The organism is Conexibacter stalactiti (assembly GCF_033542075.1).
Taxonomy (GTDB): Bacteria; Actinomycetota; Thermoleophilia; order Solirubrobacterales; family Solirubrobacteraceae; genus Conexibacter; species Conexibacter stalactiti.
In genome coordinates this window covers 1-55,963 of record NZ_JAWSTH010000016.1, presented here as the reverse complement: position 1 = coordinate 55,963, position 55,963 = coordinate 1, and the positions used below count along the sequence as shown (strand labels likewise).

Annotated in this window: 53 protein-coding genes (1 of these 53 cut by a window edge); 30 read left to right on the top strand and 23 right to left on the bottom strand. The window is 71.2% G+C overall.

The window, feature by feature from the left end:
* Both R7226_RS08690 and R7226_RS08685 read right to left on the bottom strand, forming a co-directional pair.
* A protein-coding gene (locus R7226_RS08690; RefSeq protein ID WP_318596680.1) for an alpha/beta hydrolase crosses the window boundary here: on the bottom strand, window positions 1-451 show its 5' portion. It extends 404 nt beyond the left edge of the window; only the first 451 of its 855 coding nucleotides appear in the window; its start codon is at window positions 449-451; its stop codon lies beyond the left edge, outside the window.
* Window positions 448-1,269 (bottom strand): TetR/AcrR family transcriptional regulator, encoded by an 822-nt coding sequence (locus R7226_RS08685; RefSeq protein WP_318596679.1) that lies wholly within the window; start codon window positions 1,267-1,269, stop codon window positions 448-450. Before R7226_RS08685 ends, R7226_RS08690 begins: the two co-directional genes overlap by 4 nt.
* Before the next feature lie 109 nt (window positions 1,270-1,378).
* Here R7226_RS08685 and R7226_RS08680 point away from each other — a divergent pair, with 109 nt between their 5' ends.
* Both R7226_RS08680 and R7226_RS08675 read left to right on the top strand, forming a co-directional pair.
* Window positions 1,379-2,839 (top strand): MFS transporter, encoded by a 1,461-nt coding sequence (locus R7226_RS08680; RefSeq protein WP_318596678.1) that lies wholly within the window; start codon window positions 1,379-1,381, stop codon window positions 2,837-2,839.
* Between the two features lie 64 nt (window positions 2,840-2,903).
* Window positions 2,904-3,689: a lysophospholipid acyltransferase family protein gene (locus R7226_RS08675; RefSeq protein ID WP_318596677.1), complete on the top strand. Its 786-nt coding sequence runs from the start codon at window positions 2,904-2,906 to the stop codon at window positions 3,687-3,689.
* Between the two features lie 165 nt (window positions 3,690-3,854).
* On the opposite strand, the gene R7226_RS08670 is transcribed toward R7226_RS08675, so the two are convergent.
* Both R7226_RS08670 and R7226_RS08665 read right to left on the bottom strand, forming a co-directional pair.
* Complete coding sequence (locus R7226_RS08670) at window positions 3,855-4,373, bottom strand: calcium-binding protein (protein WP_318596676.1); 519 nt, start codon at window positions 4,371-4,373, stop codon at window positions 3,855-3,857.
* A 100-nt stretch (window positions 4,374-4,473) separates the two neighbouring features.
* The gene (locus R7226_RS08665) at window positions 4,474-5,382 is read right to left on the bottom strand and encodes an N-acyl homoserine lactonase family protein (RefSeq protein ID WP_318596675.1); all 909 of its coding nucleotides are present in this window, start codon (window positions 5,380-5,382) and stop codon (window positions 4,474-4,476) included.
* A 91-nt stretch (window positions 5,383-5,473) separates the two neighbouring features.
* Between R7226_RS08665 and R7226_RS08660 the strand changes: the two genes are divergently transcribed.
* Entirely contained in the window at window positions 5,474-6,061 is a 588-nt protein-coding gene (locus R7226_RS08660; RefSeq protein ID WP_318596674.1) for a hypothetical protein, read from the top strand.
* Here the strand turns inward: R7226_RS08660 and R7226_RS08655 are convergent.
* The gene (locus R7226_RS08655) at window positions 6,001-6,990 is read right to left on the bottom strand and encodes a cation diffusion facilitator family transporter (protein WP_318596673.1); all 990 of its coding nucleotides are present in this window, start codon (window positions 6,988-6,990) and stop codon (window positions 6,001-6,003) included. The genes R7226_RS08660 and R7226_RS08655 overlap by 61 nt on opposite strands.
* Window positions 6,991-7,065: 75 nt before the next feature.
* Between R7226_RS08655 and R7226_RS08650 the strand changes: the two genes are divergently transcribed.
* Together R7226_RS08650 and R7226_RS08645 are read left to right on the top strand one after the other, a co-directional pair.
* A complete protein-coding gene (locus R7226_RS08650) occupies window positions 7,066-7,587 on the top strand; it encodes an inorganic diphosphatase (protein ID WP_318596672.1) in 522 nt (173 codons plus the stop codon).
* 5 nt (window positions 7,588-7,592) lie between these two features.
* Window positions 7,593-8,687: an aminotransferase class V-fold PLP-dependent enzyme gene (locus tag R7226_RS08645; protein ID WP_318596671.1), complete on the top strand. Its 1,095-nt coding sequence runs from the start codon at window positions 7,593-7,595 to the stop codon at window positions 8,685-8,687.
* A gap of 13 nt (window positions 8,688-8,700) precedes the next feature.
* Here the strand turns inward: R7226_RS08645 and R7226_RS08640 are convergent, their stop codons facing one another.
* The 5 genes from R7226_RS08640 to R7226_RS08620 all read right to left on the bottom strand — a co-directional run bounded on the left by R7226_RS08640 (window position 8,701) and on the right by R7226_RS08620 (window position 13,031).
* Window positions 8,701-9,528: an SDR family NAD(P)-dependent oxidoreductase gene (locus tag R7226_RS08640; RefSeq protein WP_318596670.1), complete on the bottom strand. Its 828-nt coding sequence runs from the start codon at window positions 9,526-9,528 to the stop codon at window positions 8,701-8,703.
* A 92-nt stretch (window positions 9,529-9,620) separates the two neighbouring features.
* Entirely contained in the window at window positions 9,621-10,802 is a 1,182-nt protein-coding gene (locus tag R7226_RS08635; protein ID WP_318596669.1) for an acyl-CoA dehydrogenase family protein, read from the bottom strand.
* On the bottom strand, window positions 10,799-11,203 hold the full coding sequence (locus R7226_RS08630) for a cupin domain-containing protein (protein ID WP_318596668.1): 405 nt from the start codon (window positions 11,201-11,203) through the stop codon (window positions 10,799-10,801). Before R7226_RS08630 ends, R7226_RS08635 begins: the two co-directional genes overlap by 4 nt.
* Before the next feature lie 15 nt (window positions 11,204-11,218).
* On the bottom strand, window positions 11,219-12,409 hold the full coding sequence (locus R7226_RS08625) for an acyl-CoA dehydrogenase family protein (protein ID WP_318596667.1): 1,191 nt from the start codon (window positions 12,407-12,409) through the stop codon (window positions 11,219-11,221).
* A gap of 160 nt (window positions 12,410-12,569) precedes the next feature.
* Window positions 12,570-13,031, bottom strand: coding sequence for a hypothetical protein (locus tag R7226_RS08620; RefSeq protein ID WP_318596666.1), 462 nt, complete (start codon window positions 13,029-13,031; stop codon window positions 12,570-12,572).
* A 238-nt stretch (window positions 13,032-13,269) separates the two neighbouring features.
* Here R7226_RS08620 and R7226_RS08615 point away from each other — a divergent pair, with 238 nt between their 5' ends.
* Genes R7226_RS08615 through R7226_RS08595 form a run of 5 tightly spaced genes read left to right on the top strand, consistent with a single transcriptional unit; the run spans window position 13,270 to window position 18,457 of the window.
* On the top strand, window positions 13,270-14,055 hold the full coding sequence (locus R7226_RS08615) for an enoyl-CoA hydratase/isomerase family protein (RefSeq protein WP_318596665.1): 786 nt from the start codon (window positions 13,270-13,272) through the stop codon (window positions 14,053-14,055).
* Window positions 14,052-15,617 (top strand): acyl-CoA carboxylase subunit beta, encoded by a 1,566-nt coding sequence (locus R7226_RS08610; protein WP_318596664.1) that lies wholly within the window; start codon window positions 14,052-14,054, stop codon window positions 15,615-15,617. Before R7226_RS08615 ends, R7226_RS08610 begins: the two co-directional genes overlap by 4 nt.
* Window positions 15,614-16,504, top strand: a complete 891-nt coding sequence (locus R7226_RS08605; protein WP_318596663.1) for a BKACE family enzyme — start codon at window positions 15,614-15,616, stop codon at window positions 16,502-16,504. Before R7226_RS08610 ends, R7226_RS08605 begins: the two co-directional genes overlap by 4 nt.
* On the top strand, window positions 16,501-17,736 hold the full coding sequence (locus tag R7226_RS08600; protein WP_318596662.1) for a CaiB/BaiF CoA transferase family protein: 1,236 nt from the start codon (window positions 16,501-16,503) through the stop codon (window positions 17,734-17,736). The genes R7226_RS08605 and R7226_RS08600 overlap by 4 nt, the downstream gene beginning before the upstream one ends.
* Window positions 17,729-18,457, top strand: coding sequence for a MerR family transcriptional regulator (locus tag R7226_RS08595; RefSeq protein ID WP_318596661.1), 729 nt, complete (start codon window positions 17,729-17,731; stop codon window positions 18,455-18,457). The genes R7226_RS08600 and R7226_RS08595 overlap by 8 nt, the downstream gene beginning before the upstream one ends.
* 43 nt (window positions 18,458-18,500) lie before the next feature.
* Here the strand turns inward: R7226_RS08595 and R7226_RS08590 are convergent, their stop codons facing one another.
* Window positions 18,501-19,478, bottom strand: a complete 978-nt coding sequence (locus tag R7226_RS08590) for a DUF2804 family protein (protein ID WP_318596660.1) — start codon at window positions 19,476-19,478, stop codon at window positions 18,501-18,503.
* Between the two features lie 74 nt (window positions 19,479-19,552).
* Between R7226_RS08590 and R7226_RS08585 the strand changes: the two genes are divergently transcribed.
* Genes R7226_RS08585 through R7226_RS08560 form a run of 6 tightly spaced genes read left to right on the top strand, consistent with a single transcriptional unit; the run spans window position 19,553 to window position 22,091 of the window.
* Window positions 19,553-20,395 (top strand): carbon-nitrogen hydrolase family protein, encoded by an 843-nt coding sequence (locus tag R7226_RS08585; protein ID WP_318596659.1) that lies wholly within the window; start codon window positions 19,553-19,555, stop codon window positions 20,393-20,395.
* The gene (locus R7226_RS08580) at window positions 20,395-21,003 is read left to right on the top strand and encodes a TetR/AcrR family transcriptional regulator (protein WP_318596658.1); all 609 of its coding nucleotides are present in this window, start codon (window positions 20,395-20,397) and stop codon (window positions 21,001-21,003) included. Before R7226_RS08585 ends, R7226_RS08580 begins: the two co-directional genes overlap by 1 nt.
* A 39-nt stretch (window positions 21,004-21,042) precedes the next feature.
* Complete coding sequence (locus tag R7226_RS08575; protein ID WP_318596657.1) at window positions 21,043-21,180, top strand: hypothetical protein; 138 nt, start codon at window positions 21,043-21,045, stop codon at window positions 21,178-21,180.
* Window positions 21,177-21,413: a hypothetical protein gene (locus tag R7226_RS08570; protein WP_318596656.1), complete on the top strand. Its 237-nt coding sequence runs from the start codon at window positions 21,177-21,179 to the stop codon at window positions 21,411-21,413. The genes R7226_RS08575 and R7226_RS08570 overlap by 4 nt, the downstream gene beginning before the upstream one ends.
* On the top strand, window positions 21,403-21,840 hold the full coding sequence (locus tag R7226_RS08565; RefSeq protein ID WP_318596655.1) for a phage holin family protein: 438 nt from the start codon (window positions 21,403-21,405) through the stop codon (window positions 21,838-21,840). Before R7226_RS08570 ends, R7226_RS08565 begins: the two co-directional genes overlap by 11 nt.
* Window positions 21,840-22,091 (top strand): DUF3618 domain-containing protein, encoded by a 252-nt coding sequence (locus tag R7226_RS08560; RefSeq protein ID WP_318596654.1) that lies wholly within the window; start codon window positions 21,840-21,842, stop codon window positions 22,089-22,091. Before R7226_RS08565 ends, R7226_RS08560 begins: the two co-directional genes overlap by 1 nt.
* A 194-nt stretch (window positions 22,092-22,285) precedes the next feature.
* On the opposite strand, the gene R7226_RS08555 is transcribed toward R7226_RS08560, so the two are convergent.
* Both R7226_RS08555 and R7226_RS08550 read right to left on the bottom strand, forming a co-directional pair.
* A complete protein-coding gene (locus R7226_RS08555) occupies window positions 22,286-22,528 on the bottom strand; it encodes a hypothetical protein (RefSeq protein WP_318596653.1) in 243 nt (80 codons plus the stop codon).
* 208 nt (window positions 22,529-22,736) lie between these two features.
* Window positions 22,737-23,594 carry a DegV family protein gene (locus R7226_RS08550; RefSeq protein ID WP_318596652.1) on the bottom strand — a complete coding sequence of 286 codons (858 nt, stop codon included), beginning with the start codon at window positions 23,592-23,594 and terminating at the stop codon, window positions 22,737-22,739.
* Between the two features lie 68 nt (window positions 23,595-23,662).
* On the opposite strand from R7226_RS08550, the gene R7226_RS08545 reads away from it, so the two are divergent.
* Window positions 23,663-23,926 carry a glutathione S-transferase N-terminal domain-containing protein gene (locus tag R7226_RS08545; RefSeq protein WP_318596651.1) on the top strand — a complete coding sequence of 88 codons (264 nt, stop codon included), beginning with the start codon at window positions 23,663-23,665 and terminating at the stop codon, window positions 23,924-23,926.
* A gap of 17 nt (window positions 23,927-23,943) precedes the next feature.
* Entirely contained in the window at window positions 23,944-25,653 is a 1,710-nt protein-coding gene (locus R7226_RS08540; protein WP_318596650.1) for a hypothetical protein, read from the top strand.
* Between the two features lie 90 nt (window positions 25,654-25,743).
* Here the strand turns inward: R7226_RS08540 and grxD are convergent, their stop codons facing one another.
* Together grxD and R7226_RS08530 are read right to left on the bottom strand one after the other, a co-directional pair.
* Window positions 25,744-26,142, bottom strand: a complete 399-nt coding sequence (gene grxD / locus R7226_RS08535) for a Grx4 family monothiol glutaredoxin (RefSeq protein ID WP_318596649.1) — start codon at window positions 26,140-26,142, stop codon at window positions 25,744-25,746.
* Entirely contained in the window at window positions 26,139-26,375 is a 237-nt protein-coding gene (locus R7226_RS08530) for a BolA family transcriptional regulator (protein WP_318596648.1), read from the bottom strand. The genes grxD and R7226_RS08530 overlap by 4 nt, the downstream gene beginning before the upstream one ends.
* A gap of 120 nt (window positions 26,376-26,495) precedes the next feature.
* Here R7226_RS08530 and R7226_RS08525 point away from each other — a divergent pair, with 120 nt between their 5' ends.
* Both R7226_RS08525 and R7226_RS08520 read left to right on the top strand, forming a co-directional pair.
* Entirely contained in the window at window positions 26,496-26,849 is a 354-nt protein-coding gene (locus tag R7226_RS08525) for a HesB/IscA family protein (RefSeq protein ID WP_318596647.1), read from the top strand.
* Between the two features lie 98 nt (window positions 26,850-26,947).
* Window positions 26,948-29,287, top strand: coding sequence for a flippase-like domain-containing protein (locus R7226_RS08520; RefSeq protein WP_318596646.1), 2,340 nt, complete (start codon window positions 26,948-26,950; stop codon window positions 29,285-29,287).
* 97 nt (window positions 29,288-29,384) lie between these two features.
* Here R7226_RS08520 and metH read toward each other — a convergent pair whose 3' ends face one another.
* From metH to R7226_RS08490, 6 genes are all read right to left on the bottom strand, one after another.
* Window positions 29,385-32,960 (bottom strand): methionine synthase, encoded by a 3,576-nt coding sequence (gene metH, locus R7226_RS08515; RefSeq protein WP_318596645.1) that lies wholly within the window; start codon window positions 32,958-32,960, stop codon window positions 29,385-29,387.
* Window positions 32,961-33,035: 75 nt separating this feature from the next.
* Window positions 33,036-34,100 (bottom strand): substrate-binding domain-containing protein, encoded by a 1,065-nt coding sequence (locus R7226_RS08510; protein WP_318596644.1) that lies wholly within the window; start codon window positions 34,098-34,100, stop codon window positions 33,036-33,038.
* A 30-nt stretch (window positions 34,101-34,130) separates the two neighbouring features.
* Window positions 34,131-35,159, bottom strand: coding sequence for an ABC transporter permease (locus tag R7226_RS08505; protein ID WP_318596643.1), 1,029 nt, complete (start codon window positions 35,157-35,159; stop codon window positions 34,131-34,133).
* Window positions 35,156-36,673 carry a sugar ABC transporter ATP-binding protein gene (locus R7226_RS08500; RefSeq protein WP_318596642.1) on the bottom strand — a complete coding sequence of 506 codons (1,518 nt, stop codon included), beginning with the start codon at window positions 36,671-36,673 and terminating at the stop codon, window positions 35,156-35,158. Before R7226_RS08500 ends, R7226_RS08505 begins: the two co-directional genes overlap by 4 nt.
* A gap of 1 nt (window position 36,674) precedes the next feature.
* Entirely contained in the window at window positions 36,675-37,598 is a 924-nt protein-coding gene (locus R7226_RS08495) for a sugar phosphate isomerase/epimerase family protein (RefSeq protein ID WP_318596641.1), read from the bottom strand.
* Window positions 37,595-38,779 carry a Gfo/Idh/MocA family protein gene (locus tag R7226_RS08490; protein WP_318596640.1) on the bottom strand — a complete coding sequence of 395 codons (1,185 nt, stop codon included), beginning with the start codon at window positions 38,777-38,779 and terminating at the stop codon, window positions 37,595-37,597. Before R7226_RS08490 ends, R7226_RS08495 begins: the two co-directional genes overlap by 4 nt.
* A 130-nt stretch (window positions 38,780-38,909) precedes the next feature.
* Here R7226_RS08490 and R7226_RS08485 point away from each other — a divergent pair, with 130 nt between their 5' ends.
* Window positions 38,910-40,121, top strand: coding sequence for an ROK family transcriptional regulator (locus tag R7226_RS08485; RefSeq protein WP_318596639.1), 1,212 nt, complete (start codon window positions 38,910-38,912; stop codon window positions 40,119-40,121).
* A gap of 91 nt (window positions 40,122-40,212) precedes the next feature.
* Here the strand turns inward: R7226_RS08485 and R7226_RS08480 are convergent, their stop codons facing one another.
* Together R7226_RS08480 and R7226_RS08475 are read right to left on the bottom strand one after the other, a co-directional pair.
* Entirely contained in the window at window positions 40,213-42,366 is a 2,154-nt protein-coding gene (locus tag R7226_RS08480) for a glutamine synthetase III family protein (RefSeq protein ID WP_318596638.1), read from the bottom strand.
* Window positions 42,367-42,895: 529 nt separating this feature from the next.
* Entirely contained in the window at window positions 42,896-43,483 is a 588-nt protein-coding gene (locus R7226_RS08475; protein ID WP_318596637.1) for a hypothetical protein, read from the bottom strand.
* 317 nt (window positions 43,484-43,800) lie between these two features.
* Between R7226_RS08475 and R7226_RS08470 the strand changes: the two genes are divergently transcribed.
* The 9 genes from R7226_RS08470 to R7226_RS08430 all read left to right on the top strand — a co-directional run.
* Window positions 43,801-44,541: an MlaE family ABC transporter permease gene (locus R7226_RS08470; RefSeq protein WP_318596636.1), complete on the top strand. Its 741-nt coding sequence runs from the start codon at window positions 43,801-43,803 to the stop codon at window positions 44,539-44,541.
* 31 nt (window positions 44,542-44,572) lie between these two features.
* A complete protein-coding gene (locus R7226_RS08465) occupies window positions 44,573-45,592 on the top strand; it encodes an ABC transporter ATP-binding protein (RefSeq protein ID WP_318596635.1) in 1,020 nt (339 codons plus the stop codon).
* 66 nt (window positions 45,593-45,658) lie between these two features.
* The gene (locus tag R7226_RS08460) at window positions 45,659-46,999 is read left to right on the top strand and encodes an MlaD family protein (RefSeq protein ID WP_318596634.1); all 1,341 of its coding nucleotides are present in this window, start codon (window positions 45,659-45,661) and stop codon (window positions 46,997-46,999) included.
* Window positions 46,996-48,504, top strand: coding sequence for an MlaD family protein (locus tag R7226_RS08455; protein WP_318596633.1), 1,509 nt, complete (start codon window positions 46,996-46,998; stop codon window positions 48,502-48,504). Before R7226_RS08460 ends, R7226_RS08455 begins: the two co-directional genes overlap by 4 nt.
* The gene (locus tag R7226_RS08450; protein ID WP_318596632.1) at window positions 48,501-49,976 is read left to right on the top strand and encodes an MlaD family protein; all 1,476 of its coding nucleotides are present in this window, start codon (window positions 48,501-48,503) and stop codon (window positions 49,974-49,976) included. The genes R7226_RS08455 and R7226_RS08450 overlap by 4 nt, the downstream gene beginning before the upstream one ends.
* A complete protein-coding gene (locus R7226_RS08445; protein WP_318596631.1) occupies window positions 49,973-51,673 on the top strand; it encodes an MlaD family protein in 1,701 nt (566 codons plus the stop codon). Before R7226_RS08450 ends, R7226_RS08445 begins: the two co-directional genes overlap by 4 nt.
* Window positions 51,670-53,001 (top strand): MlaD family protein, encoded by a 1,332-nt coding sequence (locus R7226_RS08440; protein ID WP_318596630.1) that lies wholly within the window; start codon window positions 51,670-51,672, stop codon window positions 52,999-53,001. The genes R7226_RS08445 and R7226_RS08440 overlap by 4 nt, the downstream gene beginning before the upstream one ends.
* Before the next feature lie 40 nt (window positions 53,002-53,041).
* Window positions 53,042-54,538, top strand: coding sequence for an MCE family protein (locus tag R7226_RS08435; RefSeq protein ID WP_318596629.1), 1,497 nt, complete (start codon window positions 53,042-53,044; stop codon window positions 54,536-54,538).
* A partial coding sequence (locus R7226_RS08430) for an MMPL family transporter (protein ID WP_318596628.1) occupies window positions 54,535-55,963 on the top strand: 1,429 nt, incomplete at its 3' end. The genes R7226_RS08435 and R7226_RS08430, both read left to right, overlap by 4 nt.

Genomic DNA, 55,963 nt, shown 5'->3' with positions numbered 1-55,963 from the left:
CGATCCGCCGCGGGTCGGCGTGGAGGCGGCGGACGGCGGCCGGGATCGCCTCCTCCAGCACGTAGCGGCCCCAGGCGCCGTCGGCGCGGTCATGCCAGTAGGAGGCCTCGCCGCCGTCGGGGAAGACGATCGCCGGAGCGCGGTCGCCGAGCGCGTGCAGCGCGGCGAACAGCTCGTCGGAGAGGTTGGAGTCGGCGCCGTCCTCGCCGCGGCCGTGCAGGAAGACGAGCAGCGGCCGGCCGCGCGCGCCGCCGGCCGGCGCCACGTAGGTCTGCTTCAGCGCGCGGCCGGCGACGGCGTCGCTGCGCAGCTCCGCGTGCGTGACGGAGGCGCCCCGCGGGTCGTAGCCGCGGACGACGTCGCGCAGTGCGCCGACGGCGAGCACCGCCGCGACCGCGACCACGCCCAGCGCCAGCAGCGCGACCAGCCGCCGCCGCGCGACGACGCTCACGCGCCGGGTGCTGCGCCCGCGTCCGCGCCGTTCGCGGTCGCCCGCGCGCCGCCCGCCTCCGCGCCGCTCCCGCCCGCGTGGAAGATGCCGCGGCCGGCCGCGTACTCCTCGACGTGCGCCGCGATCCCGCGCAGCTGCACGTCGAGCTGGAACTCGAAGCGCTCGTCCTCGGTCGCGCCGATCCGCGTCAGGTCGTCGATCATGCCGGTGATCGTCGGGAAACGCGCGGGCGGCAGCGTGGCGAAGTAGCTGCCGACCTGCTCGTGGTAGTGCTGCGCCTGCTCCGGGGAGCCGATCCGCTGCTCCTCGATCGCCTCCTCGTAGGCGACGGCGCCGACGAACAGCGCGAGCAGGTCGAGCGCGTAGGAGGCGATCGGTCCCGGCACGCCGCCGACGCTCAGGATCGCCAGCATCGCCTCGGCGCCGGCGAGCCCGTTGGGGCCGGTCGGGACCTTCCCGAGCGTCACGTAGGCGATGTCCCTGTGGGCGGCGAGCACGCGCCGCAGCGTGCGCAGCACCTCCTTCAACGGCGTCTGCCAGTCGTCGGGGTCCGGTCTCGGGAACTCGATCTCGCCGAGCACCCGGTCGAGCAGCTCGTCGAGCAGCTCCTCCTTGTCCGCGACGTGCTGGTAGAGCGACGCCGGACCGGTGTCGAGCCGCTCGGCGATTCGCCGCATCGAGATGCCGGCGAGGCCCTCTTGGTCGAGGATCGCCTGGGCGGCGTCGAGCACGGCCTCGCGCGTCAGCGGCGCCTTCTGCGCCGGGCGTCTCGCTCTGCGGCGCTTCCAGGGGGGATCGGGGATCGGAGCGGTTGACACGAACAGTGATTGTACGCTAGAACAGTGTTCGAGTAAAAAAACAGTGTTCGAACTTGGACGAACACCGTTCCACCCGCCGTCCGAACCGCGATCGAATCACGAGGCCCCCGTGACATCCACCGAAACAGCTCCAACCGCCGCGCCCGCCGCTCCGCCAGGACCCGCCGCCGGCCATCCCAAGCGCTGGCTGATCCTGTTCGTCGTGCTCGCCGTCGAGTGCATGGACCTGCTCGACGGCACGATCGTCAACGTCGCCGCGCCGTCGATCAGCGCCGAGCTGCACGCCTCCTCGGCGGCGCTGCAGTGGATCGTCGGGGGCTACGCGCTGGCGCTCGCCGTCGGGCTCGTGCTCGGCGGCCGCCTCGGTGACCTCTACGGCCGCCGTCGTCTCTTCATCGTCGGCATCGTCGGCTTCACGGCCTGCTCGCTGCTGTGCGGGATCGCACCGAGCACCGGCGTGCTGGTCGCCTTCCGGCTGCTGCAGGGCGCCGCCGCGGCGCTGATGATCCCGCAGGGCTTCGGGATCATCCGCTCGGCCTTCTCGACCGAGGAGCTGCCGAAGGCGTTCGGCCTCTTCGGTCCCGTCATCGGTCTTTCGGCCGTGCTCGGCCCGATCGTCGGCGGCGCGCTCGTCGACGCCGACCTGTTCGGGACCGGCTGGCGGCTGATCTTCCTCGTCAACCTGCCGCTCGGGATCGTCGCGGTCGCCGGCGCGGTCGCGCTGCTGCCGGAGTCGAGAACGCCCGGCGTGAGCCGGCTCGACGGCGTCGGCGCGGTGCTCGTCGCGGCCGCCGTCGGCCTGCTGATCTACCCGCTGATCCAGGGCCGCGAGCTCGACTGGCCGGCGTGGACCTTCGCGATGATGGCCGCCAGCGGCGTCTTGTTCGTCGTCTTCGGGCTGCACGAGCGCGCCCGCGAGCGCGCCGGCCGCGACCCGCTCGTCACGACGAGCATCTTCGCCAAGCGCGCCTACACCAGCGGCGCCTTCGTGCTGCTGCTGTTCTTCGCCGCGATGATGGGCCTGATGCTGGTGCTGACGCTCTATCTCCAGCTCGGCTTGCACTTCAGCGCGATCCACGCCGGCCTCACACTCGTGCCGCAGTCGCTTGGGATGGCGGTCGGCGCCGGCGTCGGCGGCGCGCTGCTGGTGCCGCGCTTCGGCCGCCACGTGCTCCACCTGGGGCTGCTGCTGATGGCCGTCGGGATGGTGGCGCTGCTGGCCGTCGTCAACCACAACGGGCTCGAGGTCACGAGCATGCAGCTGGCCGGCCCGCAGCTGCTCGCCGGGTTCGGCATCGGGCTCGTCGTCGCGCCGCTGTTCAGCCTCATCCTCGCCGCCGTCGGCGACGAGGAGGTCGGTTCGGCCTCCGGCGCTCTCAACGCGATCCAGCAGCTCGGCGCCGCCGTCGGCATCGCCGTCATCGGCACCGTCTTCTTCACCGTGCTCGGCGACGACGGCTTCACGGACGCGTTCGAGCGGGTCGTGATCTGGGTGCTGGCGTTGATCGCGGCGGCGGCGCTGCTGGCGCTGCTGCTGCCGATACAGCCGCGCGAGGAGGAGGTGCATTGAGCGGCGTTCTCAGCGCCCGCGCCGGGCGCGCCTCCGCGCCCGGCGCGGCGCTAAGGTTCGCGCGATGGCCGACCACGATCCGAGACTGTCGAGCATGAAGGCGCAGGTCTACAAGGACTCGCGCGAGAAGGACTACTTCGACAAGTTCCACCAGCGGGCGCGGACGACCGACCCCAACTGGGTCTACGAGGCCGTCCGCACAGTCACCGTCCTGTGGGGGCTGAGCGCGTTCCGCATGCGCGGCTACCACTCCGAGCGCGTGCCGAACGAGGGCGCCGTGATCCTCGCCCCCAACCACGCCTCGTTCATGGACCACTTCTTCGTCGGCGCCTTCATCCGCCGCCGCGTCCGCTTCATGGCGAAGTCGCAGCTGTTCAAGAAGCCGGGCGAGTGGATCTTCTCGCCCGGCGGCGTCTTCCCGGTGCGGCGGGGCGCCTTCGACGAGGACGCCTTCCAGACGACCTACTCGATCCTCGAGCGCAGAGGGACGCTGGTGATGTACTGCGAGGGCGGTCGCTCGCGCGACGGCAAGGTCAGCGACCGCGCCCGCCCCGGCATCGGCCGGATCGCGCTGCAGTCAGGCGCGCCGATCGTGCCGGCCGCGATCTACGGCTCGGTCAGAGTGCGCAACTGGAAGAAGCTCCAGTTCCCGAAGGTGATCGTCCTGTACGGAGAGCCGATGCGCTGGGAGCCGGTCGACAGACCGACGCGCGAGCAGCAGCAGGAGGTCGCCGACGCCGTGCTGACGGAGATCAAGGCGCTCTACGCGCAGATCGAGCAGCTCGGCCCCAAGGGCGTCGCCAGACGCGCGCGCGAGGAGCGCCGCGCGGTCAAGCCGGCGCTCGGCTGAGCACGCCCGCCGGCCCCGCGGAGGCCGACACGTGCACGTTGGCCGCGGACGGTGCTCCGCCCGCGGCCATCGCACGTTCCCCCGCCGGTAATTCGCCAGAACCCGGCAGGAAGTTGCAAGCGCCCTGCGTCAACACGTCGCAGGAGCGCGGCACGTTCCCCCCGCTCAGCTGCCCCGCTCGCAGGAGACGCGATCGTCCCTGCCCGGGCCGCCGTTGCAGGTGTCGCGGCCGGCCGCGCCCCACAGCTCGTCGTCGCCCTTGCCGCCGCTGAGCACGTCGTCGCCCGTCGCGCCCATCAGGCGGTCGTCGCCGGCGCCGCCGCCGCCGCCGGCGAATCGGTCGGCGCCCTCGTCACCGCGCAGGAAGTCCTCCCCGGCGCCGCCGTCGAGCAGGTCAGCGCCCGCGTGGCCGACGATGCGGTCCTCGCCGGCCGCGCCGAAGCCGCGGTCGTCGCCCGCGCCTCCTTGCAGCTGGTCGTCGCCGCCGAGGCCGCAGATCGTGTCGTTCCCCTCGCCGCCGAAGACGAAATCGTCGCCGTCGGTCCCCTGGACGTTGTCCTGACCTGGCTCGGCGACGATCGTCGCGGCCTTCCCGTCGCAGGTCGGGGCGGGCGTCTGCGCGCCGGCGCCCGCGGCCGCGAGCGCGGCCACGACGGTCAGCAGCGCGAGTGCACTGCGCGGCATGGTTGATCTCCTTGTCGGTTCCATCGAGGAGACCAGCCTCCCGCGCACCGGCCCGCGCGCCATCGGGGGCGCACCTGAGCCGGGACCCTGAACGGCCGCGCTACGCGTACTGAGGTTCCAGCGTCGCCCACGCCGCGGCGTCGTGACCGGGGATCGCGAGTGCGCTCGGCGTCAGCCGCAGGTAGTGCGCGATCTCCCCGCGCGAGCGGCGGTAGTGGTGCTCGTCGTGCAGTTCGAGCGGCATCGCGCCGTCGCGCAGGGCCGCCCACGTGTAGGCCGCGTCGCCGACCAGCAGCAGTTCGCGCTCGCGCAGCCGCAGCAGCACCGACTGGTGGCCGGCGGTGTGGCCGGGAGTCGACAGCAGTCGCACGGAGCCGTCGCCGAACAGGTCGAACGACTGGCCGAAGCTGGCGAACGAGTCGATCGAGGGCGCGCCGTAGTCGATCTCGCGCCAGTCGAAGGCGTGGTCGAACTGGCGGCCGTGGTAGCCCTGGCGCCAGCCGCCCGCGGAGGCCGCCGCCCACTCGCGCCGGTCGACGACGAAGGTCGCGGCGGGGAACTCCGGCACGCCGCCAGCGTGGTCTATGTGCAGGTGGGTCATCACGACGGTGCGCACGTCGGTCGGCGCGATCCCGCGCGCCTCCAGCTGCGCCGCGACCGTCTGCTCGCGCGTCATCCGCACGCGGTACAGCAGCCGCGCCGCGCGGCCCATGTTGATCGTGGGATCGTCGGCGGCACTGCCGTGGAAGCCGGTGTCGACCAGCAGCGGGCCGGCGGTCGGGTGCTCGACGAGGAAGGCGGGGACCGGCAGCCACTCCCAGTTCGCGCGGCGGCCGAAGAGGATCCCGGCGCGGTCGCGCAATCCGCCGAAGCGGCCCTCGCGGCGTGCCAGCATCGCCGGCGGCGAGCCCAGCTCCCCGGCCAGCAGCGGCGTCAGCCGCACGGTCGCCTCGGCGCTGCCATCCGGGAGCGCGTGCGTGAGCGGCTTGGGCTCGGTCGCGACGGCCATCGGCGCGAGCCTACCCGCACGCGCGGAGGGCACCGCACCCGCTTCCGGAGCGGAGCGCGGCGCCGTGCTCGCCGGGTACGCTGCGCGGCGCATGGATCCGACCGCGCTGCTCCGCCCCGGCCTGCTCGACGGCCGCACGATCGCGCTCGGCGGCGGCGGTCCGTTCGGGCCCGCGCTGGCGGAGCTGGGCGCGACGCCGGCGACGCTGCCGCTGACGCTCGACGAGGACGATGCGGCCTCCCACGCGCGGGCGGCCGTGACCGCGCACGGCGCGCTCGACGCGCTCGTCCACGACCTGCGTCCGGCCTTCGGCAGCGGCGGCGACGACGGACTGGGGGCGACGCTCGACGGCGCCTGGGTGACGATCCGCGCCGTCGCCAACGCCGCCTGGATCGAACCGGCCCGCGCCGGCAAGGTCGTGCTCGTCGCCCCGCCGCCGCGCGGGGCAGAGGACCCGCAGGCGGATGGCGTCCGCGGCGCCGCCGAGAACATCGCCCGCACGCTCTCGATCGAGTGGTCGCGCTTCGGCATCCGCACGGTCGCGATCACACCCGGCGCGCGCACGACCGACGGCGAGCTGGCCGCGTTGGCCGCCTACCTCGTCTCGCCGGCCGGCGACTACTTCTCGGGCGCGCGACTGGCGCTCGGCGAGGTCGCCGAGACGCCCTCAGCCGGCTGAGACGCGTCGCCGCCCGCGCCCGGCTCGCCGCCGAGCGGCGCGATCTGCAGCGGGCCCTGCTCGTGGTCGAGCTGAAGCGTCGCGTGGTGCAGCTCGAACTGCTCGTCGAGCATCGTCGCCAGCTCCAACCGCAGCGCGCGCAGGTCGAGCCCCGCTCTGGCGACGACGTGCGCCGACAGCGCCGGGAAGCCGGAGGTGACCTCCCAGACGTGCAGGTCGTGGACCTCGACGACGCCGTCGTGACGGGCCAGCGCCATCCCGATCTGCTGCGGGTCGAAGCCCTCCGGCGCCGCCTCCAGGAAGACGCGCGCGCTCGCCTTCACGAGGCTCGTGCCGGCGAGGAACATCGAGCCGGCGACGAGCAGCGAGGCGAGCGGATCGGCGCGCTCGAAGCCGGTCAGCAGTATCACCGCGCCGGCGATCGCGGTCGCGATGAAGGCGTAGAGGTCGGTGAGGATGTGCTGGAAGCTGCCCTCGACGTTGAGGCTCTCGCGGTTGGCGCGCGCCAGCACCCAGGTCGCGGCGAGGTTCACGAAGATGCCGACGACGGCGACGATCAGCACCAGCCCGCCCTCGACGGCGGGCGGGTCGAACAGGCGGCGGATCGCCTCGTAGGTGATCCACGCGCCGAGCAGCAGCAGCGTGATGCCGTTGGCCTGCGCGCTGAGGATCTCGACGCGGCCGAAGCCATAGGTCATCGCGCCTCTCGCCGGCCGTCTGGCGATCCGCAGCGCCAGCAGCGACAGCGCCAGCGCGGCGGCGTCGGTCAGCATGTGCGCCGCGTCGGAGAGCAGCGCCAGCGACGAGGCGACGACGCCGACGACGACCTCGACCGACATGAAGGCGAGGATCAGCGTCAGCGCGATCTTCAGCGCACGGGCGTCTCTGACCGCTCCGTGACCGTGGGAATGCCCGTGTTCGTGGCCCATCGCGGCACATCGTACGCTCCCGCACGTGCGCGCCCTGACAGCGTTCCGCGGCTCGGCCCCGTAACCTAGGGCTGAATGAACGCGAACCTCCTCCACTGCCTGGTCGAGATCCCGAAGGGCAGCCGAAACAAGTACGAGTGGGACGAAGAGCTCGGTGCGATCAAGTTCGACCGCTTCCTCTTCTCGTCCGTGGTCTATCCGACCGACTACGGCTTCATCCCCGAGACGCTCGGTGAAGACGGCGATCCACTCGACGCGATGGTCTGCGTCTCCGAGCCGACCTTCCCCGGCTGCGTCATCCCCGTCAAGCCGATCGCGCTCTTCAAGATGCGCGACGACAAGGGGATCGACGACAAGGTGCTGTGCGTGCCGCTCGAGGATCCGAACTGGAACTGGATGAACGAGCTCGACGACCTCTCGCTGCCGCTGCGCGACGAGATCTCGCACTTCTTCTCGATCTACAAGACCCCCGAGGGCAAGGTCGTCAAGGTCGACGGCTGGTTCCCGAGAGAGGCCGCGATCGAGGTCATCAGAGAGTCGCACCAGCGCTGGAAGGACCAGCAGGACAAGCGCGCCAAGGCCCTCCAAAAAGGGTGAACCTGATGCCGGGGAGTGATGCGCTCGCCTCACTGCGGGCGCAGTTCCCGGTCGTCGAACGGCTCGCGTATCTGAACGCGGGCACCAACGGGCCGATCGCTCGCGCCGCCACGGAGGCCGTGCGCGCGCAGGCTGAGCTGGAGGAGCGCGAGGGCCGCGGCGCGATGCCGTTCTTCGCCGCCTTCCAGGAGCGGATGGAGCAGCTGCGGGCCGGCTACGCCGCCTACCTGAACGCCGCCCCCGCCGACGTCGCGCTGACGACGTCGACGACCGACGGCGTCAGCCGCGTGCTGCTCGGGCTCGCCTTGAGACCCGGCGACGAGATCCTCACCAGCGACGAGGAGCACCCCGGCGTCTACGGGCCGCTCGTCGCCCAGCGCGAGCGCGGCGTCGCCGTCCGCACCGCGCCGCTGGCCGACCTGGCCGACGCGATCGGCCCCAGCACGCGCCTCGTCGTCTGCTCCCATGTCAGCTGGCGCAGCGGTGCCTACGCGCCGACGGCCGCGCTCGCGGCCGCGCCGCCGCTGGTGCTGCTCGACGGCGCCCAGGGCGTCGGTGCCGTGCCGACCGACGTGACCGCGCTCGGCGCCGACTTCTACGCCGGAGCGGGCCAGAAGTGGCTGTGCGGCCCGTCCGGCACGGGCATGCTGTGGATCGACCCGGCCGCGCGCGAGCGGCTGACGGTGCCGAGCCCCGGCTACCTCAACCTCGCCGACGCCAACGCCGGCCTCGACGCCGTCGCGCGCGACGACGCGCAGGCGTTCGACACGCCGACGCTCGCGAGCCTCGCCCCGGTCCACGCCGTCGCGATGCTGGAGCTGTTCGAGGCGACCGGCTGGGCGGCGATCCACCGCCACGCCCACGACCTCGCCGAGCTGGCGGCCGACAAGCTGCGCGAGCGCGGCCGCGAGCTGCTGGAGCGCGACCGCACGACGCTGGTGACGTGGCGCGAGCCGAACGCTCCGGACCGCTCCGAGCAGCTCGCGCAGGCCGGCGTGATCGTGCGCTTCCTGCCGGGCGAGGACATCCTGCGCGCCTCGTTCGGCGGCTGGAACGACGAGCGGGACCTCGAGCGCCTGCTCGAGGCCCTGCCCGCCTGAAGCAGGACCTGCGTCAGGTCGTCATCCCGGTGAACAGCCCGCCGGTGACGTTCAGCACCTGCCCGTGGACGTAGTTCGACCACGGCGAGCAGAGGAAGAAGACGCCGCCGGCGGCCTCCTCGGGCTTCGCCGAGCGTCCGATCGGGATCAGCATCTGCGACATGCCGCGCAGCTGGTCGGGGATCCCGAGCTGGACCTCCTCGCCGTCGATCGTCATCTTGTTGGCCTCGTCCTTGGACTGCGTCAGGCGCGTGTCGATGAAGCCGAACGCGACCGCGTTGCAGTTGATCTTGAACTGGCCCCACTCCTTCGCCAGCGTCTTCGTGAGGCCGACGACGGCCGACTTCGCGGCCGAGTAGTTGGCCTGCCCGGCGTTGCCCATCGTGCCGGAGGTGGAGGAGACGTTGACGATCTTGCGGAAGACCTCGACGCCCTGCTCGCGCTCGGCCTTCGCCGGCTCGCGCAGGTGCGGCGCGGCGGCGCGCACGACTCTGAACGGGACGGTGACGTGGATGTCGAGCATCCGCTGCCACCAGTCGTCGCTCAGCTTGTGGACCGGCCCGTCGAGCGTGTAGCCGGCGTTGTTGACGATGATGTCGATTCTGCCCCAGGCGTCGATCGCCGTCTGGACCAGTCTGTCGGGCGCGTCGCCCTTCGTCAGGTCGCCGGCGAAGACGGCCGTCTCGCCCGCGATCTCCGACGCCGTCTGCTGCGCGACGTCGCCGTCGAGGTCGTTGATCAGGACGCTCGCGCCCTGCGCCGAGAGCAGCTCCGCCGTCGCGCGCCCGATGCCGCGCGCGCTGCCGGTGACGATCGCGACCTTGCCGTCGAGAACTCCCATGCACATCTCCTTGATGACCGTGTTCGGTGTGAGAAGCGGCGGCGGACTCTACGTCCGCCGCCGCGTGATGGACGCCGGTCGGGCGGACCCGCTCACAGCCCCATCGTCTTGCCGAGGATCTCCTTCATCACCTCGTCGGTGCCGCCGCCGATCGGGCCGAGGCGGAGGTCGCGCACGGCGCACTCCAGCAGCGGCTCGGCGTGCTCGCCCGCGTCGAAGTGAACCTGCAGGCAGCTGTCGGCGGCGAGGTAGGCGGCCCGCTGGGTCGCCAGCTTCGCCATCGTCACCTCTCTCACGCAGTCGGCGCCGGCGAGGTGCAGGCGCAGCGCGTGGTAGGTCAGCGCGCGGCCGACCTCCAAGGTCGTCGCGACCTCGGCGACGCGGTGGCGCGAGGACTGGCTGACGCGGGTGCCGCGGCCGGCCCGTGCGCGCAGGAAGTCGACCGTCCGCTCCAGCACCAGCTCGACGGCTCCGAGCGCGCCGAGCGACATCATCAGCCGCTCCCAGGCGAAGTTGACCATGATCAGCTTGAAGCCGCCGTGCAGCTCGCCGAGCAGGTTCTCCTCCGGCACGAAGATGTCGTCGAAGGCCAGCTCGGCGGTGTCGGAGGCGTGCCAGCCGAGCTTCTCGATCGGGCTCGACGCGAAGCCCTCGCCGCGTTCGATCAGCAGGAAGGAGATGCCGCCGTGGCCGCCCTCGGGCTTCGTTCGCACGGCGGTGACGACGAAGTCGGCCCGCATCCCGTTGGTGATGAACAGCTTGGCGCCGTTGACGACGAAGCCGCCGTCGACGCGCTCGGCGCGCGTGCGCAGCGCGGCGACGTCGGAGCCGGCGTCGGGCTCGGTGATGCCGAGCGCGGCGATCTTCTCACCGCGGATCCCGGGGGTGAGGAAGCGCTCGTGCTGGTCGGGCGTGCCGAACTTCCAGACCGGCGGCAGCGCGATCCCGGCATGCGCGCCGATCCCGGCGCCGAGGCCGCCGGAGCCGCTGCGCGCCAGCTCCTCGGCGAAGACGGCGGCGCCGACGGGGTCGCCGCCGCCGCCCAGCTCGGCGGGGAACTTCAGCCCGACCCAGCCGGCCTCGCAGCAGCGCCGCAGCGCGCTGTCGGGGAAGGAGCGGGCGGCCTCCCACGCAGCCGCGTGCGGCGCCAGCTCGGCGGCGACGAACGCCCGCATCTCCGCCCGCAGCGCGACGTGCGCGTCGGTCAGCGGCGGCAGCGGGCGCGCCGCCGTCGCGCCGCCCGCCCCGGTCCGCGAGAGCAGATCGCCGCTCACCGGCGCGTCTCGCTCCCGTCGTCCTCGACCTTCACACCATCCCGCTCGACGTAGCCGTCCTTGCCGCCGACGCAGAGGTAGATCGCGTCGCCGTCGCCGACGTTCTTCAGCCGCCGCACCGTTCTCGGCGCGACGCGCGCCAGGCCGCCGGGGCCCAGCTCGTGCGTCGTGCCGTCGCCGAAGGTGATCGCGATCCGCCCGCTGTGGACGAAGTACGTCTCCTCCTGCTGCTCGTGATAGTGGTTGTTGGTGTCGTAGCCGGGCGGCAGCACGATCGCGTTGATGCCGAAGGCGGTGACGCCGAGCGGTCTGCGGATCTTGCGGAAGCCCCAGCCCTCGCCGAGGTCGTCGATGCTGCCGACCGAGTAGTCCTCGCTGCTGACGATGCCGTTCTCGCTCATCGCGCCGCGCCCCGATCAGAGGCCGTAGGAGCGGCCGATGACGTCGAGCATGATCTCGTCGGTGCCGGCGCCGATGCGGTTGAGCCGCATGTCGCGCCAGACGCGCTCGATCCCGTACTCGGTCATGTAGCCGGCGCCGCCGTGGATCTGGATGCACTCGTCGGCGACCTCGACGGCGATCCGCGCCGCGTGCAGCTTCGCCATCGAGATCTCGCGCACCGGGTACTCGCCGTTGTTGAAGCGCCACGCGGTCGTGTAGACCATCTGCCGCGCCGACTCGATCTTCGTCGCCATCTCGGCGAACTTGTGGCGGGTGACCTGGAACTTGCCGATCTGGCGGCCGAAGGCCGTCCGCTCGAGGGCGTACTGGAGCGTCTTGTCGAAGGCGAGCTGGGCGCCGGCGACGCAGCCGGCGGCGCCGATCAGGCGCTCGCCCTGCAGCTCCCACATGATGTGGTAGAAGCCCTTGCCGACCTCGCCGAGCACGGCGTCGGCGGGGACGCGCACGTCCTGGAAGGCGAGCAGCGCGGTGTCGGAGGCGTGCATCCCGAGCTTCTCGAGCTTCTTCTCGCGGATCACGCCGGGCGCGTTCATGTCGACGATGAAGACGGTGTAGCCGTCGTAGCCGGCCTCTCTGTCGCCGGTCTTCGTCATCAGCACGATGAAGTCCGCGCGCAGGCCGTTGGTGATGTAGGTCTTGGAGCCGTTGATGACCCAGTCGTCGCCGTCGCGCACGGCGCGCGTCTTGATGCCGGCGACGTCGGAGCCGGCGTCGGGCTCCGTTATGCCGATGCAGGCGATCTTCTCGCCGCGCATCGCGGGGGCGAGGTACTGCTGCTTCTGCTCCTCGGTGCCGAACGCGAGGATCGGCGGGGTCGCCATGTCGGTGTGGACGGCGACGCCCATCGCGAGGCCGCCGGAGTGCGCGCCGGCCATCTCCTCGGCGAGCACGAGGTTCGCGTAGTAGTCACCGCCCTGTCCGCCGTACTCCTCCGGCACGGACAGGCCGAGGAAGCCGAGCTCGCCCATCCGCTGGATGACGGAGTCGGGGAAGGTCGTCTGCTCCCACTCCTCGGCGTGCGGCGCCAGCTCCTTGGCGACGTAGCGGGCGATCGACTCGCGCAGGCGGTCGTGCTCCTCGGTGAAGATGAAGTGCTTGCGCTGGGCGCCGAAGTCGGGCTTCAGCACGTTCTCGGCGGTGGCCATGACACGTCTCCTCGGGTGCGCGTTTGGCGGGCAACGAAAGTGAACAGTAGGACTTCCTACTTTCAGCTGCGCCGATACTCGCCGACCTGCGCCCGAAACGCAAGCGGCCCGGCCACCGCGAGGGTGACCGGGCCGCTGGAAGCGCTGATCTGACGGTCGGTCAGGCGACCTTGAAGGAGCGCACCTTGCTGTGCACGTGGCAGCCTCTGACGCGGCAGTCGATGTGGAAGACCTGCCAGTAGTACGTGCCCGGCGCCTGCATGAACCAGGTCGGGAACGAGTAGTTCTCGGGCTTGTAGACGAAGCCGTACTTGCCCTTCCGTCTCATGCTCGAGAAGGTGCCGCTGCCTCTGGTCTGCTTGAGGTCGCCGCGTCTGTCGAGCTTCTTCGATCTGGAGATCGTGATGTAGACGCTGTAGCGGCGCGAGTTCGGGTCGGTGTCGCGCGCCTTGAAGAGCGGCTGCGAGCCTCTCGCGAGCGTCTTCCCGTTGCCGGGTGCGAGCAGCTGCGGCGATGCCGCGCTGGCCGCCTGTGCCGACGCGAGCAACGCGCCGCCGGCGATCAACGTGGCGAGCAGCGCGAGCGCGAGAGCGCGGACGCGCGTGCTGATTCCTGCCTCCAAGGGAGGACCTCCTGGTGAGTCGTGGGACGAACGACGACCGCCGCGACCCCTGCCTGGGGAAAGCGATCGAAAGCGACCGTTCCCTCACCCTGCATAGGGCGAAACCCTCGCTGTCCGCAAAACCGCGTTTACGCGCCATCGCGGTCGTCTACGCGCGCGAGCAGGCAGCGGCTTGACGGGCGCGCCCTCCACCGGCAGAGTTGAAAGTGGAACGTCCTACTTCTCACAGGAAGGCCGCGTGGACTACGCAACCCTCCGCTATGCCGTCAGCGCCGACGGCGTCGCGACGATCGCGCTCGATCAGCCGGACTCGCGCAACGCGCTCTCCGACGAGCTGCTCGACGACCTGCTCGCGGCATTCTCCACGGCGCGCGACGACGACGCCGTCCGCTGCGTCGTGCTGACCTCGACGCACGACAGAGTCTTCTCCGCCGGCGGCAACCTCGGCGGCTTCGCGGCCGACGTGCCGCTCGCGCACAAGCACGCCGCGATCGGCCGCTTCCCCGCGCTCTTCACGCTGATCGGCCAGCTCGGCAAGCCGACGATCTGCGCCGCCAACGGCCACGTCGTCGCCGGCGCGCTCGGCGTCGCGCTGGCCTGCGACCTGATCGTCGCGAAGGAAGGCGTCACGTTCAGCACGCCGGAGATCAACGTCGGCGTCTTCCCCTTCATGATCATGGCGCTGATCTACCGCAACCTCGGGCGCAAGAAGACGAGCGAGCTGCTGCTGCTGGGCGAGCGGATCGACGCCCACGAGGCGGAGCGGATCGGGATCGTCAACAAGGTCGTGCCGGCGGAGCAGTTCGACGCCGCCGTCGCCGACTGGGCCGGCAAGCTGGCGAGAAAGTCGCCGCTGCTGATGAAGCTCGGCAAGGACGCGATCTACCGCCAGCAGGACATGGCCTTCGAGGAGGCGCTCGACTTCCTCCGCGCCCAGCTCGCGCTCGCCTTCGCGACCGAGGACATCCAGGAGGGCGTCAGAGCCTTCTTCGAGAGACGGGAGCCGCAGTGGACCGGACGGTGAGCAGACCGCCATCGATCCTCCGACCGCTGGTGCAGGAGCTGCACGAGCGGCGCGCCCAGGCGGCCCTCGGCGGCGGCGAGGAGAAGATCGCCAGGCAGCACGCGCAGGAGAAGCTGACCGCGCGCGAGCGCCTCGCACTGCTGATCGACGAGGGGACCTTCACGGAGCTGGGCATCAACGCCGGCATCCACTTCTCCGTCCGCGGCCTGGAGGGCAAGGAGGCACCGGCCGACGGCGTCATCACCGGCTACGGCAAGGTCGACGGCCGCATGGTCGCCGTCTGCGCCTACGACTTCACGGTCATGGCCGGCTCGATGGGGATGACCGGCGAGATCAAGGTGACGCGGCTGCGCGAGCTGGCGCTGAGCAAGCGGATCCCGTTCATCTGGCTGCTCGACTCGGCCGGCGCGCGGATCCAGGAGGCGGTCGGCTCGCTCTTCGCCGGCTCCGGCTACCTCTTCCGCGAAGAGGTCGTGATGAGCGGGGTGATCCCGCAGATCGCCGCGCTGATGGGGCCGTGCGCCGCCGGCACCGCCTACATCCCCGGCCTCGCCGACTTCGTCCCGATGGTCAAGGGGCGCGGCTCGATGGCGCTCGCCGGCCCGCACCTCGTGCGCGCCGCGGTCGGCGAGGACGTGACGCAGGAGGAGCTGGGCGGCTCGCGCGTGCACTGCCGCAAGTCGGGCGTCGGGGACCTCGAGGTCGCCGACGACGAGGAGTGCATCCTGCGCATCAAGCAGTACCTCTCCTACATGCCGCAGCATTGCGAGGCGCCCGTGCCGGTGCGCGCGACCAGCGACCCCGTCGACCGCATGGACGACGACCTGCTCGACGTCCTGCCGGAGTCCAACCGCAAGCCGTACGACATGTACGAGGTGATCCGCCGGATCGTCGACGACGGCGAGTACTTCGACATGAAGCCGCAATGGGCGAAGACGCTGATCACCTGCTTCGCGCGCTTCGGCGGGCGGCCGGTCGGGATCGTCGCCAACCAGCCCAAGCAGCTCGGCGGGATCCTCGACATCGACTCGGCCGACAAGGCCGCGCGCTTCGTCAACCTCTGCAACGCGTACGGGATCCCGCTGCTGTTCCTGCAGGACGTGCCGGGCTTCATGGTCGGCACGAAGGTCGAGTCGCAGGGGATCATCCGCCACGGCGCCAAGATGCTCTACGCCGTCGCCAACGCGACCGTCCCGAAGATCACCGTCGTGATCCGAAAGGCGTACGGCGCCGGCTACTACGTGATGTGCGGCAAGGCCTACGAGCCCGACCTGATCGTCGCCTGGCCGAGCGCTGAGATCTCCGTCATGGGCGCCGAGGGCGCCGTCGAGATCGTGATGCGCAGAGCGGTCGAGGCGGCGGATGACCCGGCCGCCAAGAGAGCGGAGCTGGTCGCCGCGTACAAGAGAATCATCGACGTCTACATCGCCGCCAAGAACGGCATGATCGACGACGTGATCGACCCGCGCGAGACGCGCCCGACGATCATCAGAGCGCTGGAGATGGCCGAGGGCAAGCGCGTCGAACGGCCCTGGAAACGACATGGAGTGGTGCCGGTATGAGCCTCGAGGATCCCGTCATCGTCACCTGCTCGATCTCGGGCGCGATCGCCAACCGCGACCAGTGCGCGGCGATCCCCTACACGCCGGCCGAGTACGCCGCCGAGGCGCGCCGCGCGGTCGACGAGGGCGCGTCGATGATCCACATCCACGCGCGCACGCCCGACGGCACGCCCTCCTACGAGATCGAGGACTTCCGCGCGATCACCGACGCGATCCTGGCCGAGGTCGGCGACGTCGTGATCAACTTCTCGACCGGTGCGCTCGGCGTCTCGCTGGAGAAGCGGATCGCCTACCTGCGCGCGCTCAAGCCCGACGTCGCCGCGCTCAACATGGGCTCGATGAACTACGCGAAGTACTCCAGAAGACGCAGAGACTTCGTCTTCCACACCGTCTTCGAGAACAGCTTCGAGACGATCATCACGCTGCTGCGCGCGATGAACGAGGAGGGGATCAAGCCCGAGCACGAGTGCTTCGACACCGGCCACATCGCCAACCTCGACCCGCTGCTGGACATGGGGATCCTGAGAGCGCCGCTGCAGATCTCCTGCGTGATGGGCGTCACCGGCGGCATCCGCCCGACGGCGCGCAACCTCGCGCACATGGCCGAGAACGTGCCGGGTGGGCCGGACGGTGAGAACGAGTGGGGCGTGATCGGGATCTCGCGCGACCAGTGGACGCTGATCGCGACCGCGCTGACGCTCGGCGGCAACGTGCGCGCCGGCCTCGAGGACAACTTCTATCTGCCGGACGGCACGATGGCGCGCTCCAACGGCGACCTGATCGCGCAGGCGCGGCGGATGGCCGAGGACGTCGGGCGGCGGGTGGCGACGGTGGAGGAGACACGGCAGATGCTGGGAACGCCGAAGCGCGAGCGGGTGGCGGCATGAGCGGTCCGCTGACGGGCCTCAAGGTGCTCGACCTCTCGCGGCTGCTGCCGGGGCCGTTCTGCTCGCTGATGCTGGCCGACCTCGGTGCCGACGTGCTGAAGGTCGAGGACACCGGCATGGGCGACTACGTGCGCTGGTCGCCGCCGTACGTCGAGGGGGTCGAGGAGTCGGCCAGATCTGCGCTCTTCCTCTCGCTCAACCGCAACAAGCGCTCGCTGCGGCTCGACCTCAAGTCCGAGCAGGGCAAGGAGGTGCTGCTCAGGCTGGCGCGCGACGCCGACGTGCTGCTGGAGTCGTTCCGGCCCGGCGTGCTCGACCGTCTCGGCGTCGGCTACGACCGCCTCAGACAGGAGAACCCAGGCCTGGTCTACTGCGCGATCAGCGGCTACGGCCAGGACGGGCCGCTGCGCGACCGCGCCGGCCACGACATGAACTACCTCGGCCTCGGCGGGATGCTGGCGCTGACCGGCGAGGCCGGCGGCCCGCCGGTCCAGAACGCGGGGCAGGTCGCCGACGTCGGCGGCGGCGCGCTGATGGCGGCGATCGGGATCCTCGCCGCGCTGCGCGAGCGCGACCGCTCCGGCGAAGGACAGCTGGTCGACATCTCGATGACCGACGGCGCGCTGTCGTGGCTGGCGATGCTCGCCGCGCAGCAGCTCAACGACCCGTCCGGCGCGCCGCTGCGCCGCGGCGGCCTGCCGTTGTCGGGCTCGCTGCTCTGCTACCGGCCGTACGCCTGCGCCGACGGCTGGGTGACGCTCGGGGCGCTGGAGCCGAAGTTCTGGCAGGCGTGGTGTCGCGGCGTCGGCCGCGAGGACCTGATCGAGCGCCAGTTCGAGACGCCCGGCTCCGACGCCCACCGCGAGGTCGAGGGGATCTTCGCCGCGCGCACGCGCGACCAGTGGCAGGCGTTCGCGGCCGAGCACGACTGCTGCATGGAGCCGCTGCTGGAGCTCGACGAGGCGCTCGACTCCGAGCTGGTGGCCGCGCGTGAGATGGTCGTCGAGCTCGACCAGCCGGGCGCGGTCGAGCCGGTCCGCCTGCTGGGGCTGCCGATCAAGCTCAGCCGCACGCCCGGCGACCCCAACCGCGCGCCCGGACCGGCGCTCGGCGGCGACACCGACGCGGTGCTGGTCGCGGCCGGCTACAGCGAGGAGCAGATCGAGGCGCTGAAGGAGGCCGGTGTCGTCGCCGGGCCGCCCGTCGGCGCGCAGGGGTCGTTCCTTGGCTGAGGCGGCGCCACGCGACGTCGGCCTGCTGAAGATGTCGCAGCTGGCGGAGCGCTCCGGCGTCTCGGCCGGCACGATCAAGCACTACCTGCGCGAGGGGCTGCTCGGCGACCAGGCCGAGGTCGTGCGCACGAGCCGCAACATGGCCTACTACCCGCCCGACTTCGTCGATCGCATCAGGCTGATCAAGCGGCTGCAGGAGGAGCGCTTCATGCCGCTGCGCGTGATCCGCGACGCGCTCCGCGAGGACCCCGCGCGGCTGGAGGCGCTGGTCGAGCTGGAGGACCGCATCCTCGAGCGCGCGGTCGCGCAGGGCGAGCGCACGCGGATCTCGCGCAGAGCGGTGCAGGAGCGCTACGACGTGCCGCGCAACGTGCTGGAGCGGATGGAGCAGATCGGCGTGCTGACGCCGACCGCGCGCGGCTACGACAGCGACGACGTGCAGATCATCGAGGCGATCTCGCGCTTTCGCGCGGGCGGCTTCGAGGAGGCGATCGGCTTCACCGTCTACGACACGATCCGCTACCGCGAGGCGCTGCAGCCGCTGGTCGAGGAGGAGGTCGGGACGCTGCTGCACCGGCTCGCCTCGCGTGTCGACCCCGATCGCGCCGTCGAGATCGTCGCCTCCGGCACCGAGCCGCTGCGCGAGCTGATCGGCGCGGTCCACTCGAAGCTGCTGCTGGAGGAGCTGCGGCGTCAGCGCGACGAGCGCCGCGAGGCGTGATCCGAGCCGGCGCCGGGCGCCGCGAGGCGCGCGTCGCCGCCGCTCACCAGACGGCGGTGTGCTGCTCCATCACGCCGTAGCCGGAGGCGAGCAGGACGCCGCCGGGAAGCGTGCCGCCGAAGGTGCCGAACGGCTGGCGGTAGGAGCTGCGCACGAGCAGCAGGTTCTCGTCGCGCGAGCGGGTCGCCTCGGCGGCGAAGCGCAGGTCGGCGCCGTCGGCGGTCGCGACGGCGGAGAGGTCGTGCGCGAAGGTCGCCGGCGCGGTCTCGACCGGCACGCCGTCGAGCCAGACGGTCCGCTCCGAGCCGCTGACGGGGTCGTTGATCCCGTCGACGAGGTTCCAGGCGGCGCTGCGCCCGTCCGCGGTCGTGCCGACGCCGGCCGACCAGCGCCAGGCGGTGTGGCGGGCGTGGTAGCCGGCGCTGTCGTCGACGACGGCGAGCGCGTCGACGGCATGGGCGACGCCGTCGAGCACGACCTCGCCGTGCGCGCGCACGCCGCCCTGCTTGCGCGTCCAGGCGTAGGCGCCGCCGTGCGGGCAGATCGTCTCGACGCCGTCGACCTCGTCCAGCAGCAGGTCGATCTCGACGCCGCCGTCGCGCACGCGCACCCGCCCGGGTCTGTCCATCGCCAGCTCGACGCCGCCTCTGGAGAGGCGCGTGCGCTCGCGCAGGCGCGCCTCGCAGGCGCGGCTCCAGACGGCCCAGAACGACTGGTGCGCGAGCCCGACGCGGACCGCCCCGACGCACAGCATCAGCTGCTCGCCGTAGACGCCGACGTAGCGCCACTGCTTCAGCGGCCGCGCGCCGCGCCGCACCGGCATTCGGCTCGGCGGCAGCGCGAGCTGGGCGAGCGGCGCCGGTCGCGCCGCGCCGTAGCGGCCGCGGAAGGGGCCGAAGGGGCCGGGTGACACCGCGGTCGCGCCGCCTTCCGGGGTGCCCGCGCCGGCGCGCGCATCGGCGACCACCGGGTCTGAGATCCCGCCGGGCACGACTCGTGGATCGTCGGTCGATGACGCCATGCGCCTGCGGTATCCTTCGCTCTCCGGGATTGACTGACCAGTCAATCTGTACAGCCTTGGAGGATCACCCCACCGTGCGCGCCGCGGCGATCCAGATGAACTCTACTGCGGATCGCGACCGCAACCTGACAGTCGCCGACCGGCTCGTCCGCGCCGCCGCCCGCGACGGCGCGACGCTCGTCGCGCTGCCGGAGAAGTGGAGCGTGCTCGGAACCGCCGAGCAGCTCGCCGCCGGCGCCGAGCCGCTCGACGGCCCGGCGATCTCGTGGGCCCGTGCGACCGCGCGCGAACTGGGGATCGACCTCGTCGCCGGCTCGATCGCCGAGCGCGTCGAAGGTCGCGAGAAGGGCCTCAACACGAGCGTCCACGTCGGCCCCGACGGGGAGCTGCGCGCCGTCTACCGCAAGATCCACCTCTTCGACGTCGAGGTCGCAGGGACCGCGTACCGCGAGTCCGACGGCGAGGACGCGGGGGAGGAGATCGTCACCAGCACGCTCGCCGACGGCACCGAGCTCGGCCTGGCGATCTGTTACGACCTGCGCTTCCCGGAGCTGTTCCGGATCCTCGCGCTGCGCGGCGCCCGTGTTGTGACGCTGCCGTCGGCCTTCACGCTGGCGACGACGCGCGACCACTGGGAGGTGCTGCTGCGCGCCCGCGCGATCGAGAACCAGAGCTTCCTCGTCGCGCCCAACCAGATCGGCGTGCACGGCGACGGCAACCGCTCCGGCGGGCGCTCGATGATCGTCGATCCATGGGGCCTCGTGCTGGCGCTCGCGCCCGACGCCGAGGGCCACGTGATCGCCGACCTCGACCTCGCGCGTCAGGCCGACGTGCGCACGAGACTGCCGTCGCTGGCCAACCGCCGCCCGCGCGCGTACGCGTGGCCGGCCGCCGAGCGGCATGAGGCGGCGGCCTGATGGCCCGCACGCAGGCAGCGGTCGACAAGCGCCGGCTGATCCTCGACGCGGCCGTCCGCGTCTTCGCGCGGCAGGGCTTCCACACCTGCCGCGTCTCCGACATCGCCGACGAGGCGAGAGTCGCCTACGGCCTCGTCTACCACTACTTCAAGAGCAAGGACGAGATCCTCGACACGCTCTTCCTCGAGCGCTGGGACATCCTCCTGCGGGCGATTACCGAGGTCGACACGCAGGAGATCCCGCCGAGGGAGAAGCTCTACGCGATAGCGGGCTTCATCGTCGACTCCTACCGCCACGACCCCGAGCTGATGAAGGTGATCATCGTCGAGGTCACGCGCGCGGCGAACACCTTCGGCCGCACGCACCTGCCGCAGATCCGCCAGGCGTACATCCAGATCGCGGCGATCGTCGACCGCGCGCAGAGAGAGCGGATCTTCCGCAACGACGTCACGCCCGATTTCGCCGCGATGGCCTTCTATGGCGCCGTCGAGCAGGTTCTGACAGGCTGGATCTTCTCGTTGCTCCCGGTCGGTGACAGGGAATACGAGGATGCCAAGACCCTCATCGTCGAAACGATCTGCGGTGGGCTCGAGCGCGTCGAGGGTTAGCGCGAAGCCGCCGGGGAAGCTGATTGAATGCCCGAACTGATGAAGGAAAGCGATCTCGTCAAGCGACTCGTCTGGTCCGGCCTGCTGGCCGGGATCGGCGCGCTCGCCAGCATCGCGACGCAGCGGCTCGCGACGTTCATCTGGGTCCGCGCCTTCGGCGAGGAGCCGCCGGAGTGAGCACCTCCGATCCCGGCGTCCCGCTCGGCGGAGCGCCTGAGGGCGCCGCCGCCGACGCGGAGCCGATCACGACCGTGAGCGTGCCGCTCGGCCCGCCCACCGGCGCCGCCGGTGCCGCGCCGCCGCCGCTGGCGATCCCAGGCCTGCCCCTCGACAGACCCGAGCTGCACGTCGGCGCCGCCTTCCTCGGCGGCTTCGCGCTCGCGACGGTCCTCAAGCGCCTTGCCCGCTGACGAGCCGACACCCAGAAGCGTCGCCCAGGTCATCACCGAGGTCTCGGAGAAGGCCTCGCTGCTGGTGCGCGAGGAGATCGAGCTGGCGAAGGCCGAGATCACCGCCAGACTGACCAAGCTCGTCAAGGGCGCGGTCGTCGGTCTCGCCGCCGGCATTTTCGCGATCGTCGGCCTGCTCTACCTGATAGAGGCCGCCGCCTGGGGCGTCTGGGACGTGAGCGGCTGGGGCGACAACTACTGGTTCGGCTTCCTCGTCGTCGCGCTCGTGCTGTTCCTGCTCGGCGCGCTCGCCGGGGCGCTCGCGTACAAGGCCCTCAAGGCCGGCGCGCCGCCGACGCCCGAGATGGCGATCGACGAGGCGAAGAAGATCAAGGAGACGGTGTCCGCCGCCGGCGACGACACCCCGTCCGTCAGAGGGGGGTCCTGATGCCCGCACCCGCGCGCACACCGGAGCAGATCCGCGCTTCGATCGAGGCCAACCGCAAAGAGCTCGGCGCCTCGCTGGAGTCGCTGCGCGACCAGGTCGAGGAGCTGACCGACTGGCGCAAGCAGCTGGCCGCGAAGCAGAGAGAGGCGATCATCGCCGCCGCGGTCACCGGCTTCGTGCTGGGTGGCGGCGTCGCCGCCGTCGGCGGCATCCTGTTCGGCCGCAAGCGGCGCAAGAAGCGCCGCCGCTAGCTCAGCCTCAGCCGATCAGAATCACGCACTGCAAAGGGCTCGCCGCACGGCGAGCCCTTTTCGTTGGTCGCTTTCGGGTGCCGCCGCCGCCGAGGCTGAGCGCCCCATTCGCCGGCGACGGCGGCAACCGTGTCATCCCGCCTATGAACCGCGCTCGGAGTGCTTGCCGGCTCGGCAGGCGCTCCGGAGGCGATTCACCGGATCGCTGCGCGCATGCCCGGCCGCATGCGGTGATCCGACGCCGTGCGTGCGGCTGCGCGCGCATGGCGGGTCTTGGTCCGCGATATCTGCGGTCCACGAAGCTGCGTCCGGGTCGCCGTCGAGACGGCGACCTGCTGCTGGCCGCGGTCTGCACGTCCCGCGGCGACGGCGATCGCCACGACCAGCGCCGAGATGGCGAGCCATGCGATTGCCACGATTCCGATGATCTGGAGCATCCCCGGTCTCCTGTCGTCTCCCATTCACGCCACGATCGGCTGGCACCCCTGCCGTGCCGACCTTGGCTCCCGGCATCATCCCTCCCCGCTGCCGCCGCTTCGGAAACGCGAAGGTTCCGCATAGGTTTGAGAACGGTATGGCGAAGCGAGCGGGAAGTCAGCGCATCGCCCCGCGACCGCCATCGGCCGGCTTCCCCGCGCCGCCGCTTCAGTGCAGGAAGCGCAGCGGCACGGCGCCGGCGCCCAGCAGCCCCGGCCCGACATGGGTGCCGATGACGGGGCCGACCTCGGAGACGAAGACCGGGTCGGTGCCGAATATCTCGCGCCCGCGCTCGACCAGGCGGGCGCACTCCTGCGGCGCCTGGATGTGCTGGATCACCCAGCCGTCGGCGCCCTCGTCCTTGCGCGTGCGGAGGTAGTCGACGAGCCGCTCGAAGGCGCGCCCGGACGTCCGCACGCGCTCGACCGGCGTGATCTCGGTCTCCAGCGTCAGGATCGGCTTGATCTTCAGCGCCGAGCCCAGCCAGGCCTGCGCGGTGCCGATGCGGCCGCCGCGGCGCAGGAACTCGAGCGTGTCGATCGCGAACCACATCTTCAGCGCCGCGCGCGCCTCGCGCGCGTGCGCGACGACCTGCTCAGCCGGGATCCCGCGCACCGCCGCGGCGTGGGCGGCGAGCACGACGAGGCCTTGGCCGCCGCAGGCGCTCTCGGAGTCGAGCACGTGCACCCGCTCGGCCCGCTCACCGAGCTGCTCGCGTGCCTGCTGCGCGGCGCTCACCGTGCCGGAGATGCCGCCGGCGAGGTGGATCGAGACGATCTCGCGGCCGGCGTCGAGCAGCGGCTCATAGACGGCGAGGAAGTCGCCGATCGACGGCTGCGAGGTCGTCGGCAGCGTCGGCGTCGTGGCGAGGTGGTCGTAGTAGCGGCCGAAGTCCGGCAGCGCCGACTCGCGGTCCTCGCGCCCCGCCCAGTGGACGTAGAGGCTGACCTCGTGGATGCCGCGCGCGGCGACCAGCTGGCGCGGGAGGTAGTGGCAGGTGTCGGTGACGATCGCGACGGGCGCCATGCCGGCGCACCCTAGTCGATCCCAGCATCACACCGTGCGGTTCGTCACACTTCGTGAATGGTGAGCAGGTGACGACGCTCCACCGCTGTCCGACGCCGACCGACTGGCTGTGTCCCTGCGGTCGCGTGGCGCGGGCGCTGCGGCGAGCGGGGATCGCCTACGAGGAGGTGCGTGTGCCCTATCGCCGCGCCCACCGCCAGCAGGTGCTGGAGCTGACCGGCCAGGCGCGCGTGCCGGTGCTCGAACTGGACGGCGAGGCGGTCTGCGACTCGCACCGCATCGTCGAGCTGCTGGCATGGCGCGCCGGCGCCACACACGCCCTTCAGGAATGACCACTATGGTGCCGCGCATGTTCGTCCGCGCCCTCGCCGCGACAGTGCTCGCGGCCGCCGTCGCAGCGCCGCCGGCCTTCGCCAGAGACCCGATCGTGCCGCTCTCCGACGTCCACCGCGGCATGACGTGCACGGCGAGAACCGTCGTGCAGGGGACCGCGATCACGACCTTCGGCGTCGAGGTGCTCGACGTCGTCGCCGATCTCGACGGCAGCGGCCCGCGGATCCTCGTGCGCGTCAGCGGCGACGCCGTCGCCGGCAGCGGGATCGCCTCCGGCTTCTCCGGCTCGCCCGTCTACTGCGCCGGTCGCGACGGGCAGATCGGCAACGCCGGCGCCGTCTCGGCGACCGTCGGCCAGTACGGCAACGACGTCGGCCTCGTGACGCCGATCGAGCAGATGCTCGGGCTGCCGGTCAAGCCCCCGTCGGGGGCGCGCACGCTCTCGAAGGCGACGGCCGCAAGCGTCAGAGCAGTCGCCGCGCCGCTGACGATCAGCGGCCTCACGCCGGCGCTCGGCAAGGCCGTCGAGCGCTCGGCGCGCGCCCAGGGGCGCACGCTCGTCGCCGCCCCGGCCGGCCCGCTCGGGACGTTCGCGCCGCAGCCGCTGGTGCCGGGCGCCTCGATGGGCGCCGCCTACTCCAGCGGTGCGCTCGCGCTGAGCGCGATCGGCACCGTCACCTACCGCGACGGCAACGCGCTGTGGGGCTTCGGTCATCAGTTCGACGGTGTCGGCCGGCGTGCGCTGGCGTTGCAGGACGCCTACGTCTTCGCCGTGATCGACAACCCGCTCGACACGAGCGAATCGACCTCCTACAAGCTCGCGGCGCCCGGCCACGCGCTCGGGGTGCTCTCCAACGACGCCTCCGCGGCGGTCGTCGGCAGCGTCGGCGGCAGAGCGCCGACGGTCCCGGTCACCGTCACGGTGCGCGACCGGGACCGCGACAGAACGGTCCGCCAGAGAACGCTCGTCGCCGACGAGTCGTCGGTCGGCGATCCGCTCGGCCACGGCCTGCTGCCGACGCTCGCGCCGCTCGCCGTGATGCAGGCGATGACCGTCGCCTTCCAGGGCGCGCCCGCGCGCGAGAGCGGCAGGCTGTGCCTGACCGTGCGGCTGCGCGAGTCGAAGCAGCCGCTGCGCTTCTGCAACCGCTACGTCGTCAACGGCTCCGACACCGCCGGTGTGCCCGGCCTCGCGCTGGCGATGGGAACCGACGTGACGGCGGCGCTCGACGCGATCGACAGCGCCCGCTTCGCCGCGCTGCACGTCACCAGCGTGAACGCCGACGTCTCGTTCGAGCGCGGGCTGCGGCTGGCGACGATCCGCTCGGTGAGCGGGCCGCGCACGGTCAAGCGCGGCCAGCGCGTGCGCCTGACCGCGCGCGTGCGCGAGGACCGCGGGCCGCTGCTGAGCATCCCGCTGACCGTCACGATCCCGCGCGACGCGCCGCTCGGCGAGCGCGAGCTGGCGCTCGCCGGCAAGGCGCTCGACGCGACCGGCGGCGACGGCGAGGGAATCACGATCGTGCTCGACGTCGGCGAGGGCGACGGCAGCGGTGCCGGCGGCGGCGCGCAGACGCTCGCCGAGGTCCAGGCCGGCTTCATGGCGGTGCAGCGCTGGGACGGCGTCAGCGGCCGGATCGGCAAGGCGCGCTGGCGCGCGGCGCGCAACGACGAGCTGCGGATCGACGGCCGCGGCGCGCTGACGGTGCGCGTCGCGAGAGGGTAGGGCGGCACACGCCTCGCGCGCCGCGAGCGGCGCCGCCCGCGCGAGCGGCGCTGACGGCGGCGGCGCCTGACGGCGCCGCCGCGCGTTGCCTCAGCTGAGGCGGTTCTCGATCGACAGCGGGGCGCTGCCGGCGGCATCGGCCGCCGGTGGCTCCGGCGCGGTCGCCGGCTCGACGCCGAGCACCTCGGCCAGCTCGCCGCTCTCGTACATCTCGGCGACGATGTCGGCGCCGCCGACCAGCTCGCCTCTGACGAACAGCTGCGGGATCGTCGGCCACTGCGACAGCGCCGACAGCTCCTGGCGGATGCGCGGGTCGGGCAGGATGTCGACGGCCGCGAACGGCGCGTCGAGCGACTGCAGGGCAGCCGCGGTGCGCGCCGAGAAGCCGCACATCGGCTGCTCCGGCGTGCCCTTCATGAACAGGATGACCGGGTTGTCGGCGATCGCTTCTCTGATCGCGTCCCGGAGCGGATTGGTCTCTTCGCTCACGATGAAGTCCTCACTGGAGCCTTGGTCTGCAGGGCGAGCGCGTGGATCGTGCCGCCGAGCTCACCCTCGAACACGTCGTAGACGAGCCGGTGCTGCGCGATCCGGCTCAGCCCCTCGAACTGGGGGGCGACGACGACGGCCTGGAAGTGCTGCCCGTCGTCGCCGGTCACCTCCGCGGAGGAGCCGGGGATCGCCGCCTCGATGCGCTGCTTCAGCTCTTCCTTGGTCGCCATTGGCCCTAGAGTAGCGATGCTGGTCGCTGGTCCGAGGGGTCGCTACACTGAATGAAGTGATGGGGGCGCGCTCAAGCGCTCCCAGGTTCAGAGCCGCAAGCGAACCCGACGGAGACGCAGATGATCACGCTCACCGACAAAGGCGCCGAGAAGGTCCACGAGTTTCTCGCATCACAGGGCGATGCGGTCGAGACGGCCGGACTGCGCGTCGGCGTGCGCGGCGGCGGCTGCTCGGGCTTCCAGTACGCGCTCGCCTTCGACCAGGAGCGCGACGGCGACGTCGTCTTCGAGGACAGAGGGATCCGCCTGCTCGTCGACAAGCCGAGCCTGCCGTACGTCAGCGGCTCGGTGATCGACTACGTCGACGAGATGCAGGGCGCCGGCTTCAAGGTCGACAACCCCAACGTCGTCGCGGCCTGCGGCTGCGGCTCCTCCTTCCGCGTGGCGGAGGAGGAAGAGGTCTCCGCGGTCTGACGCGGAGCGCTCTCAGGCCCGTTGGCGCATGAGAGCTCTGTAAAGGTTCGGCTAACCCCAGCCGATCACTCCGAGATACGCGATAGCATCCTGCCGCGATGCGCATAGCCCTGGTCTCACCGTATTCGTGGACCTATCCGGGCGGCGTCACTCGGCACATCGAGGCCCTCGCCGAGTCATTTCTGACCGACGGCCACGACGTGCGTGTGTTGGCTCCCTTCGATCCCGACGATCGCCGGACACGGTTGCTGCACAGAGGCGCTGCTCCCCAGCAGCGTCCTGTCCCTGACTACCTGATCCCGCTCGGCGGCACGATCGGCTTCAACGCCAACGGCGCCGTCTCCAACCTGACGGCGACGCCGTCGGGGGTGCTGAAGATGCGCAACGAGCTGCGCGCCGGCGGCTTCGACGTCGTCCACCTGCACGAGCCGGTCGCGCCGACGCTGTGCTGGGACGCCTGCGCCAGCGCCAACGCGCCGCTGGTCGGCACCTTCCACGCGTACTCGACCAACCGCATCACCAACAACGTCGCCAACGTGCTCGGCGCGCGGCGGATGCTCAACCACCTGCACGTGCGGATCGCGGTCTCGGAAGCGGCGGCGTGGACGGCGCAGCGGTTCTACGGCGGCCGCTACCGGATCATCCCCAACGGCGTGGCGGTGCCGGACCTCGGCGCGCCGAAGACGCCGTCGGACAGGCTGCGGGTCGCCTTCGTCGGCCAGGCGGTCGAGCGCAAGGGGCTGCCCGTGCTGCTGCGCGCCTTCGAGGCGCTGCGCGAGCACATCCCCGTCGAGCTGACGGTCGTCGGGGCGAACCGCTCCGAGGTCGAGCCGCTGCTGCTCGACGATCGCGGCATCACCGTGCTCGGCCGCGTCGACGACGACGAGAAGCGCCGTGTGCTGGAGCGGGCCGACGTGCTGTGCGCGCCGTCGCTCGGCGGCGAGAGCTTCGGGATGGTGCTGACGGAGGCGTTCGCGGCCGGCACGCCGGTCGTCGCCTCCGACATCGCCGGCTACCGCGACGTCGTGCGCGACGGGCTCGACGGCGTGCTCGTGCCGCGCGGCGACGCGACCGCACTCGCCGAGACGCTGCGCGACCTCTGGCTCGACCCCAGACGGCGCGCCGCGATGGGCGTCGCCGCCGCCGCGCACGCGCAGCGGTTCGCCTGGCCGCGCGTCTCGGCCGAGGTCGTCGGCGCCTACCAGGACGCGATCGAGACGCCGTCGCCGCGCACGACCGCCGAGCGGATCGGCGTGCGGATCGGGACCGTGCCGGCCGACATGCAGCCGAAGATCGCCGCCCAGCGCAAGCTGCCGAGCATCGAGCCGCCGGCGCCGGCCGGCAGCAGCAGCAGCCGCCGTCCCGTGCTCGCGCTCGTGCGCAAGGTCGTGATGGCGCTGCTGGCGCTTGCCGTCCTCGCCGGCACGGTGCTCGCGTTCAGACGGATCGGCGTCGACAAGGTCGGCTCGGCGCTGCTCGACTCCAGCCCGCCGTGGGTGCTGGCGGGGCTCGGGATCATGTGTCTCTCGATGGCCGTTCGCGCCGTCGCCTGGGAGGCGATCCTGAAGGCCGCGCTGCCGGACGCGCGCGTGCGCCTGCGCGACGCGATGCAGGGCACCTTCATCGGCGTGCTGATGTCGGCGACGCTGCCGGCCCGCCTCGGCGAGCCGTCGCGCGCGCTGATCGTCGCGCGCCGCACCGGCCGCCCGCGCGAGCACTTCCCGATCGTGCTCGGCACGATCGTCTCGCAGACGCTGCTGAACATCCTCGCGCTCGTGCTGCTGGGGATCGTGACGCTGTCGTCGGTGAAGATCTTCAAGGGCCACCAGGACGCGCTCGTCGTCGCGACGATCGCGCCGCTGGTGCTGCTCGCGATCGTGCTGATCGCGCCCCCGCTGCTGAGCGCCGCACGCCACACCCGCTTCTCGAAGCTGCAGGAGCTGACCGGCAGAGCGCGCCGGGCGCTCGCGCGCGTGCGCGACGGCCTCGCGGTCTTCCGCCAGCCGCGCCTCGGCGCCGTCGCGCTGTTCGCGCAGCTCGGCGCCTGGGTGCTGCAGTGGATCTCCTGTTACGTGCTGCTCGTCGCCTTCGGGCTCGACGACCAGGCCGGGATCGGGGCCGCGGCGGCGGTCCTGTTCGCCGTCAACGTGACGGCCGTGCTGCCGGCGACGCCGTCGAACCTCGGCATCTTCCAGGCCGCCTGCGTCGTCGTGCTCAGCAACGGCTACGGCGTCTCGCACGCCGACGCGCTCGGCTACGGCATCGTCCTGCAGGCGGTCGAGATCGCGACGGCGGTGCTGATGGGCATGCCCGCGCTGCTGAAGGAGGGGCTGTCCTGGAAGGACGTCCGCCTGCGCGCGATGCAGACCTCGCCGGTCAAGCTGAAGGCGCAGCCGCGCCACGGCTCGGCGACGCAGGGCAGCGCCGCCGAAGCCTGAGCCGCGCGCGGCAGCGCGCTGCGGCTCAGCCTGGAACGACGAACGGCCGCCCCCGGAGGGACGGCCGTTCGTCGAGGCGGGGGAGGAGCGGCTGGCGCTAACGCGCGGCGGCGTCGGCGGCCGGCGCCGCCACCTCGGCCTCGATCGCGCCCTCGCGCGGATCGCCGTCGAGCGCGCCGACGTCGATCAGGCTCGGGTCCTTGTCGCTGCCGGCGATGATCTCGTCCGGCGCCTTCTCCTTCGGCAGGAATCCGCTTCTCATGCCGAAGTAGACAGCCTGCGGGTGGTGGGCGACGATCGCGACCGTCGACTGCTCGGGCTCGACGGCGTAGCCGCCGGAGAGCCGCATCCCGATCGACTGCGCGTCGAGCAGGTCGAAGACCTTCTCGTGCTCGGACTGGTCGGGGCAGGCGGGGTAGCCCCACGAGTAGCGGCGGCCCTGGTCGAGGTCGATCCCGAGATCGCTGCGCGCTCTCGCGTGGACCCACTCGGCCATGCCCTCGGCCGTCTGGACGCCGAGGCCGTGCACGAACAGCTGCTCGGCGAACTCGCCGTCGGCCTCCAGTCTCGCCATCAGCTCGGTGACCTCGTCGCCGGCGGTCACGACCTGCAGCGCGCAGACGTCGCGCTCGCCGCTGCTGAGCGGGCGGTAGAGGTCCGCGAGGCAGATGCGGTCGTGCTTGGGCTGACGTGGGAAGACGAGCCGGTGCAGCTCTCTGTCCTGGTCCTCGGGGTCGAAGACGATCAGCTCGTTGCCCTCGCTGTTGCAGGGGAAGTAGCCGAGCTTCGCGCGCGGGTGCAGGTAGGTCTGCTCGCGCCACATCCGCTCCAGGCGCGGCATGAAGTTGTCCCGCAGCAGCTCGGTCCAGGCGTCGCCCTTGACGCCGCGGCCGCCCCAGTGGAGCTTGAAGAGGACGTGCGTGTCGAGGTGGTGCCAGACCTCGTCGAGCGGCACCTCGACCTCGCGCACGCCCCACCACGGCGGGGTCGGGACCGGCAGGTCGGTGCGCGCGGCCGAGCGGACGGAGTCGTCGGTGACCGGCGGCGCGTCGTCGACCACGACGACCTTCTCGCGCAGTCTCTTCGCCGCCGCGCGGGTCAGCTCGACCAGCTCGGCGCGGGCCGCGTCGTCGACGATCTGGTCCATCTTCGCGAGGCCCTCGAAGGCGTCCTTGCAGAAGAAGACGCCGGGGGCGTACACCTCGTCGCTCTCTCTCCCGTGCGGGTAGAGCGCGCGCAGGCCGAAGTCTCTGTTGATCGCGGCGCCGCCGATCAGGACCGGGTAGGGCAGCTCACGCTGGTGCAGCTCCTGGACGGCGAGCGGCATCTGCTTCGAGGTCGAGACGAGCAGCGCGGAGAGGCCGATCGCGTCGGCTCTGTGCTCCTGCGCCGCCTCGAGGATCGTCGAGACCGGGACCTGCTTGCCGAGGTCGACGACGGTGTAGCCGTTGTTCGTCAGGATCGTGTTGACGAGCGACTTGCCGATGTCGTGGACGTCGCCGAAGACGGTCGCGAGCACGACCGTGCCCTTCGTGTAGCCCTCGAGCCGGTCGAGGTAGTTCTCCAGCCGCGCGACGGCCTTCTTCATCACCTCGGCGCTCTGCAGCACGAACGGCAGGATCAGCTCGCCGGCGCCGAACTTGTCGCCGACCTCCTTCATCGCCGGCAGCAGCACGCCGTTCAGCGTCGGGACGGCGCCGATCTTGTCGACCGACTTGTCGATCCAGTCCTCGACGCCCTCCTTCTTGCGGCGCAGGATGTGGAAGTGCAGCGCCTCCTCGGGCTCCATCCCGGCGGTCGGGTCGGCAGCCTCGTCCTCGCTCGACTCGCCCTTCTCCTCGAAGTGCTCGATGAAGCGCTGGGTCGCGTCGTCGCGGCGGTTGAAGACGAGGTCGTCGGCCAGTTCGCGCTCGTTCTCGGGGATCTCCGAGTACGGCGTGACGTCCTTCGGGTGCACCATCGCGAGGTCGAGGCCGGCCTCGACGCAGTGGTGCATGAAGACCGAGTTCAAGACCTCGCGGGCCGCTCTGCCGAAGCCGAAGGAGACGTTCGAGACGCCGAGCGAGGTCAGCACGCCGGGCAGCTGCGCCTTGATCTCGCGGATGCCCTCGATCGTCTCGACGGCCGAGTCCTTGAACTCGTCCGAGCCGGTCGCGAGCGTGAAGGTGAGCGCGTCGAAGATCAGCAGCTCGGCCGGCAGGCCGTGCTCCTCGACGACGTACTGATGGATCCGCTTGGCGACGTCCACCTTGCGCTGGCGCGTCTTCGCCATCGACTCCTCGTCGATCGTAAGCGCGATCAGCGCGGCGCCGTGCTCGATGCAGAGCGGCGTGACGAGGTCGAGCTTGTCGCGCCCAGCCTCGAGGTTGACGGAGTTGACGATGCCGCGACCGGGGATGTGCTCGAGCGCCGCCTTCATCACGTCGGGCTCGGTCGTGTCGATCTGGATCGGCGCCGGCAGCGACAGCGAGACGCGCTTGACGAGCTCGCTCATCTGCTCGGCCTCGTCCTGGCGCTCGGTCAGCGCGACGCAGATGTCGAGCACGTGGGCGCCGAGCTCGACCTGGTTCTCGGCGATCGCGAGCAGGCCGTCGTAGTCGTCGGCGAGCAGCAGCTCCTTCGCCTTGCGCGAGCCCTGCGAGTTGACGCGCTCGCCGACGATCGTCGGGCGCGGCTCCTGCGCCAGCGTCGTCGCGGCGATCATCGAGGAGACGTGCGCCGGCCGCGCGGCCGGGCGCGGCTGCACCGCGCTGCCGCGGACGGCGTCGGCGATCGCCTTGATGTGCTGCGGGTTGGTGCCGCAGCAGCCGCCGACGATCGAGATGCCGTAGCGGTCGACGAACTCCTTCAGCGTCTTCGCCAGCGGCTCCGGCTTCTCCGGGAAGATCGTCTCGCCGTCGGGTCCCTGCAGCGGCAGGCCGGCGTTGGGGATGCAGTGGACGGGCAGGGGGGAGAACTCGCCGAGAAAGCGGATCGCGTCGCGCATGTCCTCGGGGCCGGTCGAGCAGTTGAGCCCGATCGCCTGCACGTCGAGCGCGGTCAGCGTCGTCAGCACCGCCGAGATGTCGGTGCCGAGCAGCATCTTGCCGCCGTTGGGCAGCAGCGAGACGGAGACCTGGATCGGCAGCGTCTTGCCGGTCGCCTTGAACGCCTCGCGCGCGCCGAAGATCGACGCCTTCACCTCGAGGATGTCCTGCGCCGTCTCGATCATCAGCAGGTCGGCGCCGCCCTCGATCAGGCCGGTCGCCTGCTCGCTGAAGACCTCGACCAGTCTGCCGAAGGAGATGTTGCCGAGCGTCGGGTCGTCGGAGGCGGGGAGGAAGCCGGTCGGGCCGATCGAGCCGGCGACGAAGCGCGACTCGCCGGCCGCCTTGCGCGCGATCTCGGCGCCTCTGCGGTTGATCTCCAGCGTGTGCTCGCCGAGGCCCCACTCCTCGAGCTTCAGCCGCGACGCCTGGAAGGTGTCGGTCTCGACGACGTCGGCGCCGGCGTCGAGCATCGACGCGTGCACGCCCTCGATCACGTCCGGGCGGTTGAGGATCAGCGCCTCGTGGCACTTGCCCTGCAGTCCGCCGTAGTCCTCCGAGGTCAGCTCGAACTGCTCGAGCGTGGCGCCCATGCCTCCGTCGAAGACGACGACACGGCTGCGGATGGCATCGAGGTAGTCACGCATCGCTCGATCCTACCAAGGCTCGCCCCAACCTTGACACGCTCGTGCCAAGGTTGGGGTCGGCCCGCGGGGACGGCCTCAGTTGAAGGCGTACTGCTCGTATTCGGCGACGTTGTCCTGCGTCACCGTCGCGGCCGGGACGACGATCTGGCGCGGCACCTCCGGCGGCACCAGCTCCGGGAAGCCCTCGCCGAGCGCGATCAGGCGCGCCATGTTGACCGCCGACGCGGCCATGTTCGGGTTGTAGAGGAAGGTCGCGGCGTAGAGCCCGCCCTCTCTGATCTGATCCATCGCGTCCTGCGAGCCGCCGACGCCGGTCAGGAACATCTCGTCCTGGCGATCGGCGTTGCGGATCGCCTGCACGACGCCCTGCGCCATGTCGTCGTCGTGCGTGTAGACGGCGTCGATTCTGTCCTGCGCCTGCAGGATCGTCTCCATCACTCTCAGGCCGGTGTCGGGGTTGAAGTCGCCCGGCTGTCTGGCGACGATCTCGACGCCGCCGTCGGGGCAGGCCTTTCTGAGTTGGTCGGAGAACCCTCTCGAGCGCTCCTCGGTGACGGAGATGCCGGCGAGCCCCTGGATCTCGACGACGTTGCCGTCGCATCTCAGTCTGTCGGCGATGTAGTCGGCCGCCAGCACGCCGATCTGGTAGTTGTCGCCGAGGATCGTCGCGGTCGCGGCGTCGGGCGCCGTGAAGAGGCGGTCGACGTTGATCACCGGGATCCCGGCCGCCTCCGCTCTCTGCGCGACCGGCGTCAGCGCCGCGCCGTCCTGCGGCAGCACGACGAGCGCGTCCGGTCTGTCCGGGATCACCTGCTCGATCTGCTGCGCCTGCGAGTCGGCGTCGGCCGCTTCCAGCAGACGGAAGTCGACGTCGTCGTATCTGTCGGCCTGCGCCTGCGCGTTCTTGGAGATCGCGCCGAGCCAGCCGTGGTCGGTCGGCGGCACGCTCGCGACGATCGTGACCGGTCCGCCACTCCCGCCCGTCTCGGCTGCCGCTCCCGCCGTGGTCGTCGTCTCGACGGCCGCGTTGGTCGCGCCGCCGCCGTCGTCATCGTTGTTGCTGTCGCCGCCGCACGCGGCGGCGCCGAACGTGAGCAGAGCCGCGACGGAGATCGCGGCCAATGGTCGCTTGAGCGACATGTCCCCTCCTCCTGCTGTGGTTTTCGACGTTCACAGCCGCGCTTCCGGCCGCTGCAGCAGCACCGCGCCGAGCACGATCGCGCCCTTCACGACCTGCTGCACCTCAGTCGACAGGTCCAACTGCGTCATCAAGCTGAAGATCAGCGCGAACGTCAGCACCCCGAGGAAGGTGCCGCCGATCGTCGCTCGCCCGCCCGCAAGGCTCGTGCCGCCGATCACGACGGCGCCGATCGCGTCGAGCTCGTAGAGATTGCCGCTGACCGGCGAGGCGCTGCCCAGCCGCGCGCACAGCAGCACGGCGGCGACGCCGGCGAGCAGCCCCGACATCACGTAGACGCTGAGGATCGTCCGCCGCACCGGCACGCCGGCGATCCGCGCCGCCTCGCGATTGCCGCCGACGGCGACGACGTAGCGGCCGTAACGGGTGCGATTGAGCACCAGCCAGCCGGCGATCACGATCCCGAGGAAGACGAAGACCGAGATCGGGATCCCCGCGATCCGCCCGGTGCCGAACCACAGCAGCGAGAAGGGGGCGGGGTCGCCGAAGGAGCCGCCGTTGAGGTCGAGCAGGCCGACCGGCAGCTTGTCGTTGAGCAGCAGCGCGACCCCACGCGCGATCGAGAACATCGCGAGCGTCGCGATGAACGGCACGACGCGGCCGTAGGCGATCGCGATCGCGTTGACCGAGCCGAGCAGCGTCGCGAAGCCGACCGCGCCGAGGATGAAGACGAGCGTCGAGCCCTCGGGGTCGACGAGGATGCCGCCGAACATGCCGGCGGCGGCGACCATCGAGCCGACCGAGAGGTCGATCCCGGCGGTCGCGATCACGAACGTCATGCCGATCGCGAGCACCCCGACGACGCTCGCCTGCGTCAGCATGTTGCGGACGTTGTCCCACGTCGGGAAGGTGTCCGGCTTCAGGATCGAGCCGGCGACGAACAGCGCGATCACCACGAGCACGAGCGCGTACTCCTGCAGTTGCAGCCCCGCGACCCGTCTCCTCAACAGCGCGCCGGTCCCGGCTTCTCGCTCCTCTGGCGGCTCGACAGACGTCGTCATCTGACCTCCTCGATCAGGTCGGCCGAATCGGTCGGCGCGACGGCATGGCGCAGCAGCTCGCGCTCGCTCGCGCGCTCGCCGTCGACCTCGAAGACCGCCTCGCCCTCGCGCATCACGACGATGCGGCTGCAGATGCCGACCAGCTCGCCCAGCTCGGAGGAGACGACCAGCACGGCGACGCCCGCGGCCGCGAGGTCGACGATCACGCGGTACAGCTCCGCCTTCGTCGCGACGTCGACGCCGCGCGTCGGCTCGTCGAGCAGCAGCACGCGGCAGCGGTGCAGCAGCCAGCGCGCGAGCACGACCTTCTGCTGGTTGCCGCCCGAAAGCTCGCGCACGATCCGGTCGGGGTCGTCGGGCACCGTCTGCAGCCGACGCAGCTGGTCGCGCGCCGCCGCGCGCTCGGCGCGGACGTTCAGCAGGCCGCGCTCGAAGCGGGTGAGGTCGGCGAGGCTGACGTTCTTCGTCTGGCTCCAGCCGAGCAGCAGCCCCTGCGACTTGCGGTCCTCCGGCGCCAGCCCGAGGCCGGCCGCGATCATGCGGTCGGGGCGGCCGGGCGGCTGCACTCTGCCGTCGATCCGCACCTCGCCGGCGTCGGGCCGGTCGAGGCCGTAGATCATCCGCAGCAGCTCGGTGCGGCCGGAGCCGACGAGGCCGCCGAGGCCGAGCACCTCGCCGGCCCGCACCTGCAGGCTGACGGAGCGGACGGCCGGCAGCCGCCGCAGCTCGCGCACGTCGAGCACGACGTCGCCGGCCGTGCGCGGGCGGTCGGGGTAGAGCTGCTGCGGCGCACCTCCGACCATCAGCTCGACGAGGCGGTCGGTCGACGTGTCGGCGGGCAGGCCGGTCGCGGCGGTGCGGCCGTCGGAGAGGACCGTGACGCGATCGCCGATGCGGCGGATCTCGTCGAGGCGGTGCGAGATGTAGATCACCGCGACGCCGTCGGCGGTCAGCCGCCGCACGACCTCGAACAGCGTCTCGATCTCGCCGTCGTCGAGGATCGCGGAGGGCTCGTCCATGATCAGCAGGCGCACGTCGTGCGAGAGCGCGCGGGCGATCGAGACGATCTGCTGCGCGGCCGGCCGCAGCTCGCCGACGCGCTTGCGCGGGTCGATCGACTCGTGGCCGAGGCGGGTCAGCAGCGCGGCCGCGTCGCGACGCATCCGCTCGAGGTCGAGGAAGGGGCCGCGGCGCGGCTCGTGCGCGAGGAAGACGCTCTGCGCGACCGTCAGCTGCTCGACCAGGTCGAGCTCCTGGTAGATCGTCGCGACGCCGCGCCGCAGCGAGGCGGCCGGATTGCCGACCGGCAGCGGCTCGCCGTCGAGCAGGATCTCCCCGGCCGTCGGCGCGACCGCGCCGGCGACGCACTTGATCAGCGTCGACTTGCCCGCGCCGTTGGGGCCGAGCAGGCAGTGGACCTCGCCGCGCTGGACCTCGAAGTCGACGCCGCTGAGCGCGCGCACGCCCGGGTACTCCTTCACGAGGCCGCGGACGGCGAGCGTCGGCGCCGCCATCTCAGCCGACCACCAGCGGTCGCAGCGTGCGGTGGGCGATCTCCAGACCCTGCTCGACCTTCCGCGGCGTGCCGCCCCAGACCGGGTCCTCGTGCTCGACCGAGAGCGCGCCGTCGAAGCCGCCCTCGTAGAGCGTGTCGACGTAGCGGCGGAAGTCGACGGCGCCCAGCCCCGGGATGCGGTAGCGCCACCAGCCCATCTCCCACGGCTGCTCGCCGCGCGTCGCGACGCGGCCGAAGAAGCCGTAGCGGTCGCGCTGCGCGGGGAAGGTCTCGGCGTCCTTCGCGTGCGCGTGGATGACGCGCTCGACGTACGGTCTCAGCGCGGCGATCGGATCGATCCCGAGCCACAGCAGGTGGGAGGGGTCGAAGTTGAGGAAGAGCCCCAGCTCGAACATCCACTCCCACAGCTCCGGCGAGTAGGCGAGGTTGCCAGGGCCGCCGTCGGGATGCCAGCCCTCCATCACGCAGTTCTCGATCATCAGCCGCACGCCGCGCTCGGCGGCGTAGTCGACCAGCGGCGGCAGCACGCGCTCGGCCTCGCGCAGGTTGTCGAGCACGCTGCGGCCGGGGTCGCGGCCGACGAAGGTCCCGACCGGGACGCCGCCGAGAGCTGCCGCGGCGTCGATGCAGGCGCGCACGTGCGCGTGGATCGCGGCGCGCTCCTGCGGGTCGGGATGGAGGTTGTTGTCGTAGTAGGCCAGCGCCGAGAGCGACAGGCCGTTGTCGGCCAGCGCGGCGCCGACGCGCTCGCGCTCGCGCGCGTCGAAGGCGTCGGCGGCGAGGTGGGAGGCGGTGAAGGGGCGGTCGCCGAGCGTCGGCCAGGCCGCCAGCTCGAGCGTCTCGTAGCCGTGCGCGCCGGCCCACTGCGCGACCGCCTCCAGCGGCCGCTCCGGCATGCAGGCCGTGAGGAAGCCCAGTCTCACGCGTGCGCCTCCGCACTCCGCGGGCTGGGCACGTCGGTCCACGCTCCACCGGCGGCTGCCGAGGAGAGCACGGCCTCGGTGATCTGGACGGCGCGCCGCCCGTCGGCGAACAGCGGCAGCCCGTCGGGCGCCTCGCCGCTGCGGATCGCCGCGTAGGCGTCGGCGACGAAGGCGTCGAAGCAGCTGGCGTAGCCCTGGGGGTGACCGGCCGGGAGCGTGGCGAGGCGGGCCGCGGCGGGGGAGAGCACTGCGGCGTCGCGCTGCAGCAGTGCGATGGCGTCGCGCTGGCCGCGCCACAGCTGCTCGGGCTGCTCCTGGTCGAAGACGAGCGTCTCCTCGCCCGCGTCCCACTCGATCCAGAGACGGTTCTTGCGGCCGGGGGAGACCTGGCTGACGACGACGCTTCCGAGCGCGCCGCGGTCGGTCTCGAACTGCACCAGCGCGACGTCCTCGGTGTCGACCGGTCGCTGCGCGCCGCCGCCCTCGCCATCGCCGCTGGCGCCGCGCGCGAAGGCCGGGCGGCCACCACCCTCGCTGCGCTGTGGCACGACCGTCGCGGTGCGCGCGCTGAGGCGGGCGATGCGGTGCCCGGATGCGAACTCGGCGAGGTCGCACCAGTGCGAGCCGATGTCGGCGAAGGCGCGCGAGCGACCGCCGAGCGCACGCTGCACGCGCCAGTTGTCGTCGGCGGGCAGCGAGAGCCAGTCCTGCAGGTACGTGCCGTGCAGCAGCCGCAGCGGGCCGCTGCGACCGTCGCGCAGCCGCTCGCGCGCCTCGCGCACCATCGGGTAGTAGCGGTAGACGAACGGCACCGTCCCCCACAGCGCGCGGCTCGCGGCTTGCTCGACGAGCGTGCTCGCGCCGGCGTCGTCGAGCGCGAGCGGCTTCTCGCAGACGACGTGCTTGCCGGCCTCCAGCGCCGCCTGCGCGAGCGGCACATGGAGGTGGTTGGGTGCGCAGACGTGGACGACGTCGACGTCGTCGGCGACGACCAGCTCCTCCGCGGAGGCGCAGGCGCGGGCCGCGCCGAGGCGGCTCGCGGCGGCGCGCGCCGACGCTTCCGACGACGCCGCGACGGCGGTGACGCGTCCGCCCGCGAGCAGCGCCGAGCGGGCGTGGACGGCGCCGATGAAGCCCGCGCCGACGATGCCGGCGCGGAGCGGTGCTCCTCCTCCACTCACAGGTTCGACGATCCCACAGACTTTTGACTTAAGTCAAGGCAAAAGATGGTGTGAAATCAGACAGGAGTGAAGTCTTTAAAGCTCTCATCGCGCGAAAGTCGGTCCGTGCGCATGCTTTACTTCGCTCGTGGTGGCAGCCAACGACGACTCAGGCGACGGCGCTCGCCCGTCCGCCGGCGAGGCTCCGAGCGCCGGCGCGCTCCTGCGCGTGATCCGCGACGCCGGCGCGCTGACGCGCGCCGACCTGATGCGCCGCACCGGCCTCGCGCGCTCGACGGTCGCCCAGCGCGTCGACGCGCTGCTGCGCCACGAGCTGCTGCACGAGGTCGGCGGCGACTCGACCGGCGGCCGCCCGGCGGCCGCGCTCGCCTTCAACGACGCCTCCGGCGTCGTGCTGTGCGCCGACCTCGGCGCGACCCACTCGCGGCTGGCGGTCTGCGACCTCGGCGGCGCCTCGCTCGGCGAGGAGGTCGAGGAGTTCGCGATCGCCGACGGCCCGGAGGCGGTCCTCGCGACTGTCGACGCGCGCTTCGAGGCGCTACTGGCGCTCGCCGGGCGCGACCGGCGGCAGGTGCGCGGGATCGGCGTCGGCGTGCCGGGTCCGGTCGCGTTCGACCGCGGCGAGCCGGCCAATCCGCCGATCATGCCCGGTTGGGACGGCTTCTCGGTCCCCGGCTGGTTCGCCGACCGCTACGACGCGCCCGTGCTGGTCGACAACGACGTCAACATCATGGCGCTCGGCGAGCACTCGGCCAGCTGGCGCGACCGCGTCCACCTGCTGTTCATCAAGGTCGGGACGGGGATCGGCTGCGGGATCGTCGTCGACGGCCGCATCCACCACGGCGCGAAGGGCGCCGCGGGCGACATCGGCCACATCCGCCTCGCTGGCTGGGAGGTCACCTGCCGCTGCGGCAACGTTGGCTGCCTGGAGGCGGTCTCCGGCGGCGGCGCGCTCGCGCGGCGGCTCTCGGAGCAGGGCGTCGAGGCGCGCACGAGCCGCGACGTCGTGCGGCTCGTCAAGGGCGGCAGCGGCCCCGCGACACAGCTCGTGCGCGAGGCGGGGCGCAACCTCGGCGAGGTGCTGGCGGGCTGCGTCAACTTCTTCAACCCCGAGGTGATCGTGATCGGCGGCGACGTCGGGAACGCCTCGCAGCAGCTGCTGGCGGGCGTGCGCGAGGTGGTCTTCCAGCGCTCGCTGCCGCTCGCGACCGAGGACCTGCGCGTCGTGCCGAGCGGCCTCGGCGACCGCGCCGGCGTCGTCGGGGCGGCGAACATGGTGATCGAGCACGTCCTCTCGCCCGCCGCGATCGACCGCGCGCTGCGGCGCGCGGCGGTCGCTTAACAACACGACCCCCGGCGCTCCGCGGGGAGGAGCGCCGGGGGTCGTGGGACGCTCGCGCGGACGGGCGCGAGCACCGCTTGTCGCGAGCCGCTTACTTGATGAAGAGGATCTCGCTGTACTTGGGGAGCGGCCAGAGGTCGTCGGCGACGACCTTCTCCAGCTTGTCGGCGACCTCGCGGACGGCGTCCATCGCGGGGATCACCGAGTCGCGCAGGAAGTTCGCCCACACGGCCGGCGGCTCGTCTTCCTGGTTCTCCTTCAGGTTGACGTTCTCGAGCGCCTTGATCACCGTGACGAACTCGTCGACGAGCGTCTGGGTCTCGCTGGTCAGCGACTCGACGCCGGCGCTCTTCAGCAGCGCCAGGTGGCGCAGCGCCGCCGGCAGCAGCAGCGTGCGCGCGATCGACGCCGCCGTCTCCGCCTCGATGTTGATCTTGACCGCGTACTGCTCGGTGAAGACGTCGAAGCGGGACTCCAGCTCGCGCTCGGAGAGCACTCTGTACTGCTCGAACACCTTGACGGTGTCCTCCGCGACGAAGTACGGCAGCGCGTCCGGCGTCGTTCTGAGGTTGAGCAGCCCGCGCTCGGCGGCCTCGTTGTGCCACTCCTCCGAGTAGCCGTCGCCGTCGAAGACGACGCGCTTGTGCGCGGCGTAGCTCTTCTGCAGCACCGGGCGCAGCGCCTCCTCCAGCGAGGCGCCGCCCTTCAGCGCCTCTTCGAGCTGGGCGGAGAGGTCGTCGATCGCCTCGGCGACGATCGTGTTGAGGACCGTGTTCGGCAGCGCCACCGACTGCGTCGAGCCGATCGCGCGGAACTCGAACTTGTTGCCGGTGAAGGCGAACGGGCTGGTGCGGTTGCGGTCGCCGCCGTGGAGCGGCAGCGGCGGCAGCACGTCGGTGCCGAGGCCGAGGAACGAGCCGGGCACGGCCTCGCCGGCCTCGCCCTTCTCGATCGCCGTGTAGACCGTCTCGAGCTCTCTGCCGAGGAAGATCGAGATGATCGCCGGCGGCGCCTCGTTGGCGCCGAGGCGGTGGTCCTGACCGGGGCCGGCGGCCGTCGCGCGGACGAGGCCCTGGTGCTTGTCGACGGCCTGGATGACCGCGGTGCAGAAGAACAGGAACGAGAGGTTCGAGTGCGGCGTCGCACCCGGCTCGAGCAGGTTCGAGCCCGTGTCCGTGCCCATCGACCAGTTGTTGTGCTTGCCGGAGCCGTTGACACCCGCGAACGGCTTCTCGTGCAGGAGGCAGACGAGGCCGTAGCGGCGCGCGACCGTCTGCAGCACCTGCATCGTCAGCTGCTGGTGGTCGGAGCCGACGTTGGAGTTCTCGAAGATCGGCGCGACCTCGTACTGGGCCGGCGCGACCTCGTTGTGGCGCGTCTTGATCGGCACGCCCAGCTTCGCCAGCTCCAGCTCGACCTCGAGCATGTAGGCGAGCACGCGCTCCGGGATCGAGCCGAAGTAGTGGTCGTCGAGCTCGTGGCCCTTCGGCGGCTTGGCGCCGAACAGCGTGCGACCGGTCGTGATCAGGTCGGGGCGCTCGAAGTAGTACTGCTCGTCGATCAGGAAGTACTCCTGCTCCGGGCCGACGGTCGTGAAGATCCTCTGCGACTGCTCGTCGCCGAGCAGGCGCAGCGCTCTGATCGCGGAGGTCGAGAGGGCCTCCATCGAGCGCAGCAGCGGGATCTTCGTGTCGAGCGCCTCGCCCGTCCAGGAGGCGAAGGCGGTCGGGATGCAGAGCAGCGCGCCGTTCGGGTTCTCGAGGATGAACGCGGGGCTGGTCGGGTCCCAGGCGGTGTAGCCGCGCGCCTCGAAGGTCGCGCGCAGGCCGCCGGTCGGGAAGGAGGAGGCGTCGGGCTCGCCCTGGATCAGCTCCTTGCCGGAGAACTCGGCGATCGCGGTGCCGTCGCCGTCGGGGCCGTAGAACGAGTCGTGCTTCTCGGCGGTCGAGCCGGTCAGCGGCTGGAACCAGTGGGCGTAGTGGGTCGCGCCCTTCTCCAGCGCCCACTCCTTCATCGCCAGCGCGACGGCGTCAGCCAGCGAGCTGTCGAGCGCCTCGCCGTTCTCCAGCGTCGACTGGAGCTGCTTGTAGACGGACTTCGGCAGCCGCTTGCGCTGCTCGGCCGGGCTGAAGACGTCCTGGCCGAAGACCTGGTTGTCGGGAAGCGTCAGGTCAATGGTGCCGAGCGTGGCACCATTGGGCGACCACTGGGCCGCAGTGACGTTCTCTTGACGGATTCTGGGCATAGACGGGTGTGGTTCCTTTCCATCGTCCGTGCCGGGTACATCCCGGCTCGGCGCCGCTGATCGGTACGGCGAAGGACGGTGGCTCGTAATTTCCGTGCTCGGCGAGCCTACGAAGCTTGCGCGGGATCGACACTATCCGCATGTCCAAAGGAACGCGGTGACCGTTCGCCGCCTGACATCGCCGTGAGCTGGCGCGCCGAGCCGGGTCCTCTTCCTCGCGCGTGACTATAAGGGGCCGGATCGCCCGCCGCGACGATCGCGCCGGAAGGCGGAGCCTCGCGGATCGCGCCAGCGGGGCCCGCGGCGGCGTGGCGAAAGTGGCGCGGCGATCTTTCGCCACGTGGCCAAAGATCCCTCCGGCCCGCTTGCGCAGACTGCCCGTACCGTCATTCGAAGCGCCCGCCACTCGGCCGGCGGCGCGTCCGATCAGGTGTCCGAACTCGGCTCCGGCATCGTAATGACGGGCGGTGCCGGTCCGTGCAGCGCGGGGGCCCGTGGCGCGCGAGCGCCGCGGGCCCTTGTGTGCGGCTCAGCGTCTGGCTTCTGAGGCCGGGACGCGCTCGACGTTGCCGTCGGCGGTCACGCGCGCCTGCGCGGGACGGCGGTCGACGTCGACGTCGAAGCTGCCGCTGGCGCGCTCGCCGTCGCCCTCGACGACCTTCGCGCCGCCGCCGAGGCTGCCGGAGAGGCGATAGGTCAGTCTGTATCTGCCGGGGACTATCGCCGCGACCCGCCAGAGGAATCTGCCCTCTCTGTCGGGCGCGACCGGTCCGGTCGCATAGGTGTCGCCGTAGGCGGTCGAGCCGGGACTCTCGTCGACGATCCAGACCGGGCGCGAGCGCGACGAGAGGCCGGGCGTCTCGTCGGTGCGGCTGAAGGCCGCCGCGCGCGTGCCGTCGCTGCCGACGGCTTCGAGCGTCGCGGAGAGGTTCGGGATCGTTCTGCCGCTCTCGTTTCTGACGACCAGCTCGAGCGTCGTCTCGTCGGCGAGATGCTGCTGGGCGGGGAACTCGGCGGTGACGACGTCGACTCTGTACGTGCCGTCGCTGTCGTCGGCGTCCTGGCGTTCGCCGCCGCCGCAACCGGCAAGGGCCAGCGCGGCGGCCGTGAGGGCCACCGTTCCGCTTCGCAGGATCGCGTCTCTCCCGGGCACAGCGGCGCGAACATAGCACGCGCTCTGGTCGCCGTTCGCCGGTTCCCCAGGTCGCCGGGATCGCCAGTCACAGACGTTTATAGATCGGCTTGTCTCTCGCTCGGCCGGCGCGACGGTTCTCGTTTGGCATGCGTCCCAGCCGTGCCATACGCTGTGCCGCGGAAGGTGCCGTTTGAGCGCCTTCTCCCGTGTTTTCCAGGGAGGACGAGAGAGAGATGGTCCGAACGGTCGCCGACCGAGCCTTAGCTCCGACGAGGAACGCGCTCGAGGAGATCGGCGACATGATGATCCTGACGGGCAAGACGATCGTCTCTGCGATCCGTCCGCCGTACCCGTACGGCGGCGAGTTCATCTCGCAGTTCCTGTTCGCGCTGAAGCTGTGCTGGTTCCCGCTGCTCGTCTCGACGGTGGCCTTCGGCTACGGCGCGCCAGGGCTGCAGGCGGCCAACTTCCTCGTCCTGTTCGGCGCCCTCGATCGCCTGGGCGGCTTCTTCGTGCTCGCTTCCATCCGGGAGTTCGCGCCGTTCGTGACCGCGATCGTGCTCGCCGGCGTCGCCGGCACCGCGATCACGGCCGACCTCGGCGCGCGCAAGATCCGCGAGGAGCTGGACGCGTTGCAGGTGCTCGGCGTCGACCCGGTCAAGAACCTCGTCGTGCCGCGCTTTCTCGCGCTGATGCTCGTGACCGGGCTGTTCAACGTCTACGCGCTCCTGTTCGGCATCTTCGGCGGCATCCTCGCGACGGTCGTCTACGGCGCGCCGCTGGGGCCGTTCTTCGCGACCTTCCTGACGAACGCGTCGACGACCGACCTGTGGGGGTCGATGCTGAAGACGACCCTGTTCGGCGCGATCATCGCGATCGTCTGCTGTTACAAGGGCATGACCGCCTCGGGTGGGGCGGAGGGCGTCGGCCGCGCCGTCAACCAGGCGGTCGTCATAGCTTTCATGGGAATCTTCGCGTTCAACTACGTCTTCACGCAGACGCTGCTGGCGACCCATCCCGAGATCAACCTGATCCGCTGATGGCGCTCGGACTCGACATTGGGAGGAACGTGTGAGCCGCGACTCCGACAAGGACCGTCTCGACGACGACCAGCGCGACTACGCGACTGCCGCCGAGCAGGGCGACGTGATGGGCGAGATCGACGATCCCAGCGGGGAGAAGGACCTCTACCCTGAAGCTGAGGTCGAGCCTGAGACTCGTGCGCTCGAGCCGCGTGTGTCCGTCGTCTCCGAGCAGCCCGACGCCGCCGCCGTCCCCGGCGCCGACGAAGACGAGTTCCGCTGGCACACCGAGGCCCGCCACGCCGTCGAGGGCGTCGAGGACGCCGTCGAGTTCATCGACGTCCACAAGGCGTTCGGCCGCAACGAGGTCCTGCGCGGCCTCAACCTCGGCATCCCAGAGGGCAAGATCTCGATGATCCTCGGCCCGTCGGGCACGGGCAAGTCGGTCTGCATCAAGCACATGGTCGGGCTGCTCTACCCGGACCAGGGCGACATCCTCGTGCACGGCGAGTCGGTCCCGAACATGGTCGACGACGACCTCTTCGAGATGCGCAAGAAGTTCGGCGTCCTCTTCCAGGACGGCGCCCTCTTCGGCTCGATGAACCTCTACGACAACGTCGCCTTCCCGCTGCGCCAGCACACGGACAAGGGCGAGGAGGAGATCGCCGACATCGTCAACCGGCGCCTGCGCGAGGTCGGCCTCGGCTCCTCCAACGACAAGATGCCGAACGAGCTGTCGGGCGGCATGCGCAAGCGCGCGGGCTTCGCGCGCGCGCTCGTGCTCGATCCAGAGATCGTGCTCTTCGACGAGCCCGACTCCGGCCTCGACCCGGTCCGCACCGCGCTGCTGTGCGAGCTGATCAAGGAGGTGCACGCCGAGAACGGCGGCGCCTACGTCGTGATCACGCACGACATCGCCAGCGCCCGTCGCGTCGCCGAGTTCATCGCCGTGCTGTGGCGTGGGCGGATCGTCGAGTCGGGCCCCGCGAGAGACCTGTTCGCCTCGGAGAACCCCTTCGTCCGCCAATTCCTGAGCGGGGAGTCGCAAGGCCCCCTCGGGATGGAGTAGGTCCGCCCGGAACCCACCCTTGACCTTCGTCGTCCTCATCGTTTCGGCAAGCCGGAAGGCGGTCGCGTGACCGTCGCGCGCGGTGCCGCCCTCGGCGCGCTGCTGCTGGTCGTCGCGATCGTCGTGATCGTGCTGCTCGGCGGTGGCGGCGGCGAGCAGTACCGGCTCGTCTTCCAGACGGCCGGACAGCTCGTGAGAGGCAACGACGTGCAGATCGGCGGCCGCCGCATCGGCAGCGTCGACGACATCTCGCTGACCGACGACAACCAGGCGGCGGTCGAGATCACCGTCGAGGAGCCGTACGCGCCGCTGCACGAGGGGACGACCGCGACGATCCGGCTGTCGTCGCTCTCCAGCGTCGCCAACCGCTACATCTCGCTGACGCCCGGGCCCAACAGCGCGCCCGAGCTGAAGCCCGGCGCGACGCTCGACACCGCCTCGACGACCTCGGTCGTCGACATCGACCAGCTCTTCAACACGCTCGACGAGAGAACCCGCGAGGGGCTCGTCAACGTGATCCAGGGCTCCGCGACCCAGTACGAGGGCAAGACGAGAGAGGTCCAGGAGGCGGCGAAGTACCTCAGCCCCGCGCTCTCCTCGACCTCGAAGCTGATGCTCGAGCTGACGCGCGACCAGAGAAACCTCGAGGCCGCGATCGTCAGCGGCGCGCGCGTCGTCTCCGCCGTCGGCGAGAAGCGCAACGAGCTGTCGGCGCTGATCGGCAGCCTCAACGTGATGATGGGCGCGATCGCGAGCGAGAACCAGGGGCTCGCGGAGACGCTCGACGAGCTGCCCGGGACGCTGCGCGAGGCGAACACGACCTTCGTCGACCTGCGCTCCGCGCTCGACGACCTCAACCCGCTCGTCGACGCCTCCAAGCCGGCGACGAAGGACCTCGCGAGATTCTTCGGCGAGTTCCGGCCGCTCGTCGACGAGGCCGTCCCGACCTTCACCGACCTGAGCGCCTTCGTCAACACGCCCGGCCCCGACAACGACGCGACCGACCTCGTGCGGATGCTGCCCGAGCTGCAGCGCGTCGGCTCGCCGGCCTTCGAGAACTCCGTCAAGGCGATGCGCCAAGGCCAGCCGGTCGTCGACTTCTTCCGCCCGTACACGCCGGAGCTGGTCGGCTGGCTGCGCAGCTTCGGCCAGTCGACGGCCAACTACGACGCCAACGGCCACTACGCCCGCGCGCTCGCGAACTTCGGCGCCTTCACCTACTCGCAGGGCGCCGACGGCTCCGAGGTGCTGAACCCGGTCTCGCCGGACCAGCGCTTCCTGAACCAGAGAGCCGACGCGACGCGCCGCTGCCCGGGCGGCGCCAGCCAGGCGCGGCCGGACGGCTCCAACCCGTGGCTTGCGCCCGGCGGCGACTGCGCCCCCTCCGACACCCTCACCGGCCCGTGAAGCGGCTGATCGGCATAGCGGCGGTCGCGCTCGCGGCGCTGGTCGTGCTGGTGGTCGCCACCGGCGCCGGCGGCGACAGCGACGGCTACAAGGTCCGCGCGATCTTCGACAACGCCGGCTTCCTCGTCCCCGGCGAGGACGTCAAGGTCTCCGGCGTCGTCGTCGGCACGATCGCCTCGCTCGACGTGACGCCGGAGCGCAAGGCGGCGGTCGTGCTGGAGATCACCGACCCGGCCTTCAGAGACTTCAAGCAGGACGCCAGATGCGCCGTGCGCCTGCAGTCGCTGCTCGGCGAGAAGTACGTCGCCTGCCAGCCGACGCAGCCGCGCAACGAGGGCGAGAGACCGTCGCCGTCGCTGAGACAGATCAGAGAGGGTCCGGGCAAGGGCGAGTACCTGCTGCCGATCGACCGCACCTCCTCGCCGGTCGACCTCGACATGCTGAACAACGTGATGCAGCTGCCCGAGCGGCAGCGGTTCGCGGTGATCATCAACGAGCTGGGCACCGGCCTCGCCGGCAACGGCGAGGAGCTGAGAGCGGCGATCCGCCGCGCCAACCCCGCGCTCGACGAGTTCGACCGTCTGCTGAAGACGCTCGGCGAGGAGAACGAGGTGCTGGCGAGACTGGCCGAGGACTCCGACGTCGACCTGACCGTGCTCGCCCGCGAACGCGAGTCGATCAGCAACTTCATCGACAAGGCAGCCGTGACGGCGACCGCGACCGCCCAGCAGGGCGACGCGCTCGAGCGCAACTTCGAGCTGCTGCCGCAGTTCCTCGACGAGTTCACGCCGACGATGGAGAGACTCGAGGAGTTCTCCAACGCCGCGACGCCGGTCTTCGAGGACCTCGGCGCCGCCGCGCCGTCGATCAACCAGCTGTTCGCGCAGCTCGGCCCGTTCTCGGAGGCGGCGCTGCCGACCTTCCGCACGCTCGGCGACGCCGCCGAGATCAGCAGAAGAGCACTGCTCGCCGCCAGACCGGTGATCCAGGACATCGACCAGCTGGCGCGCGCCGCCGGCCCGCTCGGCAGAGACTTCGCCGGCGGCCTCAGAAGCCTCAGAGGCCAGTACGGCATCGAGAACTTCATGCGCACCGTGCTCGGCTTCGCCGGCTCGATGAACGGCTACGACTCGGTCAGCCACTACGCGCGCGTGTACGCGCTGCTGACTCAGTGCCTCAGATACGAGGTGGCGCCGACTGGTTGCAGCGCGACGTGGAACGTCAGACAGAGCTTCGACGAGGTCGACGCCGATCCCAACGCCACCTCGGCGGCGACGCAGGAGCAGGCGGTCACAGCGCAGACGGAGCCGTCGGCGGACGCGCTGAGACTGCCGACCGTGACGCTGCCGGCCGCCCAGCGCGAGGAGCCCGCCGACAGCGAACCGGCGACCGCGCAGACCGACCCGGCGGACACCGGCGGTGCCGCTGATCCGCCGGCCGACGCGGCTGCCGATCCGCGCACCGGCGTGCTCGGCTACCTGCTCGGAAGCGAGGCCGTGCGATGAACCGCCGCAGCACATCCGTGGCGGCCAACCCGGTGCTGATCGGCGCCGCGACCGTGCTGGTCGTGATTGTCGCGGTCTTCCTCGCCTACAACGCCAACAACGGCCTGCCGTTCGTGCCGACCTACCGTCTCTACGCGGACGTCCACGACGCCGCCAACCTCGTGACGGGCAATGAGGTCCGCATCGGCGGCGACCGCGTCGGGATCATCTCCGCGATCGACCCCGTCGTGCACAGAAACGGCAGAGTCACGGCGAGGCTGACGCTCAAGCTCGACACGACCGTCGACCCGCTGCCGCAGAACTCGACGCTGATCGTGCGGCCGCGCTCGGCGGTCGGCCTCAAGTACCTCGAGATCACGCGCGGCGACTCCGACAGAGGGCTCGCCGCCGGCGCCACGATCCCGATCGAGAACGCGACGCCGAGACCGGTCGAGATCGACGAGTTCTTCAACATGTTCGACGAGAGAACGCGCGCGGCGAACCAGGCGAACCTGAAGATCTTCGGCGACGCGCTCGCCGGCCGCGGCGTCGACCTCAACGTCGCGATCGCCGAGCTCGACCCGCTGACGAGAAACCTGATCCCGGTGCTCGGCAACATCAACGCGCCGGAGACCGACCTGCGCGGCTTCTTCCGCGGTCTCGGCCGCGCGGCCGCCGCGGTGGCGCCGGTCGCCGAGCAGCAGGGCGAGCTGTTCCGCAACCTCTCGACGACGTTCGACGCCTTCGCCGCGATCGCCGACCCTTACTTGCAGGAGTCGATCGCGGGCGGCCCGCCGGCGATGGAGACGTTCATCGCGGCAGCTCCGTTCCAGCGAACCTTCCTGTCGGACTCGGCCGAGCTGTTCCGCGAGCTGCAGCCCGGGGCGCAGGCGCTGCGCACCTCCGCGCCGGTCCTGGCCGAGGCGTTCACCATCGGCACGCAGACCGTCAGAAGCGCCGCGGCGCTCAACGAGCGGCTCGGGCGCACGATGAGATCGGTCGAGGCATTCGCCGAGGATCCGCAGGTGCCGCTCGGCATCTCCGGCCTCAACAGAACGCTGAACGTACTCTCGCCGACGATCGCCAACCTGTCGTCGATGCAGCAGAGCTGCAACTACATCGCGCTGTTCCTGAACAACTCAGCATCGATCCTCGCCGACCACGACACGAGCCCTAACCCGTCGGGATCGTGGGTCAATATCGCCCCGTTCGGGCTCCCGATCGGCCCGAACAGCGAGGCGGGGCCGTCCTCGGCGCCGGCCGATGCTCCGCCGACGTTCAGCACCAACCCGGTCAACAACCTCCATGCCAATCCCTATCCGCTCGTCGGCGCGCCGGGCCAGAACGGCACCTGCATGACGGGGCAGGAGAGATACGTCGTCGGAAGAACGCTGATAGGGAACCCGCCCGGCACGCTCGGCAATCCGAAGCGCACCACGGTCGTCACCGAGAGACCGTTCGACGTCTTCGTCCCCGTGGACGTGCCCAGATGAGCCCCGCGAGAAGAGACAGCCGCGCGGTGCCGCCGACGCGTCGCAGACAGTGGAGCCGCTTCCGCGTCGGCCTGATCGCGCTGATCGTGCTGATCGTGCCGGTCTACCTCGCCTTCGCGAAGGACATCCCGTTCACGAACGGCTACCGCGTCACGGCCGTCTTCGAGACGTCGAACAACCTGCGCGCCGGCTCGCCGGTCCGCATCGCCGGCGTCAACGTCGGCAAGGTCAAGTCGGTCGGCCGCTACAAGGACACGAACCTCTCGCAGGTCACGATGGAGATCGACGACGCGGGGCTGCCGCTGCACAGAGACGCGACCGCGAAGATCCGGCCGCGCATCTTCCTCGAGGGCAACTTCTTCGTCGACCTCAAGCCCGGCACGCCCGGCTCACCGGACATCCCCGATGGCGGCACGATCCCGGTCGCGCAGACCTCGACGCCGGTCCAGCTCGACCAGCTGCTGACCGCGCTGCAGTCGGACTCGCGCGAGGATCTCCAGCACGTCCTGTCGGAGTACGGCACCGCGCTCAACTCGAAGCCGACGCCGGAGCAGGACGCCGAGCTGCCGCCGGACGTGCGCGGCCTGACCGGCGCCGAGGCGATAAACCGCTCCTACGACAACGCCGGCCCCGCGTTGAAGGGCGCGGCGATCGTCCAGGACGCGCTCCTCGGCGAGCAGCCGGGCGACCTGGCGCGCACGATCGCGGGGATCGCCAGACTGGCGAGAACGCTGGAGAGACGCGAAGGCCAGCTGCAGAGCCTGATCGTGAACTTCAACCTGACCGCCAGCGCCTTCGCCAACCAGAGCGGCGCCCTCAGCGAGACGCTGCGGCTGCTGCCGACGACGCTGGCGACCGCGAGAGACGCGCTCAACAGCTTCGACAGAGCACTGCCTCCGGTGCGCGCCTTCGCCAAGGAGATCCTGCCGGGCGTGCGCCAGACGGCCGCGACGGTCGACGCCGCCTTCCCGTGGATAGAGCAGACGCGCGCGCTGCTCGGTCCCGACGAGCTGCAGGGCCTGATGGCGCAGCTGACTCCGGCGACGAGAGACCTCGCGAGACTGACCGACCAGTCGCTCGAGCTGCTGCCCGAGATCGACGACTTCGCGCAGTGCTTCGACAAGGTGATCCTGCCGGCCGGCAACGTCAGACTCGACGACGGCGCGCTCAGCACCCGTCGCTCCGACGGCAGCGTCGTCGAGGCGTACAAGGAGTTCTGGTACGGCCTCGCCGGCCTGACGGCTGCGGGCCAGAGCTTCGACGGCAATGGCGCCTTCTTGCGGGCCGCGGCTGGCGGTGGCGAGTACCAGGTTGCGCCGGGCTACTCGAAGTACCTGCCCGGCGACAGAACCGGCAAGACGCTGATCGGCACCGCGACCGAGAGACCGCTCGGGACGCGGCCGCTCTACCCCAGCGATCCGGTGATGATCCGCACGACCAACCCGTGCAAGCGGGCCGGCGTGCCGGATCTGAACGGCCCGCAGGCCGGGCCCGGGGCGGCGCCTCGCAGCGTCGTGGTTCCGACGCCACTCCCGGTCGTAAGAGACCCGCCGACCCCGGGTACGACGACGACCCCTGAGTCGACGGCACCTGCCAGCATTGCAGCGACGCCGTCTGACGACGCTGCCGCGACCGCCTCGCTCGGCGCCCAGTTGCTCTCGCGGCTCAATCCGCTCGCGAACGGCGAGACGAGATGACGACGGCGATCCGCAAGCACCTGCGCGACTTCATCGCGATCCTCGCTCTCGTCGTCGTCGCCGCGATAGTCGGCGGCTACATCCTCGCCAACCAGCGGATCTACTTCCCCAGCTGGGTGCCGATCGTCGGCAGAGAGGACTTCATCCTCAAGGGCGAGTTCTCGACCGCGCAGGCGGTCACGCCGGGCCAGGGCCAGACAGTCGACATCGCCGGCGTCCAGGTCGGCGAGATCTCCAACGTCGAGCTGAAGGACGGGCGCGCGCTCGTGACGATGCGCGTCGAGCCGAGATACGCCCACATCTACACGAACGCGACGATGCTGCTGCGGCCGAAGACCGGCCTCAAGGACATGGTCGTCGAGCTCGACCCCGGCTCCAGAGCCGACGGCGGCAGACGCGTCCCCGACGGCTACACGGTGCCGATCTCGCAGACGAGACCGGACGTCAACCTCGACGAGATCCTCGCGGTCCTCGACGGCGACACGCGCGCCTACCTGCAGCTGCTGCTCAACACCGCCGCGGTCGGCCTGACCGGCAACGGCGAAGAGCTGGCGCAGGTCTTCCGCCGCTTCGACCCGCTCGCCAGAGACGCGAGAGCGGCGACCGAGCTGCTGACCACGCGGCGCAGACACATCAGACGGGCGGTCACCAACTTCGGCGTGCTGACCGACGCGCTCAGCAAGGACGACAAGCGTCTCGCCGAGTTCGTCGACAGCTCCCAGGCCGTCTTCCAGCGCTTCGCGGCGCAGAGCGACAACATCGAGCAGACGCTGGCGAAGCTGCCCTCGACCTTGGAGCAGACGCAGTCCGCGCTGACGGCGACGAGACAGTTCGCCGACACCGCCGGTCCGGCGCTGCAGGCGCTGCGCCCGTTCGCGCGCTCACTCGGCCCGGCGCTTAGCGCGACGCGGCCGTTCCTGGTGGAGACGACGCCGATCATCGAGGAGCAGATCCGGCCGTTCACCGTCGCCGCGACGCCGGTCGTCAAGACGCTGCGCCCGGCCGCGCAGCGGCTCGCCGCGGCCGCGCCCGACCTCGTCACGACCTTCTCGATCCTCAACGAGTTCCTCAATGCGCTCGCGAACAGAGACAGAGGCAGAGAGGGCTACCTCTTCTACCTGACGTGGCTCGGCCACCTCGCGAACTCGTCGCTCGCGTCGCAGGACGCCAACGGGGCGAGCCTCCGCTCTTCCATCTACGTCAACTGCTTCAACCTCAGAGGGGTCGCCGGCGTGAAGGGGTCGACCGAGATCGCGGGTGCCGCACTCACGCTGGTCACGCAGCTTTCGAACCTGCCCTCTTCGAGCCCCGCGTTCTGCGGTAGATGAGATGCAGAAGCAAGCTCCGACACTCGGTCGCATCCTCATCATGGCGGGCTTCGCCCTGTCCTGTTTCGGGCTGCTGCTCTACCTGTGGCTGTCGTTCGGCGGCTCGGCGCCGCTGAAGCCGAAGGGCTACCAGTTCCACGCGTACTTCCCGGAGGCCGCGCAGCTGGCGCAGCAGGCCGACGTGCGCATCTCCGGCGTGCCGGTCGGCAAGGTCGCGAAGTTGGAGCTCGGCCCCGGCGACACGACCGACGCGACGATCCAGCTCGACGAGCGCTACGCGCCGATCCCGAGAGACGCGCGCGCGATCCTGCGTCAGAAGACGCTGCTCGGCGAGACCTACGTCGAGCTGACGCCCGGCAACAAGGCCGACGGTCTGCTGCCGGAAGGCGGAACGCTGGACGCCTCGCAGGTGCAGAGAACGGTCGAGCTCGACGAGATCTTCCGCTCGCTCGACGAGAAGACCCGGCGCGACTTCCAGGTCTGGATGCAGTCGGCCGCCGAGGGCCTCAGAGGCCGCGGTCAGGACTTCAACGACGCGCTCGGCAACCTCGCGCCGTTCGCCGAGAACACCAACACGCTGCTCGAGCTGCTCGACAGACAGAGACCCGAGGTGCGGGCGCTGATCAGCAACACCGGCATCGTCTTCGACGCGCTCGCCGGCCGCAACGACGAGCTGGGCCAGCTGATCACCAACTCCAACCGGGTCTTCGCGACTGTCGCCGACCGCAACGAGGCGCTGCAGGCGACCTTCCGCGCGCTGCCGACCTTCGAGCGCGAGTCGAAGCTGACCGTCGAGGCGCTCGACGCCTTCGCCAGAAACGCTGACCCGCTTGTGCTGCAGCTGCAGCCGGTCGCGCGTCAGCTGAGCCCGACGCTGCAGTCGCTCGAGCGGCTGGCACCGCCGTTCCGCGACTTCTTCGTCGACCTCGGGCCGCTGATCAGAGCGTCCTACAGAGGGCTGCCGGCCTTCTCGCGCTTCCTCGACGACCTGCGTCCGTCGCTCGGCCAGCTCGACCCGTTCACGCGCACGCTCAACCCGGTGCTCGCCTTCCTCGGCGACTACCTGCCCGAGATCGACGCCTTCTTCGGCAACTTCGCCTCGGCTGCGAACGCGATCAGCCCGAACGGCGCGCCCGGAACGTTGCGCGCGGGAGCACCGGTGACGCCGGAGGCGCTCGGCCTCTATCCGGAGCGGCTCGCGTACAACCGCGGCAACGCCTACCGCTCGCCGGGCACGAGCAATGAGCTGATCCGCGGTCTCTCCTCGTTCGAGACGCGCCAGTGCGCCGACGGTCTGCGGCCGGTGCCGAACCTGCCGGCTGACCTGCCGACGATCATCGGCGGCATCGGCGCCGACGCCGCTTCGTTCCTGCAGCTGATCGCGTTCCGCGTCACCGCCGACCCGCCCGGATCGAGCAACATCACCAGCGGCAGCTACACCGACGTCCCGGCGCCGCCATGCCGCCTGCAGGGCAGATTCCCCGGCTTCGCCGGTGACTACCCGCACGTCGTGGCGGACCCGCCGACCCAGCCGTGACGGCGCGCGCGGGCCTCGAACGCGTCGCCCGGGCCGCCGCGGCCCACCCGCTCGCCGTCCTGCTCGCCGTCGTCGCGCTCGCGCTCGGCGGCGGCGCGCTGGCGCTCGGATTGCAGGCGAGCACGAGCACGGACACGCTCGCCGGCCGCTCCTCGGATGCCGGCAGAGCGACGGCCGAGTTCCACCGCGACTTCGGCGACGACGCGATCCTCGTGCTCGTCCAGCAGCGCGTGGCGGACCTCGTGCTGACCGACGACCTCGGGCGCTTGATCCAGCTCGAAGGCTGCCTCGGCGGCAATGTCCCGAGCGGCGCGAGACCGTACGGCGGCGCTGGCAGCGCCTGCGCGCAGCTGGCGGAGCTGAAGCCCGCCCGCGTCGTCTACGGGCCCGGCACCTTCCTCAACGAAGCGGCGCGCTCGATCCAGGATGCCTTCTACGACGAGATCGGGAAGGCGAGAGCGGAGGCCGAGACCGCGCGCAGAAACGCCCTCGCGACCGCGAAGAGAGCGGGCAAGAGCGCGGCCGAGCAGAAGCGCGCCGGTGAGCAGGCGGCGTCCAGAGCGTCGCAGCAGGTCGTCCAGAGACTGCAGGACCTGGCGCTCAACAGCGGCCTTCAGGGGCTGCCGCAGATCGACAACAGAGCGTTCGTCTCGCAGATCGTCTTCGACGCCTCGCGCGGCGCCGACGAGCCCGCGGCGCGCTTCGCCTACCTCTTCCCCAACAGAGACGCGGCGTTGATTCAGGTGCGGCTGCGTGACGACCTGACGCCGGCCGAGCGCGCCGAGGCGATCGCGCTCGTGCGCGACGCGGTCGCGATGCCGATGTTCAGACTGAGAGGCGGCGGGAGCTTCGTCGTCTCGGGCGTGCCGGTCGTCGTCGGCGACCTCGCCGACACGGTCACGAGCGAGCTGGGCCTGCTGCTCGGCGGGGCGATCGCGGCGATGGCGCTGGTGCTGCTGCTCGTCTTCCGCGCGCGGCTGCGCCTGCTGCCGCTGCTGCTGGCGTTGTCGGCCGCCGGCCTGACGTTCGGGCTGATGCGGCTTGCCGGCGTCGAGCTGACGATGGCGTCGATCGCGGTGCTGCCGGTGCTGATCGGCCTCGCCGTCGACTACGCGATCCAGTTCCAGTCGCGCGTCGAGGAGGAACGCGCCGCCGGGCACGGCGGCGCCGATGCCGTCGGGCGGGCCGCGCGTGCGGGCGCGCCGACGATCGCGACCGCGGCGCTGGCGACCGCGACCGGCTTCCTCGTCCTGCTGCTGTCGCCGGTCCCGATGGTGCGCGGCTTCGGCCTGCTGCTGGTCGTCGGCATCGCGCTCTCCTTCGCCGTCACGCTGACGGCCGGCGCGGCCGCGCTCGCGCTCGGCGGGCGGCGCGGCGCGGGGGGCGACTCCCGCCTCGGCCGCGTCCGCCGCGTGCTCGCTGGCG

What these genes read in the sequence shown, in the direction of transcription:
- R7226_RS08675 (WP_318596677.1), top strand. Translation starts at nt 2,904, where the DNA reads ATGGCCGACCACGATCCGAGACTGTCGAGCATGAAGGCGCAGGTCTAC.
- R7226_RS08670 (WP_318596676.1), bottom strand. Translation starts at nt 4,373, where the DNA reads ATGCCGCGCAGTGCACTCGCGCTGCTGACCGTCGTGGCCGCGCTCGCG.
- R7226_RS08665 (WP_318596675.1), bottom strand. Translation starts at nt 5,382, where the DNA reads ATGGCCGTCGCGACCGAGCCCAAGCCGCTCACGCACGCGCTCCCGGAT.
- R7226_RS08660 (WP_318596674.1), top strand. Translation starts at nt 5,474, where the DNA reads ATGGATCCGACCGCGCTGCTCCGCCCCGGCCTGCTCGACGGCCGCACG.
- R7226_RS08655 (WP_318596673.1), bottom strand. Translation starts at nt 6,990, where the DNA reads ATGGGCCACGAACACGGGCATTCCCACGGTCACGGAGCGGTCAGAGAC.
- R7226_RS08650 (WP_318596672.1), top strand. Translation starts at nt 7,066, where the DNA reads ATGAACGCGAACCTCCTCCACTGCCTGGTCGAGATCCCGAAGGGCAGC.
- R7226_RS08645 (WP_318596671.1), top strand. Translation starts at nt 7,593, where the DNA reads ATGCCGGGGAGTGATGCGCTCGCCTCACTGCGGGCGCAGTTCCCGGTC.
- R7226_RS08640 (WP_318596670.1), bottom strand. Translation starts at nt 9,528, where the DNA reads ATGGGAGTTCTCGACGGCAAGGTCGCGATCGTCACCGGCAGCGCGCGC.
- R7226_RS08630 (WP_318596668.1), bottom strand. Translation starts at nt 11,203, where the DNA reads ATGAGCGAGAACGGCATCGTCAGCAGCGAGGACTACTCGGTCGGCAGC.
- R7226_RS08625 (WP_318596667.1), bottom strand. Translation starts at nt 12,409, where the DNA reads ATGGCCACCGCCGAGAACGTGCTGAAGCCCGACTTCGGCGCCCAGCGC.
- R7226_RS08605 (WP_318596663.1), top strand. Translation starts at nt 15,614, where the DNA reads ATGAGCCTCGAGGATCCCGTCATCGTCACCTGCTCGATCTCGGGCGCG.
- R7226_RS08600 (WP_318596662.1), top strand. Translation starts at nt 16,501, where the DNA reads ATGAGCGGTCCGCTGACGGGCCTCAAGGTGCTCGACCTCTCGCGGCTG.
- R7226_RS08590 (WP_318596660.1), bottom strand. Translation starts at nt 19,478, where the DNA reads ATGGCGTCATCGACCGACGATCCACGAGTCGTGCCCGGCGGGATCTCA.
- R7226_RS08580 (WP_318596658.1), top strand. Translation starts at nt 20,395, where the DNA reads ATGGCCCGCACGCAGGCAGCGGTCGACAAGCGCCGGCTGATCCTCGAC.
- R7226_RS08575 (WP_318596657.1), top strand. Translation starts at nt 21,043, where the DNA reads ATGAAGGAAAGCGATCTCGTCAAGCGACTCGTCTGGTCCGGCCTGCTG.
- R7226_RS08560 (WP_318596654.1), top strand. Translation starts at nt 21,840, where the DNA reads ATGCCCGCACCCGCGCGCACACCGGAGCAGATCCGCGCTTCGATCGAG.
- R7226_RS08555 (WP_318596653.1), bottom strand. Translation starts at nt 22,528, where the DNA reads ATGCTCCAGATCATCGGAATCGTGGCAATCGCATGGCTCGCCATCTCG.
- R7226_RS08550 (WP_318596652.1), bottom strand. Translation starts at nt 23,594, where the DNA reads ATGGCGCCCGTCGCGATCGTCACCGACACCTGCCACTACCTCCCGCGC.
- R7226_RS08540 (WP_318596650.1), top strand. Translation starts at nt 23,944, where the DNA reads ATGTTCGTCCGCGCCCTCGCCGCGACAGTGCTCGCGGCCGCCGTCGCA.
- R7226_RS08530 (WP_318596648.1), bottom strand. Translation starts at nt 26,375, where the DNA reads ATGGCGACCAAGGAAGAGCTGAAGCAGCGCATCGAGGCGGCGATCCCC.
- R7226_RS08525 (WP_318596647.1), top strand. Translation starts at nt 26,496, where the DNA reads ATGATCACGCTCACCGACAAAGGCGCCGAGAAGGTCCACGAGTTTCTC.
- R7226_RS08520 (WP_318596646.1), top strand. Translation starts at nt 26,948, where the DNA reads ATGCGCATAGCCCTGGTCTCACCGTATTCGTGGACCTATCCGGGCGGC.
- metH (WP_318596645.1), bottom strand. Translation starts at nt 32,960, where the DNA reads ATGCGTGACTACCTCGATGCCATCCGCAGCCGTGTCGTCGTCTTCGAC.
- R7226_RS08510 (WP_318596644.1), bottom strand. Translation starts at nt 34,100, where the DNA reads ATGTCGCTCAAGCGACCATTGGCCGCGATCTCCGTCGCGGCTCTGCTC.
- R7226_RS08505 (WP_318596643.1), bottom strand. Translation starts at nt 35,159, where the DNA reads ATGACGACGTCTGTCGAGCCGCCAGAGGAGCGAGAAGCCGGGACCGGC.
- R7226_RS08500 (WP_318596642.1), bottom strand. Translation starts at nt 36,673, where the DNA reads ATGGCGGCGCCGACGCTCGCCGTCCGCGGCCTCGTGAAGGAGTACCCG.
- R7226_RS08480 (WP_318596638.1), bottom strand. Translation starts at nt 42,366, where the DNA reads ATGCCCAGAATCCGTCAAGAGAACGTCACTGCGGCCCAGTGGTCGCCC.
- R7226_RS08470 (WP_318596636.1), top strand. Translation starts at nt 43,801, where the DNA reads ATGATGATCCTGACGGGCAAGACGATCGTCTCTGCGATCCGTCCGCCG.
- R7226_RS08450 (WP_318596632.1), top strand. Translation starts at nt 48,501, where the DNA reads ATGAACCGCCGCAGCACATCCGTGGCGGCCAACCCGGTGCTGATCGGC.
- R7226_RS08445 (WP_318596631.1), top strand. Translation starts at nt 49,973, where the DNA reads ATGAGCCCCGCGAGAAGAGACAGCCGCGCGGTGCCGCCGACGCGTCGC.
- R7226_RS08440 (WP_318596630.1), top strand. Translation starts at nt 51,670, where the DNA reads ATGACGACGGCGATCCGCAAGCACCTGCGCGACTTCATCGCGATCCTC.
- R7226_RS08435 (WP_318596629.1), top strand. Translation starts at nt 53,042, where the DNA reads ATGGCGGGCTTCGCCCTGTCCTGTTTCGGGCTGCTGCTCTACCTGTGG.